The sequence below is a fragment of the Sphingobacterium chuzhouense genome (assembly GCF_014692525.1).
GTDB classification, from domain to species: domain Bacteria; phylum Bacteroidota; class Bacteroidia; order Sphingobacteriales; family Sphingobacteriaceae; genus Sphingobacterium; species Sphingobacterium chuzhouense.
This window is the reverse complement of record NZ_JACNYL010000002.1, coordinates 230,686-288,356: the sequence shown is the minus strand read 5'-3', so window position 1 is coordinate 288,356 and position 57,671 is coordinate 230,686. Positions and strand designations below refer to the sequence as shown.

At 41.2% G+C, this 57,671-nt stretch carries 43 protein-coding genes and 1 tRNA gene (2 of these 44 only partly in view); 22 read left to right on the top strand and 22 right to left on the bottom strand.

What is annotated here, in order from left to right; all coding sequences use genetic code 11:
• From H8B21_RS07565 to H8B21_RS07550, 4 genes are all read right to left on the bottom strand, one after another.
• On the bottom strand, positions 1-834 hold the 5' portion of the coding sequence (locus H8B21_RS07565) for a DUF4886 domain-containing protein (protein WP_223814905.1). It extends 678 nt beyond the left edge of the window; only the first 834 of its 1,512 coding nucleotides appear in the window; it begins with the start codon at positions 832-834; the stop codon falls past the left edge of the window.
• Between the two features lie 13 nt (positions 835-847).
• Complete coding sequence (locus H8B21_RS07560) at positions 848-2,389, bottom strand: RagB/SusD family nutrient uptake outer membrane protein (RefSeq protein WP_190313193.1); 1,542 nt, start codon at positions 2,387-2,389, stop codon at positions 848-850.
• A 10-nt stretch (positions 2,390-2,399) separates the two neighbouring features.
• Complete coding sequence (locus tag H8B21_RS07555; protein WP_190313192.1) at positions 2,400-5,405, bottom strand: SusC/RagA family TonB-linked outer membrane protein; 3,006 nt, start codon at positions 5,403-5,405, stop codon at positions 2,400-2,402.
• A 274-nt stretch (positions 5,406-5,679) separates the two neighbouring features.
• Positions 5,680-8,532, bottom strand: a complete 2,853-nt coding sequence (locus H8B21_RS07550) for a helix-turn-helix and ligand-binding sensor domain-containing protein (protein ID WP_190313191.1) — start codon at positions 8,530-8,532, stop codon at positions 5,680-5,682.
• 323 nt (positions 8,533-8,855) lie between these two features.
• Here H8B21_RS07550 and ispE point away from each other — a divergent pair, with 323 nt between their 5' ends.
• Positions 8,856-9,671, top strand: coding sequence for a 4-(cytidine 5'-diphospho)-2-C-methyl-D-erythritol kinase (ispE, locus tag H8B21_RS07545; RefSeq protein ID WP_190313190.1), 816 nt, complete (start codon positions 8,856-8,858; stop codon positions 9,669-9,671).
• A gap of 1 nt (position 9,672) precedes the next feature.
• Here ispE and H8B21_RS07540 read toward each other — a convergent pair whose 3' ends face one another.
• The 5 genes from H8B21_RS07540 to H8B21_RS07520 all read right to left on the bottom strand — a co-directional run bounded on the left by H8B21_RS07540 (position 9,673) and on the right by H8B21_RS07520 (position 13,406).
• Positions 9,673-10,650, bottom strand: a complete 978-nt coding sequence (locus tag H8B21_RS07540) for a bifunctional riboflavin kinase/FAD synthetase (protein WP_165292783.1) — start codon at positions 10,648-10,650, stop codon at positions 9,673-9,675.
• A gap of 21 nt (positions 10,651-10,671) precedes the next feature.
• Complete coding sequence (truB, locus tag H8B21_RS07535) at positions 10,672-11,394, bottom strand: tRNA pseudouridine(55) synthase TruB (RefSeq protein ID WP_190313189.1); 723 nt, start codon at positions 11,392-11,394, stop codon at positions 10,672-10,674.
• A complete protein-coding gene (locus H8B21_RS07530) occupies positions 11,395-12,189 on the bottom strand; it encodes an undecaprenyl-diphosphate phosphatase (protein WP_190313188.1) in 795 nt (264 codons plus the stop codon).
• A 2-nt stretch (positions 12,190-12,191) separates the two neighbouring features.
• Positions 12,192-12,434: a DUF3098 domain-containing protein gene (locus H8B21_RS07525; RefSeq protein WP_165292786.1), complete on the bottom strand. Its 243-nt coding sequence runs from the start codon at positions 12,432-12,434 to the stop codon at positions 12,192-12,194.
• Positions 12,435-12,527: 93 nt separating this feature from the next.
• Entirely contained in the window at positions 12,528-13,406 is an 879-nt protein-coding gene (locus tag H8B21_RS07520; protein WP_190313187.1) for a cell division protein FtsX, read from the bottom strand.
• A gap of 202 nt (positions 13,407-13,608) precedes the next feature.
• Here H8B21_RS07520 and leuS point away from each other — a divergent pair, with 202 nt between their 5' ends.
• The 3 genes from leuS to H8B21_RS07505 all read left to right on the top strand — a co-directional run bounded on the left by leuS (position 13,609) and on the right by H8B21_RS07505 (position 17,875).
• Entirely contained in the window at positions 13,609-16,392 is a 2,784-nt protein-coding gene (gene leuS / locus H8B21_RS07515; protein WP_190313186.1) for a leucine--tRNA ligase, read from the top strand.
• Between the two features lie 167 nt (positions 16,393-16,559).
• On the top strand, positions 16,560-17,150 hold the full coding sequence (locus H8B21_RS07510; RefSeq protein ID WP_190313185.1) for a hypothetical protein: 591 nt from the start codon (positions 16,560-16,562) through the stop codon (positions 17,148-17,150).
• On the top strand, positions 17,147-17,875 hold the full coding sequence (locus tag H8B21_RS07505) for a DUF3307 domain-containing protein (protein WP_190313184.1): 729 nt from the start codon (positions 17,147-17,149) through the stop codon (positions 17,873-17,875). Before H8B21_RS07510 ends, H8B21_RS07505 begins: the two co-directional genes overlap by 4 nt.
• Here the strand turns inward: H8B21_RS07505 and H8B21_RS07500 are convergent.
• Together H8B21_RS07500 and H8B21_RS07495 are read right to left on the bottom strand one after the other, a co-directional pair.
• Positions 17,867-18,541, bottom strand: coding sequence for a copper homeostasis protein CutC (locus H8B21_RS07500; protein ID WP_190313183.1), 675 nt, complete (start codon positions 18,539-18,541; stop codon positions 17,867-17,869). The genes H8B21_RS07505 and H8B21_RS07500 overlap by 9 nt on opposite strands.
• 2 nt (positions 18,542-18,543) lie before the next feature.
• On the bottom strand, positions 18,544-19,554 hold the full coding sequence (locus H8B21_RS07495) for an isoaspartyl peptidase/L-asparaginase family protein (RefSeq protein ID WP_223814904.1): 1,011 nt from the start codon (positions 19,552-19,554) through the stop codon (positions 18,544-18,546).
• Positions 19,555-19,686: 132 nt separating this feature from the next.
• Here H8B21_RS07495 and H8B21_RS07490 point away from each other — a divergent pair, with 132 nt between their 5' ends.
• Positions 19,687-20,892, top strand: coding sequence for a pyridoxal phosphate-dependent aminotransferase (locus tag H8B21_RS07490; protein WP_223814903.1), 1,206 nt, complete (start codon positions 19,687-19,689; stop codon positions 20,890-20,892).
• A gap of 49 nt (positions 20,893-20,941) precedes the next feature.
• On the opposite strand, the gene H8B21_RS07485 is transcribed toward H8B21_RS07490, so the two are convergent.
• From H8B21_RS07485 to H8B21_RS07470, 4 genes are read right to left on the bottom strand one after another with little or no spacing between them, the layout of a single operon-like run.
• On the bottom strand, positions 20,942-22,441 hold the full coding sequence (locus H8B21_RS07485; protein ID WP_190313182.1) for a SusD/RagB family nutrient-binding outer membrane lipoprotein: 1,500 nt from the start codon (positions 22,439-22,441) through the stop codon (positions 20,942-20,944).
• An 11-nt stretch (positions 22,442-22,452) separates the two neighbouring features.
• The gene (locus tag H8B21_RS07480) at positions 22,453-25,806 is read right to left on the bottom strand and encodes a SusC/RagA family TonB-linked outer membrane protein (RefSeq protein ID WP_190313181.1); all 3,354 of its coding nucleotides are present in this window, start codon (positions 25,804-25,806) and stop codon (positions 22,453-22,455) included.
• A 35-nt stretch (positions 25,807-25,841) separates the two neighbouring features.
• Positions 25,842-26,873: a FecR family protein gene (locus H8B21_RS07475; RefSeq protein WP_190313180.1), complete on the bottom strand. Its 1,032-nt coding sequence runs from the start codon at positions 26,871-26,873 to the stop codon at positions 25,842-25,844.
• Positions 26,874-26,906: 33 nt separating this feature from the next.
• Positions 26,907-27,443: a sigma-70 family RNA polymerase sigma factor gene (locus tag H8B21_RS07470; RefSeq protein WP_190313179.1), complete on the bottom strand. Its 537-nt coding sequence runs from the start codon at positions 27,441-27,443 to the stop codon at positions 26,907-26,909.
• Positions 27,444-27,513: 70 nt separating this feature from the next.
• On the opposite strand from H8B21_RS07470, the gene H8B21_RS07465 reads away from it, so the two are divergent.
• Positions 27,514-28,482, top strand: a complete 969-nt coding sequence (locus tag H8B21_RS07465; RefSeq protein ID WP_190313178.1) for a bile acid:sodium symporter family protein — start codon at positions 27,514-27,516, stop codon at positions 28,480-28,482.
• Here H8B21_RS07465 and H8B21_RS07460 read toward each other — a convergent pair.
• Positions 28,475-28,939, bottom strand: coding sequence for a DUF4268 domain-containing protein (locus H8B21_RS07460; RefSeq protein ID WP_190313177.1), 465 nt, complete (start codon positions 28,937-28,939; stop codon positions 28,475-28,477). The genes H8B21_RS07465 and H8B21_RS07460 overlap by 8 nt on opposite strands.
• A gap of 122 nt (positions 28,940-29,061) precedes the next feature.
• Between H8B21_RS07460 and H8B21_RS07455 the strand changes: the two genes are divergently transcribed.
• Positions 29,062-29,595 (top strand): lipocalin family protein, encoded by a 534-nt coding sequence (locus H8B21_RS07455; RefSeq protein ID WP_190313176.1) that lies wholly within the window; start codon positions 29,062-29,064, stop codon positions 29,593-29,595.
• A gap of 44 nt (positions 29,596-29,639) precedes the next feature.
• Here the strand turns inward: H8B21_RS07455 and H8B21_RS07450 are convergent.
• Positions 29,640-29,713: transfer RNA gene (locus tag H8B21_RS07450), tRNA-Ala, on the bottom strand.
• A gap of 11 nt (positions 29,714-29,724) precedes the next feature.
• On the bottom strand, positions 29,725-30,030 hold the full coding sequence (locus H8B21_RS07445) for a hypothetical protein (RefSeq protein ID WP_190313175.1): 306 nt from the start codon (positions 30,028-30,030) through the stop codon (positions 29,725-29,727).
• A gap of 120 nt (positions 30,031-30,150) precedes the next feature.
• On the opposite strand from H8B21_RS07445, the gene H8B21_RS07440 reads away from it, so the two are divergent.
• Complete coding sequence (locus H8B21_RS07440; protein WP_190313174.1) at positions 30,151-31,560, top strand: alkaline phosphatase; 1,410 nt, start codon at positions 30,151-30,153, stop codon at positions 31,558-31,560.
• A 59-nt stretch (positions 31,561-31,619) separates the two neighbouring features.
• Here H8B21_RS07440 and H8B21_RS07435 read toward each other — a convergent pair whose 3' ends face one another.
• A complete protein-coding gene (locus H8B21_RS07435) occupies positions 31,620-32,021 on the bottom strand; it encodes a single-stranded DNA-binding protein (protein ID WP_190313173.1) in 402 nt (133 codons plus the stop codon).
• Positions 32,022-32,210: 189 nt separating this feature from the next.
• Between H8B21_RS07435 and H8B21_RS07430 the strand changes: the two genes are divergently transcribed.
• Entirely contained in the window at positions 32,211-32,579 is a 369-nt protein-coding gene (locus tag H8B21_RS07430) for a hypothetical protein (protein WP_190313172.1), read from the top strand.
• 419 nt (positions 32,580-32,998) lie between these two features.
• Here the strand turns inward: H8B21_RS07430 and H8B21_RS07425 are convergent, their stop codons facing one another.
• Positions 32,999-33,559 (bottom strand): DUF4230 domain-containing protein, encoded by a 561-nt coding sequence (locus H8B21_RS07425; RefSeq protein ID WP_190313171.1) that lies wholly within the window; start codon positions 33,557-33,559, stop codon positions 32,999-33,001.
• A 155-nt stretch (positions 33,560-33,714) separates the two neighbouring features.
• Here H8B21_RS07425 and dnaE point away from each other — a divergent pair, with 155 nt between their 5' ends.
• The 3 genes from dnaE (at position 33,715) to H8B21_RS07410 (ending at position 39,232) form a co-directional block, all read left to right on the top strand.
• The gene (dnaE, locus tag H8B21_RS07420) at positions 33,715-38,139 is read left to right on the top strand and encodes a DNA polymerase III subunit alpha (RefSeq protein WP_190313170.1); all 4,425 of its coding nucleotides are present in this window, start codon (positions 33,715-33,717) and stop codon (positions 38,137-38,139) included.
• A gap of 98 nt (positions 38,140-38,237) precedes the next feature.
• The gene (gene trxA, locus H8B21_RS07415; protein ID WP_165292802.1) at positions 38,238-38,555 is read left to right on the top strand and encodes a thioredoxin; all 318 of its coding nucleotides are present in this window, start codon (positions 38,238-38,240) and stop codon (positions 38,553-38,555) included.
• A gap of 113 nt (positions 38,556-38,668) precedes the next feature.
• Positions 38,669-39,232: a DUF4256 domain-containing protein gene (locus H8B21_RS07410; RefSeq protein ID WP_190313169.1), complete on the top strand. Its 564-nt coding sequence runs from the start codon at positions 38,669-38,671 to the stop codon at positions 39,230-39,232.
• A 20-nt stretch (positions 39,233-39,252) separates the two neighbouring features.
• Here the strand turns inward: H8B21_RS07410 and H8B21_RS07405 are convergent, their stop codons facing one another.
• Positions 39,253-40,191 carry an SMP-30/gluconolactonase/LRE family protein gene (locus H8B21_RS07405; protein WP_190313168.1) on the bottom strand — a complete coding sequence of 313 codons (939 nt, stop codon included), beginning with the start codon at positions 40,189-40,191 and terminating at the stop codon, positions 39,253-39,255.
• 218 nt (positions 40,192-40,409) lie between these two features.
• On the opposite strand from H8B21_RS07405, the gene H8B21_RS07400 reads away from it, so the two are divergent.
• The 7 genes from H8B21_RS07400 to htpG all read left to right on the top strand — a co-directional run bounded on the left by H8B21_RS07400 (position 40,410) and on the right by htpG (position 51,349).
• Positions 40,410-42,425 carry a TonB-dependent receptor plug domain-containing protein gene (locus H8B21_RS07400; protein ID WP_190313167.1) on the top strand — a complete coding sequence of 672 codons (2,016 nt, stop codon included), beginning with the start codon at positions 40,410-40,412 and terminating at the stop codon, positions 42,423-42,425.
• A gap of 44 nt (positions 42,426-42,469) precedes the next feature.
• The gene (locus H8B21_RS07395; RefSeq protein ID WP_190313166.1) at positions 42,470-43,543 is read left to right on the top strand and encodes an HmuY family protein; all 1,074 of its coding nucleotides are present in this window, start codon (positions 42,470-42,472) and stop codon (positions 43,541-43,543) included.
• 8 nt (positions 43,544-43,551) lie between these two features.
• A complete protein-coding gene (locus H8B21_RS07390; protein ID WP_190313165.1) occupies positions 43,552-47,730 on the top strand; it encodes a cobaltochelatase subunit CobN in 4,179 nt (1,392 codons plus the stop codon).
• Positions 47,727-48,431, top strand: a complete 705-nt coding sequence (locus H8B21_RS07385; RefSeq protein WP_190313164.1) for a hypothetical protein — start codon at positions 47,727-47,729, stop codon at positions 48,429-48,431. The genes H8B21_RS07390 and H8B21_RS07385 overlap by 4 nt, the downstream gene beginning before the upstream one ends.
• Positions 48,415-49,002, top strand: coding sequence for a MotA/TolQ/ExbB proton channel family protein (locus H8B21_RS07380; protein WP_190313163.1), 588 nt, complete (start codon positions 48,415-48,417; stop codon positions 49,000-49,002). Before H8B21_RS07385 ends, H8B21_RS07380 begins: the two co-directional genes overlap by 17 nt.
• Complete coding sequence (locus H8B21_RS07375; RefSeq protein WP_190313162.1) at positions 48,999-49,340, top strand: DUF2149 domain-containing protein; 342 nt, start codon at positions 48,999-49,001, stop codon at positions 49,338-49,340. Before H8B21_RS07380 ends, H8B21_RS07375 begins: the two co-directional genes overlap by 4 nt.
• A 122-nt stretch (positions 49,341-49,462) precedes the next feature.
• Positions 49,463-51,349, top strand: a complete 1,887-nt coding sequence (gene htpG, locus H8B21_RS07370; protein WP_190313161.1) for a molecular chaperone HtpG — start codon at positions 49,463-49,465, stop codon at positions 51,347-51,349.
• 33 nt (positions 51,350-51,382) lie between these two features.
• Here the strand turns inward: htpG and H8B21_RS07365 are convergent, their stop codons facing one another.
• Positions 51,383-54,136, bottom strand: a complete 2,754-nt coding sequence (locus H8B21_RS07365; protein WP_190313160.1) for a substrate-binding domain-containing protein — start codon at positions 54,134-54,136, stop codon at positions 51,383-51,385.
• Between the two features lie 294 nt (positions 54,137-54,430).
• On the opposite strand from H8B21_RS07365, the gene H8B21_RS07360 reads away from it, so the two are divergent.
• The 3 genes in view from H8B21_RS07360 to H8B21_RS07350 are tightly spaced (at most 60 nt apart) and all read left to right on the top strand, a layout consistent with a single transcriptional unit that may run on beyond the window.
• Positions 54,431-55,759, top strand: coding sequence for a sugar porter family MFS transporter (locus tag H8B21_RS07360; protein WP_190313159.1), 1,329 nt, complete (start codon positions 54,431-54,433; stop codon positions 55,757-55,759).
• A 60-nt stretch (positions 55,760-55,819) separates the two neighbouring features.
• Positions 55,820-56,761, top strand: coding sequence for a carbohydrate kinase family protein (locus H8B21_RS07355; protein ID WP_190313158.1), 942 nt, complete (start codon positions 55,820-55,822; stop codon positions 56,759-56,761).
• A 56-nt stretch (positions 56,762-56,817) separates the two neighbouring features.
• Positions 56,818-57,671, top strand: the beginning of a protein-coding gene (locus H8B21_RS07350; protein WP_190313157.1) for a SusC/RagA family TonB-linked outer membrane protein. The gene runs 2,230 nt beyond the window's last position; the window shows 854 of its 3,084 coding nt (coding positions 1-854); the start codon lies at positions 56,818-56,820; its stop codon lies beyond the right edge, outside the window.

Here is a 57,671-nt window from a genome sequence, read left to right as displayed (position 1 = left end):
TTTATATGCCATTCCAACACTTGATTCTCCAAATATTGCTTCAAACCAAGTACATGCAGCTGTGTAACGACCGATAACCCTATCTAAGTGGTAACCGTCTGCAACGTTGAAATTATCACCTACGACAGAAGTCCTACTATTCTGAATAGCCGTTCCTGTAGGAATGAGAATGTCGATAGGGATTAGTTCTGTTGCTTTTTGGGCAGTGGAAACGATGGCGCCATACATTGTTAACTGGTCGCTATCGTAATTAGGAAATGCCGCATGGTTGGTATTTTGCGCATATGCCCATGTTTGATGATAGATGTATTTTACATCGGGATTTAGTTTTGTTGCATTTACATATTCAAATAGTTGAGGTAAAGAAGCTTCTACAGTTTCATACATACCTGAAAAATCACTTGCCTGCTGAAAACTTATATAATCCCAATATTCATCTTTCAATACCGTTTGAATGGAGAAGCCAGGATATTCCGTACGTTTTCCATCCGGTGTTATTTTCCTATAAGAATAACTCGACGCATTTCTTTCAACGTTACTATTATGGAGTTCGAGAGAGGCTCCTCCGATATATAGGTTTCCGATGATAATCTCTATTCCCTTCTCTTTTGCCAAATCGTAAAGATTATTTTCGATAGCGTCTTCCGAAAAACTATTGCCAATCGCCAATATCTTGATTATTCCCTCTTTTTTTGTCGGTAAGTATTCGCTTTCCTTTGCATCAGGCAAATTATAGACGTTTCCGTCATTTTTGCAAGATTGGAAAATACTAATGTTTAAAAATATGGCCAATAGTAGCCAAATATTTATATTATTTAATTGTATACGTTTCATAACTTTACTTAGATTAGTAGCCTGGATTTTGTTCTAACACTCCCTTACTCAAATCGATTTGTGCTTGTGGAATTGGAAGTAATTCATCACGTCCAATCCTAAAGTTCGTTTTTCCAGCAGCGTCTAACATTTGCTTTGCAATTCCCCACCGTACGATGTCAAAGAAACGATCGTGTTCCATCGCTAATTCAATTCTCCTTTCATGACGAATGGCGTTACGGAGGGTATTTTGATTATTGGTGGCTACATCGGGTAGAATACCTTCCGCAGCACCTCGGCGCGCTCTTGCCCGAATACTGTTGAGTGCAGTTCGAGCTTCCTCTGTCTGTCCTAATTCGTTAGCAGCTTCCGCATACATTAAGACTACATCTGCATAACGCAGGATACGTATATTCATCCACCAGCAACCTCTACTGATAGTATTTCTTAAGTTTGGACTTCCTAAAACCTTGTGATTATAACGTGGATTTGGAACATCGCTCGGATAGCGCGGCATTAATTCACTGTATATGGTGAAGTTTTCTGTTGTATTTGTACTGGAATACAATATTGTACGTGCTTTTCGCGGATCTTCCGGTTCGTAGGCGGCTTCCAATACATCAGAAGGTACGTTCCATCCCCATCCTAAATTCCAATTTCCTGCTCCTCTCACACCTTGAATACTTGCATATTGTGTACCATTAGTCTGTGTAACTGTAGGTGAGGCAGTAGCCTGTACTTCGAATACAGACTCCGAAGAGTTTTCACCGTCTTCTCCAAAAATCTTGGCATAATCAGTAGTTAGGTCATATTGTCCGGATGTCATTACTTTTTGTGCAGCGCTCGATGCCTGTGCCCATTTTCCTTGTGTAAGATATACTTTCGCCAGTATACCATTTGCTGCACCTTGCGTAGCACGGCCTATAAATCTTTCATCCCAGGATAAAGGCAGGTTTGCTGCGGCAAAATTCAAATCGTCCTCAATGAATTTATAAATCTCAGCGACTGAGTTTTGTCGAATATTCAGTTGTTGTGCAGGGTCATCTAGCATTTTATCAATTAACGGAACTCGACCAAAAAGTCTGACTAACATAAAATAAGCATAACCTCGAAAAAAGCGAGCTTCTCCGATAGTTTGTTGTTTAATTTCCTCATCAGACACAATATCATCATTGCTTTCTACCTGATAGATGGCCTCATTACATTTTGTAACTATGCCTAAAAAACCTGTCCACAGTGCATTTGCCCGTCCACTTGTTGTCAGAACGGGGAAGTTATCCATACCAAAAACATCTGCACCACCATCATTTGCGGTACTTCCCTTGTCTGCATCATCGCTCCGTATACTGGTAGCATTTATAAATCCATCAACATGCACGGAATAACTCCGTAAGTCATCGTATACGCCAAATATAAACTCATCAAAAGGGCCGCCACCTTGTGGATAGGGATAATTATCTAATGTATAACTACCTTGTGGTTGGGTATCTAAAAATTTTTCGCATCCAGTAAAGATCGTACTGCTTATTAGAAGGATGGCTATTACGTATTTTTTATAGAAATAATTTGTGTTCATATCGGTAGAATTAAAATGAAAGATTAACACCAAATGTATAGGTTGCAGGCAACGGGTAAATGCCATTATCGGCTCCACCTGCAGTGATAGAACTAATAGGGGCCTCTGGGGAATATCCTGTGACTTTACTCCAGGTTTTTATGTTTTGGCCACTTACATATACTCTTGCTTTTCTGATTCTATTATTTAATAAACCAGTGCTAAAGTTATAACCTAATTGAAGTGTTCTAATTCTAAAGAAATCAGCTGGTTCTAGATAATAAGAGCTAAACAAATAATTGTCACCGCGGTTACTGGCTAATATAGGTTCAACATTGGATGTTCCCGGTCCTGTCCATGCGTTCAAACGATTGGTTTCATAGTTTATGGGAGCGAAGTTAGCTCGTCGTCGTTGTACATGAATGTGATTACCCGCTACTCCCTGTCCCTGAATTAAAAAATCGAAACCTTTATATCCTAAATTGATATTGATGCCAAAATTATGCGGTGGGAAAGGTGTACCTAAATAAGTTCTATCTTTGTCAGTAATTACACCGTCGCCATCAACATCTTCGTATGCAATATCTCCAGGTCGCGAATTACTCATGGTTGCCATATTTTCCATTTGGCTCAATGATTGATAAATACCTATTTGTCTATATCCATAAAAATAACCAATGGATTTACCGGTTTCTGTTAGGTTGGCCTGATTGTTTCCGAAAATTTGAAAATTAATATTATCGCCGATAGAATTAACAACATTTTTATTATAGCTGTAGTTTGCGGACACGTTATAGGTGAAATCTTCATTTATCCGGTCATTCCAACCTAACGTAAGCTCAACCCCTCTGTTGGTGATTTTACCGAGATTTGTAAAATAAGAACGATCTGTATTCGGTATAACAAGTGAGGTTAAGATATCGGTGGTCGTCCTGTCATACCAAGTTACTTCCAAATTAAGTTTATTGTTTAAGAATTTGGATTCTAAACCTAGATCGACACCACCTACGACTTCCCAGCGCAGATTAGGATCTGGTATATACGCTGGTCCGACTGCCGTATATATATTATCTCCAAAAATAGCGGAACTGCTCGTACTAAGACCGGGTTGATAAATGTTGTCGCGTATTCCGTTTTGGTTACCTATTTTACCCCAGGATGCACGTAACTTCAAGAAATCTACGACATCTATGGATTGAAAAAAATCTTCTGAAGAAACAACCCATCCTAAACCAATACTTCCAAAAGTGCCCCATCTATTTTTTGGTGCAAATTTAGAACTTCCGTCACGTCGGATAGTTGCATTTAACAAGTATTTGTCCCTAAAGGCATAATTCACCCGCCCAAAAGCTCCCACGATTGCATTTTTAGTGCCTTGACCTGCAAATGTGCCAGGGTTTGCATTGGGATTAGAAATATTGATATACCAAAAATCGGGATCATCAGGGATATTCAAATCAGCATCTCGTCTGTTTCCGCTAATCTCTTGATTGTGCGTAAACACGGTGGTAAATCCAGCCATAGCGGTTAATCTATGGTCTTCTTCGATTGCTTTCTCAAAAGTCAAAGTATGATCTTGTTGGTACCGAGTGAACTGTTCTTGCTTTTGTGATACAGCCGTTCTTACGTTTTCATCATAGGTGATGGTATTTTCACCTTCCGATTCTCCTAAGTTCATAAAATAGAATGGGAGAGGGGTATAACCTCGTGTGTTGTTGAACCCTAAATCGGCGTATATGGTTGATTTCCACTTTAGATTTTCGATAATTTCCCATTCAGCAAATAAACTTCCCACGAAACGATATCCCGTAGGTAAAGATTTATTGTCCATCCTATGTAGGGTAGCAATTGGATTTCCGACTTGAGCGCGTTGGAAGCTAGGCATACTGTAATAGGTGTTTTCATCGTATTGTACAGGAACGATGGGAGCAGCCCATAGCGCATTGGTAAAGGTGATGACAGTTGGGCGCATATTCCAGTACATCCCACTGATGTTACCGCCTATTTTTAAACGGTCATTGATTTTCAATTCTTGGTTCAGTCGTGCAGTAAACCGCTCATAATCACCGTTTTTAACGACACCATTTTGTTTATTATAACCTAAACTAAAATGAGTGGATGATTTTTCGCCGCTATTTGAGATACCTAATGTATTGTTACTGAGAAATCCATCTCTAAGAATTAATTCTTGCCAATCTGTATTGGCGGTGTAATTTGTATAATCAAATTTTGAATCGCCCGCGTTCGCGCGATCTGCATCATGTAGTTTTTTGAATCCTTCCGCATCTGTTACATCAATGCGGTCAATGACACGATTGAAACCGATGGAACTGCTCAAGTTGACAGCGGTACGTCCTCTTGCCGCTTTTTTTAAGGTTACCGCAATAACACCATTGGCGCCGCGTAAACCATAAATGGCAATAGAGGACGGATCACGTAATACATCAATGGTCTCGATGTCGCCCGGACTCAAAAAATCAATATTGTCATGAAGCACGCCGTCAACCACATAAAGTGGACTAGAGCTGTTCGTACTATTTACCCCACGAATGCGGACTGTAGGTGCAGCTCCCGGACTTCCAGAATTACTTATTGTAAGACCGGCTACTTTACCTTGCAACGAGCTGATTGGATTAGTATTGGGCATATTCTCAATTTCTTCCCCTTTGACTTGCGTGATTGATCCCGTTAAATCAATTTTACGTTGTGTACCATAACCGACTACTACAACTTCTTCCAAGGCCTGGTCATGGGACTCTAAAAAGATGTCCACAATTGCTCGGTTATTGATTTCCACTTCTTGCGTGGTATAACCGATAAAGCCAAATGTCAAGACATCGGTGGAGGAGGCTTGAATTGAAAACCTTCCGGCTTCATCTGTTTGGGTGCCCTGACCGGTAGACTTCACTGAAATAGTGACGCCCGGCAGAGCGATTAAAGACTGACTGTCTTTCACCGTTCCGGTAACGGTTCTAACCTGTGCGTACCCCATTGATAGGATAGAGGTTAGCCATAAAAGAGTAAAAAACTTCCTCATAGAACTAGTTTATTTAGTTAATTAGCTGTTGAACCACAATTGGTCGCGTATTTATAAAATATAATATAACGCAAATATGTGGTGTATTAATTTGCTATAGAAATAAATTGGTTTCACATTACTACATCATAGATATAACACTGCTACGGATGGTTGGCATTATTTTTTTAATTACCTAATAATCATGTGTTTATTGTTTTAATTTAACTGCACAATAATTTCATAATAGTGTATTCAGTACACTATTCGGATGTAGTAGCATTGATGTAGTGTATTAGCGTTCTAATAAAAATTCGCTCAGGTTTTTCTCGGTTGGTAAATCAAATTTTTTACGCAAACGGTAACGTCTTACCTCTACACCCCGTGTTGTGATGTTGAGTAAGGAGGCAATGTCTTTGCTAGACATATTGAGTCGTAAATAAGCGCAGAGCTTAAGATCATTTGGCGATAAGGAAGGATAATCAGCCTTTAGTTTTTTAAAGAAATTTTCATGAGATTCATTAAAGCTCTTTTCGAATATATCCCAATCGCGTTCATCACTGCGTGCATTGTCCACGAGCTTGTTTATTTTCTGCAATTGGTCGGTGGATAGTTTATTACCGTCTTTATCTTTGATATGGAAGAGTTCTTCTTGCAAATTATTCAATAGCTCATTTTTGTATACAATATTGGTAGCTACATTGGCAAGTTCCCGATTTTTTTGCTCTAATTCCTGCTCCAATTGCTCATTCTTCAACTGCATGAATTTCTTCTCATTTTGTTCGGCTTCACGGCGTAACAATTCCTCCTGGCGACGACGAAGCTTTTGTCTTAATTGAAGTTTATCTTGTTTTATCTTCTCGATGATACGACGTCGGATGATCATGATGACTGCTACCAGTATAACAATATATAAAAGAAGTGCAGGCCATTGTAAATAGAATGGTGGATTAATCGTGAATGTTATTTGACTAATGTTTGAGACCTGTCCGTTCGTTGCAATCGCTCGAACTTTGAACGTATAGCTTCCCCAAGAAAGATTCGTAAAGTCAATATAGGGTGTTTCGGAAGGACTTGACCATTTATTGTGGTAACCCTCTAGTTGATACTGATACCTTAGTGGCGTACTGGAATACCACGGAGAGGAGAATAGGACACGTATATTGTTGTGATTATAAGGGATGGATTTATCAATCTCCAGATAACGAACGGAATCGCTGCTCAATGTCGAAATATCCTGTAATCCCTTGATAATTGGACTTTCAATAGGCAAGTTATGTTTAAAATGCGGATTGTAGGCAACGAAGCCGTTATCGAGCGCAAAAAGAAACCGATCTGCAGCAAACTCTACATTTTCATAGTTTTTCATAACGGTGTTTTCCAACACATTAAAAGTTGCAGAATCAATGCGAATTACGTTTTCTTTCCATTCCACTAAAGCAAATCGCCCATCGTTGATAAAGATGTATGTAGCGTCGTCACGTTCTTTGATTCTAGCGGATTGTGCAAAGGATCCGAGTGATTTATTTAAATCGTCGTATACATCGAATTTACCTAATACCTTGTCGTAAGTGAAAATACCCTTATCGGTGGCGAAAACCGTATTACCCCGTATGCTAGTAGGCGTGATTCGTTGGATGTCTGGGAAATCTTCGGTGAAAGAGAAAGTCTCTAAAGTTTTTAGGGACGGATCGATTGTCGATACTTCTAAAAGTTGAATACTATTGTTAAACACCGCCCAAAAAGTCTTATTCTCCCAGGGATAGAGTTTGAGGACAGCTTGTTTTGGTTCTTCAAATTTATAGTTTAACTGCCACCCCTGGCGGTCTTCAAATAATGCTATCCCAGTATAGTTGCCCTGTATAAAAAACGGAGCATTTGGTGTGAGCTGGATGTTTTGCCAACCTCCTGTCCAATCGGATATTCGTTCTATACGGTTGCCTTTAACTAAAAAAGTACCGTCATTGTGTCCGCAGATAAGTTGATTATTGAATGTTTCCAACGACCATACCTGTCCTTGAGAATTAGGAATGAATCGGAATTGAAGCTGTTGAAGATAGCTGTATGCCGTCCACTCGCTATAAAATAAACCTTGATTAGTTCCAAGATAGATTTTGTCTTGAAATACCTTGATGGTGTATACTGTACCCAATTCTCCAAAAATATCCTTGTAATAATAAAAAGGGGAGTTAACTTCTATACGGTCGATACCATTATCCAAGCCGGCCCATATATTCCCTTGTTTATCCAATACCATGCTAAGTACGGTATTGTTTTGAAGCCCATTTCGTTTGTGGATATGTTGGAGGATTTTTCCTGTTTTATCGGCAATGAAAATGCCATTTTTTATTGTTCCGAACGCGAATGTATTATTGTCTATCTTAATGCCGTTATTTATTTGCGCTTCTTTAAGAAGTTGACTTAATTGGGAATTCGTGTTCCATGGAGTAGCTTTGCCGTTTTCGTTCAGCAGAAAGAGTCCTTCTTTTGCTGTCCCGACCAGTATCTCGTTTGCACTAAAGGGAAGAAGCACGAGTACATTGGTTAGCCGTGTTTCCAGCGGCGTAAAGCCATTCGGCCCCCAAGCACTTAATCCACTTGGAATCTTTTCCAACCAAATACGTTCTGTCGCTTGATGGGCAAAGAGAAAAGGTTCTCCATTACCATAATGTGTTGTTATTTTATCCTGATGTAGAAGATAAAATTTAGAAAACGATTGAAAGATGACCGAATCACCCGTGAAGAGAATTTTCCATATTTCGTCGTTTTGAATAATATCGGGTTCAACCAAATAAGTTAAAGAGTGATATTGAAGCTTTCCGTTCTTCTTTTCGAAATAACCAAATTCTTCCTTACCGCCGGCATATATCTTCCCGTCGCTCGCTACACGTACACTTCTTGCACCAACTTTGTTTTTTAAGGGGTATATTTCCCAGTAAGCGCCATCAAATGTAATCACGCCATCGCCATTAGCGGTATATATCACGCCATCTTGTCCTTGATCGATACTCCAGTTCTGGTTTCCTGCTTTATATTGCGATTTGGTATAATTCTGTACATACGGACTCCCGATAGAGGAAATGGACTGTCCATAACAGTATACGCTTAGAAGTAAACAAAACAACAAATTTAAGATACGTAATATCATATATTTCCTTTACGAACTTTGCAAGTTACAAACTCAGATGCTTTTTAGCAAAAGCTTCGTTAAACCTTCGCTGTTAAGGTTTAATGAATGTTTAATATATTATTTTGTGTCGTTTGAGCCGTGACGTGGCTTTTAATTAAGAAGGTTAAGAATGGGATAATACAATTGCATGATCCCTTCCTTAACTTTAAATTGTCACATCCGGAGATTTGAAGTATGTAGAATTTTCCTTTTTGCACTAAAAAATCCTTTCAAATATCCGAAGTGACGAGGTTTTTGGTTCTTTTTTACGGAAAAAAAGAACTTTTAACTATCATTGCATTATGATTTCATTTGCTAACGCTAAAATCAATATTGGACTAAATATTGTCGGCAAGCGTGCCGATGGCTATCATTTATTAGAATCCGTATTTTGCCCTTTTCCGTTATACGACATTATAGAAATCACATCAAGGGAATGTGCTAATAAAACAACACTGGAAATTACAGGGCTACATTTACCGATAGAGGATAACAATCTGTGTCTAAAGGCTTACCGATTGCTTGCAGAAAGATTTAGTTTACCTCCGGTACATATTCATTTACATAAACAGATCCCTTATGGAGCAGGTTTAGGAGGAGGGTCGTCAGATGGAGCATTTGTGCTGAAAATGCTTAATGAGAAATTTAATGTGGGACTTTCTGCTTTACAGCTGGAAGAGGAAGCAGCCAAATTGGGAGCCGATTGCCCCTTTTTTATTCAGAACAAGCCGCGTTATGCCGAAGGAATCGGAATAGATTTCTCTCCTGTTTCAATAGACCTGTCAGATAAATTCTTGGTGCTTGTTAAGCCCGAAATAAATATAGCTACCGCAGAGGCATATCAACATATCGTACCCCGTCCTGCAAAAGAAGATTTGCGGGAAGTGCTACGTTTCCCTATACAGGACTGGAAATTTTATATTAAAAATGACTTTGAAGAAGGTGTCTTTGAAAAATACCCCATTATAAGGGAAATCAAATTAGCTTTATATGCGCAAGGAGCCATATATGCTTCCATGTCCGGTTCCGGATCAGCAGTATACGGTATATTTCCGAAGCCTGTTGATTTAACCGTTTTAAATGACTTGGGGCATGTTTATTATCCGATAGTAATTTAAGCTATATCCCGAAATATTCCCGAATACTTTTTTCGTCTTCTTTAATCTGGTTGCGCATAGCTTCCAATGAATCAAACCATTGATCGTGGCGGATAAACCTAAGAAACTTAACCCGTAGAGTCGCGGAATAAATATCATCTTTAAAATCCAATAAGTTGATCTCAATCTTTCGGTTCATGCCATCCACTGTTGGGCGGGTACCAATATACGCCATTCCTTTTGCTATGCGGTCGGGTTGTGGAGCGACATACTCGCCGGTATGGACGGTGGACATATTGGCGTATATTTCCACTTCTACCGCATAAATGCCATACGCCGGGATAAGTTTATGTGCTTCGTGTACGTTAAGGTTCGCGGTAGGGAAACCGATCTCCCGACCGATTTGATCGCCACGTACGACAGTACCGGTCAGTTCAAATGGATAACCTAAATATTTGTTTGCAGTTTCGATGTCCCCTTTTATTAAGGATTCCCGGATTTTGGTAGATGATACGGCAACATCCTCGATATCCTGTTCCGGGATCTGTTCAACAGCGTAGTCATATATCTCGGCCAGCTCTTTTAGATCCTTGATAGAGCCCTGTCTGTCTTTGCCAAAATGATGGTCGTATCCAATCACAATCTGTTTTGTGCCTAGTCGGCCAACCAAAACATTACTGATGTATTCTTCCGGTGATTGATTGGAGAAATCACGTGTAAAGGGCGTAATGATTAAGTGGTCAATTCCCGATAAGGCTAATCGATGGGTCTTTTCCTCTATATCGTTAATAAGACGCAAATTATCGTCATCCGGATTGATGATTAGACGGGGATGCGGAAAAAAAGTAAGTAAGATAGTTTCGCCATTTCCTTCTGCAGCACATTCCCTTAATTTGGATAAGATTTTTTGATGGCCAATATGTACACCGTCAAATGTGCCAATGGTTACGACAGCATTTGAGAGTGGTTCAAACTCATCTAAACTTTTATATATTTTCACTACTTATAATTAGTTGTTTGTCTATTGTTGAATCGTTCTTTTGTGTAATTTAATTTTTTCAATTAAATCTTGCAAATTCCAGGCATTATCTACATGAAAATCACCACTTTTGGTACGTCTAAGCTGACTGAGATGGGCGCCAATTCCCAAAGCCTTTCCAAAATCATGTGCGATAGAGCGGATGTAAGTCCCTTTGGAACAACTGATTCTAAAATACACATTGGGCATCTCGATTTTCTCTATTTCGAAGCGGTTAATCGTAATACGCCGTGCTTTCAATTCAACATCTTCTCCGCGTCGTGCTTTTTCATATACGCGTTCTCCTTTTATTTTAATGGCCGAATGGGCGGGCGGGTACTGTTCAACTTCACCTATAAATTGTAGTGCCGTTTCATATATTTCAGTTTCGGTGATATGCTTATAATCGAAGGTCTGATCAACTACTGTTTCCAAATCATAGGACGGGGTAGTTGCCCCCAATGTAATCACACCCGTATATTCTTTGTCTTCCGCCTGGAAAGAGTCTATTCGTTTTGTGAATTTACCTGTACAGATAATCAATAATCCAGTTGCCAAGGGATCGAGGGTTCCGGCATGGCCTACTTTAATTTTTTGAGGCTTCATACTATTGCGGAGCTTACCTACCACATCAAAACTGGTCCAATCCAAGGGTTTATCAACCAATAGAACCTCACCTTCTGCAAAATTGAATAGAGAAGATACGGTTTCTTCTACGTTTGTCATTTATATAATTTCAAGGCTATGTCCGCTCAATAATAATCCAATAATCACGAGTCCCACAATAATACGATACCATCCGAACGCTTTAAAACCATATTTTGTCAATACGCTGATAAAGCTTTTAATGGCAATTATGGCGACAATAAAACCGACCACATTACCAACGATAAGGAGATTTATTTCTTCACCGGTAAAAACATGGCCTTCTTTAAAGAATTTATAAAGTTTAACAACAGAAGCGCCCGCCATCATTGGAATGGCCAAAAAGAAAGAAAATTCGGCAGCGGCTTTGCGGGTCAGACTTTGGGTCATACCGCCAACTATCGTACTTGCCGAACGTGACGTTCCAGGAATCAGCGCCAAACATTGATACCAACCGATGATAAATGCTTGTTTGTAAGAAATATCATCCGAATTATCGACTTGAGGTTTGTTAAACCATCTGTCCACAAATAATAGAATGACACCGCCAATGACTAGCATTACCGCTACCATCAACGGACTTTCTAAAAGAGAATCAATGAAATCGTTAAGCACCAATCCAAGTATAGAAGCTGGGATAGCAGCGACTACCAGCTTATAATAAAAGTCGAGTGATTTAAAGAACCGCCGATAGTATAAAACTAAAACGGAAAGGATCGTACCGAGCTGTATAACGATGGTAAACAGTTTGACGAAAGGAGTGGGCTCCATACCCATTAATGCTGTTCCGATAATCATATGACCTGTCGAAGAAACAGGTAAAAATTCTGTTAATCCTTCAATGATTGCCAAGACAATCGCCTGAAAATAGGTCATTCTTAATTATTTTTTTTGTTTTTGGGTTTGTATAAAATAGCAACGAAGCCTAAAGCAAATCCGAGGACAACCACGAAAGGAGCTAGCGTTATCTTTGTGAAACTGTAAATATCTTCTGTGCCCATCATGAGGATGAAACCCAGAACAACCACCAGCACGCTGGCAATAAACAGTTGATAGTTTATTTTTTCAAAAACAAAGCCGGATTTTGGCTGTGAAGTATAATGCTGTTTTTTTTCTGACATATCTCTTTGTTCGTGATTTAATTGGACTAATACAATTGCCCGTTACATTTCACTTTTTATACATTTACGGTTTAATTCTATTATAACTCATCATTACCTATACAAGCTATGCGATTTAGCTCTTAGATATTTTGTTACCGCGAAGTATGTACTGAAACCGGAAATAACAATACCTAAAGCAACGACAATAAGGAAAATAGCACCAAACTCATACCAATTACGTAAAAATACTAAATCTGGAATCTGTTTTTGGGCGAATTGCAAGGTAAATATCAATAGCAAAATAGCGATCATAGCGCCTAGCAAACCATGGAATATACCATATAGGAGATAAGGTTTACGAATGAAGTTCTTCGTTGCGCCGATCAATTGCATGCTCTTGATGAGGAACCTTTGTGAATAAATGGCTAAGCGAATCGTATTATTGATTAGTGCTACGGCAATGATTAACAACACAATGGTGAACCCTAAGACCACGATACCGATAATACGGATATTCTTATTGACCATATCAATGAGTGATTCTTGATATACAACTTCCTTCACACGGCTATTTTTAGCTGATTTTTGAATAAAAGTCTGTATGCTGTCGGTATTGGCATATTGTTCTTTTAGGTATACGTCGATGGAAGGTAATAGGGGATTGTGCCCTAGATATTCCACGAAATCCTCGCCGAGGTCTTCTTTCAGGTTTTTTGCCGCAAGCTCCTTGCTGATATATTCTGTGCGCAATACATAAGGATCTTTTTCAAGGTCTTTCTGCATCGCCAATACATCCCCCTCATTTACATTGTCGTTTACAATGATATTGAGAACGATATTTTCTTTGACGTATTTTGATAGATTCTTTGCGTGCACCAGAATCAAGCCTAGTAAACCTGTCATCAATAGTACCAACGCGATACTAATGACTGTTGACACATAAACAGATTTGGTTTTCTTTCTTGGTGAACCTTCTTCGTGAGTAGACATACGCTCTTTTTAATCTAATATTATGATGCGAAAGTAAATAATAATGTGCATTTAAGAAACAATTCATCCGAATAATTTGCCTAAACACCTAGACATTTAACATTCAATATACACATTTTATTGTCTATTCTGAAACTTTTATGTCTAAATTGATGTAAAATAGCTATTTTCGCATCTCTTTCAGATTAGCAGCAACATTATTATGGAATACAATCATCAATCGTTAGAAAAGAAGTGGCAACAATTTTGGGCTGAACATAATACGTTTAAGCCCGCAGGGACAACAGATAAGCCAAAATATTACGTATTGGACATGTTCCCTTATCCGTCCGGCGCCGGACTGCACGTTGGGCATCCGCTCGGTTATATTGCTTCTGATATCTTTTCCCGATTTAAAAGATTGAAAGGTTTTAATGTATTGCATCCCATGGGTTATGACTCATTTGGGCTGCCTGCTGAACAATATGCTATTCAAACGGGACAACATCCGTCCGTTACAACAGAAGCAAATATCGCGCGATATAGAGAGCAATTGGATAACATCGGTTTTTCTTACGATTGGTCGAGGGAGGTGCGCACATCCGAACCCGACTATTATAAATGGACACAGTGGATTTTCATGCAGTTGTTCAATGCGTGGTATAATAATGAGACAGATAAAGCGGAGTCAATCGATAGTTTAATAGAGCGATTTAAAAACTCTGGCTCTGAAGGTATTCATGCGGTTTGTGATGAGGATGTATTGACTTTTACAGCAGCCGAATGGAATGGTTTTTCGGAGCAGGAACAACAACGCGAATTGCTGAAATATAGATTGGCCTATTTGCGGGAAAGTACGGTGAATTGGTGTGCTGCTTTAGGCACTGTATTAGCTAATGATGAAGTTATCAATGGTGTATCAGAGCGTGGGGGTTATCCTGTGGAACAGAAGAAAATGATGCAGTGGTCGATGCGTATAACGGCATATGCGGACCGTTTGCTACGCGGATTAGATACAGTTGATTGGCCGGAACCGTTGGTAGAAATGCAACGTAACTGGATAGGGAAATCGGTAGGTGCATCGGTAAAATTCCCGCTGCCCCAGCTGCATACAGATATTGAAGTGTTCACGACGCGTGTGGATACTATTTTTGGTGTTTCTTTTATCGTTTTAGCACCAGAACATGAATTAGTTGACCCTTTAACTACAGATGTTCAACGGTCTGAAATAGAATCTTATAAAGAGAAAACTGCGAAGAAATCTGAACTAGATCGTATGGCAGATACCAAAACGGTATCGGGTGCTTTTACAGGTTCATACGCGAAGCACCCCTTGACTGGAGAAGATGTGCCGATTTGGATTGCAGACTATGTTTTGGCGGGATATGGAACGGGAGCTGTGATGGCTGTACCATCTGGCGACCAACGCGATTATGTTTTTGCAAAACATTTTAATTTGCCGATCATTCCGATTTCCGATGCGCAAAATATTGAAGAAGAAGCTGATCCTACTAAAGATGGTCGCTATATCAATTCGGATTTTATTAATGGTATGCCTTACAACAAAGCTGTACCAGCTTTGATAGACCGTTTAGAAGAACTCCGTTTAGGTAAAGCTAAAATAAACTACCGGATGCGCGATGCTATTTTTGGTCGTCAACGCTATTGGGGCGAACCCGTACCGGTATACTTTAAAGATGGATTGCCTTATTTAATTAAAGAGGAGGAGTTGCCTTTATTATTGCCGGAGGTAGATAAATATCTGCCTACAGAAACAGGCGAACCGCCGTTGGGCAGGGCTGAAGGATGGAAGTATCAAGGCAAATATGAGTATGAGTTGAGTACGATGCCGGGCTGGGCGGGCTCTTCTTGGTATTGGTTTCGTTATATGGATCCCACAAATAAAGAAGCCTTTGCATCTAAAGAAGCTGTAGGTTATTGGAAAGCTGTAGATTTATATATCGGTGGTTCAGAGCATGCTACGGGGCATTTGCTCTACTCCAGGTTTTGGAATAAAGTATTGAAAGATCTTGGGTATCACAACGAAGAGGAGCCTTTCAAAAAGTTGATCAACCAAGGCATGATTCAAGGGCGTTCCAACTTTGTATATCGCGTGCTCGATGAGGAGGGTAAAGGGACAAATGTTTATGTTTCGCATGGTCTAAAAGAAAAATACAACACTATTCCGTTGCATGTCGATGTGAACATTGTTTATAATGATATACTCGATACGGAGAAATTCAAAGCATTTCGCCCAGATTTTGCAGATGCGGAATTTGTCTTGGAAAATGGCAAGTACATTTGCGGCACCGAAGTGGAGAAGATGTCAAAGTCTAAATTTAACGTAGTTAATCCGGACGATATTATAGAGACATATGGTGCCGACACACTCCGCCTTTACGAAATGTTCCTGGGGCCATTGGAGCAATCAAAACCTTGGAACACAAACGGTATTGAAGGAGTATATAAATTTTTACGTAAGGTATGGCGTTTATTCCATGATGCACAGGGAAATTTTGGCGTGTCTGACGAAGAACCTACCAAATCGGAATATAAAGCATTGCATAAAATCATCAAAAAAGTAGAAGAGGATATTGAACGCTTTTCGTTTAACACTTCTGTATCGGCATTTATGATTTGTGTGAACGAACTGACTGATTTGAAATGTAACAAACGTAAAATATTACAAGATCTCATCATTGTCCTTCAACCTTATGCTCCTCATATTGCCGAAGAATTATGGGCATTATTAGGGAACGAGGCTGGTACGATCTCCTATGCACCATACCCTGTCTTTAATCCACAATATTTGGTTGAATCGGAATTTGCTTATCCGGTTTCTGTTAATGGAAAAATGAAGATGAACTTATCATTGGCCTTAGATTTGGATCCGAAAGCTGTAGAGGAAGCTGTTCTAGCAAATGCAGATGTGCAGCGGTATCTGGATGGAAAAGACGTGAAGAAGGTTATTTTTGTGAAAGGCAAAATTATCAATATTGTCGTGTAATCTCCGGACTCTCCTTCTAAGTATATTATCATTATTTTTAATGATATTTAAATTTATCACTGTTTTTAGTAATATTCTTAATTATCATTTATTTTAGTGATAATTTTACTTATCACTAATTTTGCTGATATGCTGTTCTATACTTATATTTGGGTAAAAGATATTGTATGATAGCTGTCATATCAGGTGATGTAATCAAATCGCGCTCCTCAGATCCTAAAGTATGGATGCCGGCATTGGAAGAAGCCTTAGGGCTGTATTCGGATAAATTTGATATTTTTAGGGGAGATAGTTTTCAAGCGCAGCTCACGCTGCAAAATGTGTTGACAGCTACTGTCTATATTAAAGCGGCTATGTTGGCGTTTGATTTGGATGTACGTATCGGCATCGGCATTGGAACGAAAGAATATGACGCTCCGCATATCAAAAATTCCTTTGGTTCTGCGCTTATTTATTCTGGAGAAGCTTTTGAAGAATTAAAAAAGGACACTATCTTTTTTAAATCGGGTTATCCCAAACTCGACGCTGTATGCAATGTCATATTACCATTGGTGGCAGAACTGGCTACGCGCTGGACACCCAATATGGCAGAGACGGTAAAAGCAGCTTTTCAAAACGAGAATGCCAACCAAGCGGAATTGGCCAAAATATTGGACAAGAAATATCAAAGTCAAGTGAGTACTGAACTGCAAAAAGCGAGCTATGCTAAGATACAACGGGCGTTAGATTACTGTACAAAAGAAATGTTAGCGTTATGAGTATTTTATTCTTAAAGCTACTACTGGCTCATTTTATAGGTGATTTTGTACTACAGCCCAAAAAATGGGTACAGAAACGAAGAGAACATATTGGCTATTTACTATTGCATATTGCCATACACACCGCGTTATTAGTTGTGTTCTTTCTTCCCGAACTATCCGATCAATGGCGGGTTATCGTATTTATAAGCTGCGCACATCTGTTAATAGACAGTAGTAAGATTTATTTTGAGAAAAAATTTCCACGTCGTGCATTTTTACTGTTTATAGCAGATCAGACGCTACATATCTTGTCCATAATTGTCGTTGTATTTTATAAATATGGTTTACCAATTGATTGGGATACACTGCTTTCTGCAAAAAATCTATTATATGTTTTAGCTTTTGTACTGATAGCTTTCGTTAGTCCGATTATGTTACGGGTTTTCTTCAGCAAATGGACGTCCGAAGCTGATGTCGTCACAAAGCCCCAAAACTCTCTGGTAGATGCCGGTATGCTCATCGGTATCATGGAACGGTTGCTGATCGTCCTCTTTATACAAGTCGGTTTTTTGTCGGGTATAGGGTTTCTGTTGGGGGCAAAATCCATCTTTCGTTTTGGTGATTTAACAAATGCAAAAGACACAAAGTTTACAGAGTATATTCTCGTAGGGACTTTAGCCAGTTTTGTGATCGGTATAGCGATCGGTTACGGTTTGCGGCTGGGTTTGAAGTATCTAATATAATTTAACCGCTTGTACTAACGCATCTACTTCTATCGCGACCGCTGTTTCCGAACCGTCGGTGATGGCAGAGGAATGAAAATAATCTGCACCCGTCTCTTGCCAAATCCGTCTAATATTGGTGGAACGTAAACCGCCACCGGGCATAACTGCAATGCGATCGCGAGCTTGCTCTACCAGACGCTTCAACTCTTCTTGCCCTAAATCTACATTCGGTGCACATCCCGAGGTGAGCACGGTAGTAAAATCACAGGCAATAATATCTTCTAATGCTTGGGCACTATCGGAAACTTCATCAAATGCTCTATGGAAAGTACAAGATTTGCCTCCGGCTAGCTCGACCAATGCTTTATTTTTTTGCTTATCTATGTTTCCTGCCTCATCCAAGATACCGAATACAAAGCCATCCGCGCCCAATGCGCTATACGTTAGGATCTCGTTTTTCATCTGTGCAAATTCCTCCACTGAATACACAAAATTCCCACCTCGGGGTCGTATCATCACATGAAGCGCGATATGTAATTCACGACGTACGATTTCTGTTTTCTGCAAATCTGGAGTTGTTCCGCCGACTTGCATATCGGCACAAAACTCTACGCGGTCGGCGCCGTGTTGCTGTGCTATACGCGCTGCTTCTATATTAAAACAGGCTATTTCTATTTTTGACATCTTTATTTGAGATAGTGGGGAGAAGATATAAGTTCGTTTCCGGCATGATCATATTTGGCGTAATTAAAACCGCCATGTATGCAATACGCGCCATATTCCCCTTGTTTGTTTAGCGCAATAAATCCAACTTGTATGTTATCCAACGTTTTTTTGCGGTTCTCCGTAAATTTAATAATCCGATTGACAGCTTTTTCACAAGCTTTTTGAGGAGTGTGTCCTTGACGCATCAATTCGACAACCAAATGCGAACCGACTGTTCGAATAACCTCTTCACCATGTCCGGTAGCCGTAGCAGCACCCACTTCGTTGTCGACGTATAGCCCGGCTCCGATGATAGGGGAATCGCCGACCCGACCGTGCATTTTAAAAGCCATGCCGCTGGTTGTACAGGCTCCGGAAAGATTACCTTGCGCATCTAATGCAATCATGCCGATGGTGTCGTGGTTTTCAATATTGACGACAGGTTCATATTTCGCTGTTTTGAGCCATTCGCGCCATTCCTTTTCGGAAGCTTCTGTCAGTAGGTTCTCGAGTGGAAATCCCTGTTCTTGTGCGAACTGTAACGCGCCATTCCCAACAAGCATAACGTGCGGTGTTTTTTCCATTACCGCCCGGGCAACCGATATGGGATGTTTGATCTGCTCTAAAGCAGCCACCGACCCAATATTCGCGTTTTCGTCCATGATGCAGGCATCCAATGTCACTTTGCCATCTCTATCCGGACGCCCACCGTAGCCCACACTGCGCTCGGTAGGATCAGCTTCCGTATAGCGCACCCCCTGTTCCACAGCATCTAGTGCGCGTCCTCCTGTTGAAAGAACTTTCCATGCTTCGGCGTTCGCTTTCAATCCAAAATCCCAAGTAGAGAGAACGATAGGTCTGTTTACGTCGCTCTGTAGTGGTTTTATCCGTTGGGCATAAATAGGGTGTAATCCCAGCAGGAGCGAACCAGCGCCCATCTTTTTTAAAAACTTTCTCCGCGAATCCATATGGGCAAACCTAAATAAATTCATTTTTATATCCAATATAATAAATCTTGATATAATTTATGAAAACCTGTTGAAATCTCTACATTTTCGTCATCAGATGAGTTTTCTCAAAATTTCCATATGATAAATGGAGAGTATGTATATATTTGTAACATCATGAGTACGACATCATATTTATCAGATAGGATTAATAATTTATCCGAATCAGCGACCTTAAAAATGACAAAATTGGGACGCGAATTAGCTTCTAAAGGCATCAATGTTATTAGTTTAAGTGTGGGAGAACCAGACTTTAACACACCCAATAATGTAAAGGATGCAGCAAAGAAAGCGCTAGACGAGAACTATACACGTTATTCTCCGGTACCGGGTTATCCCGAACTCCGCCAAGCCATTGTAAATAAACTAAAGAATGAAAATGGTTTGGATTATGAACCCTCGCAAATCGTGGTTTCTACAGGTGCAAAACAATCACTTTCTAATGTTATTTTGACGCTGATCAATCCCGGAGACGAGGTTATTATTCCCACACCATATTGGGTTTCGTATTCAGAGATGGTTGTATTGGCAGAGGGAAAATCCGTATTTATCGATACCGATATCGATTCGGATTTCAAAATTACGCCGGAACAGTTGGAGGCAGCTATTACACCCAAAACTAAATTGTTTATGTTTTCTTCGCCTTGTAACCCAACAGGTTCTGTCTATAGTAAGGACGAGTTAGCGGCACTGGCTAAAGTTTTCGAGAAACATCCGGATATTTTCATCTTGTCCGATGAAATTTATGAACATATTAACTTCATCGACAAGCATGAATCCATCGCCCAATTTGAGTCCATCCGTGACCGTGTTATCATTGTAAATGGTTTTTCCAAAGCTTTTGCAATGACAGGTTGGCGTTTAGGGTATATAGCTGCCAATAAGGAAATTGCTGCTGCGAACGATAAATTGCAGGGACAAACAACTTCTGGCACTTGTTCGATTGCACAACGTGCAGGTATTACTGCTTATAACGACGGGTTGGAAAGCGTAAATGAAATGAAAGAAGCATTTTTACGCAGACGTCAATTGGTGTATGATTTGTTAAATGATATTCCTGGTGTTAAAACGAATCTTCCAGAAGGGGCATTTTATTTCTTCCCCGAAATCAGCTCATTTTTTGGTAAGAAAGACGCACAAGGGAATGTAATAAAAGACTCCTCGGATCTTGCACTATATTTACTCAATGAAGGACATGTAGCAACGGTTGGAGGTGATTCTTTTGGGAACAACAATTACATCCGTCTTTCGTATGCGGCTTCGGATGAGGCCTTGAAAGAAGCGCTGCGCCGTATAAAGGAGGCATTAGGTAAATTATCTTAAAAAGAATATAAAACAAGCGGGGTGCAATTCAAATTGCACCCCGCTCTTTTTAATTTTGATCCCACCACACTTTCGATAGAAAGGAATCACCGTTGCTCATCCGACCTACAGCTTCTTCATAGTTCGCTTTATTAAGTTCGGCCTCTTCGCTGGAATAAATACCTCGGCGTGGAATGCTGCCGTTTGTTGAACCTGGATTTGGTCCAGGCGTCAATGTCGGATAGCCCATCCTTCTCCATTCTGCAAATGCTTCCATATTTCGCCCAAACAATTGAATCCATTTTTGGATAGCTATTTTTTCTAATTTTTGTTCCGTGGATAAACCTGTAAAACTCAATACGTCTTGTTCGTATGAGGTAGGTATATTCGTTAGATTATACGGCTCCAATGCAAAGGAAGCTTTAACGCCATCCACAAAAAATGTATGTGCATCATCTGTGGATGCTCCCCAGTTCAATAGAGCAGCTTCTGCTTTATAATAGCAGATATCTGCATATGTCATCGCATAACTAGGAATTGGACTGTGTGAAAGGCTAAACCAGGTCGATCTGTTAGGCGTTGAAAAGTTAGCACGGATTAATTCCGATAGCTGATTGTCGGTAAGCGCGACACCAATACCTTGATATACCTGTGTGCCATCGATGGTAACTGGTTGCGCCAATATTGGCAAACGAGGATCATTATAATCTTTGAGTTGGTCTATCAATGTATTGGCTAAATACCTCAAATCTGAACTTCCTGTTACGTTTTGGCGTAAAATAGGATTTTGATTTTCTGCCTGCGCATCGTTATATGTCGGCACTGTCGCGTTGTCGCTATTACTACTAAGCAAACCGTAAGAAGAGGACATGGCAGCTGTTACTGTTTGTTGTGCCAAGTTGGGATTAGCATACCGGATTCGCATTCCTAAACGTAGCTTTAGGGAATTTCCAAATTTTTTCCATTTATCGATATTACCGCTATAGAAGAAATCCGACGTACCGTAGGAATCATCTCCTGATGTAAGCTTGGCCAGTGCTTGATCGAGTTTTTGGATTAAACTTGGATAAATCTCTTCCTGTTTATCAAACTTGGGTGTTCTGTTGATTTCCAGGTTAGATGTGGTAACCTCGGAATACGGAATATCGCCAAATAAATCGGTCAACCGTTGATACAAGTATACTTCATATATTTCGGCAATAGCCAATTTACTTCTGCCAGAAGGTGTATCTTCCTGTCCTGCTAATTCCTGTTTGATCTGCACTATATTGCGTAATAATGTATAATGTTGCGACCAAATGAGATTTTCCGGTCCTTCAAAATACCGCGATACAGGTACCACTGGACCACCAGCCCATTGTTGTATCCATGAACCGAATTTATTATTAGGTAGTTCGCCCGATTCTTGGAAAGTGCCGTCGCGCAGGATCCTTGATATTAAAAGAGCCGGATCCACCGAAGTCACCGATGTAGGAGGTTTGTTTATTTGTTCAAAGTCCTTGGTGCAAGAAACAAAGGCTGCTGTGCAGAAACTTATATATATAGCTTTTTTTATTAATGATGTTTTCATAATGATGGAGATTAAAGACCTAACGATATATTGAACCCAAAGTTTCTCATCATGGGCAAGGAGGTAGATTCTATGCCTATAGATGAGTTATGTACATTAAAGGCTGAAGCCTCTGGAGAAAAACCGTCTGTTTTACGTTGGAAATAGAATAGGTTCCTTCCGTATAGTCCGAGTTTTATTGACCGTATAGCTTTGGTCGGCATCAGTTTGGCTGGTAAGAAATAAGATAGGCTAATTTCACGCATCGCAATATAACTCATGTCATTAATCATCTCTTCGGATACCATGACTTCCTTATCGCTAGCAACCATATTCCAATAATCTTGTGCCGTGATTTGTTTTTCGTTTTTCTGACCAGTACTTATCCATTCTCCCGCTCCGTTTTGAGTGGCAACTAGGCCATCCGCTATATAGGTGCCGTCGCGTCCATGAAGTGTTTTTTTGCTTGTGCCATAAACAATCTGCTCCCGGTTTGACTGGGAGAACACGATACCACCTTGACGGATGTCTACCAATCCGTACAATGTAAAGCCTTTGTAGGTAAATGTATTGCCAAAGCCGCCTAACCAATCGGGTTGTGCATTGCCTAGATCGGTTTCTACACGTCCTGTCGTTCGTAGGGGCAATCCGGTGTCTGCATCGATTAGCCTGTTCCCTTGATCATCTTTTATCCACGCAAATTGGGTTCCGATTAGTTGCCCGAAAGGCTTACCTACTTCGGCAACCACGTTTATACCTCTATCGGTTGCTAACAGGAAGGTTTCTACACCGGGATAGAGTGATTCGACCTTATTTCTGTTTCGGTTGAAATTAAAGATAGTATTCCATTCGAATCCATTTTCTAACTTGACTGGAGTTGCACTAACCATAAATTCAATTCCTTTGTTACTGATTTCTCCGGCATTTATCCTGTTTCGGACATAAAGGCTTGACGGTGAAATGGGTACATCTAATATTTGATTTTTAGTTTTTGCTTGATAATAGGTAAAGGAGAATGAAACCCGATTATTGATAAATCGTAGATCGGCTCCCGCTTCGATAGATGTGGTCAGCTCATTCTTTAAGTCGGGATCGGGAATAATGTCTGTGTAGGAGGCCATAGGGACACCACCATGTGTATATTGGCTGAGGTTGTATGCGCCTGTTAACTGGTATGGATTACCTGAGCTACCTGCTTGTGCCCAAGAACCTCGTATTTTAGCGTAAGATAAGGCACTAGATTGCCAATTAAGTGCATCCGACAGAACCAAACTCGTGCTAACCGATGGATAAAAGAAAGAGCTATTATTTTTCGATAGGGTGGACGACCAGTCATTTCTCGCCGAGAAGTCCACAAACCAGTAGTCTTTGTAACCGAGTTGTCCCGAAAAGTAAGCTGAATTGATCCGTGACTCAATCAGATCAAATAGGTAGGAGTTAGTTGTTGTATTATTGATCACAAACAAATCCGGAACGATAAACTGATTTCCGGTATTTCCTGTTAATCGCATGAACCTACTTTGATGGGCAGCTCCAAGATTCGCATTCAGTTTAAAATCGGGTGAGAGATCGAAATTTGTGCTGGCTAAGATATCGTAGTTGTTTTCTCTTGATCGAATAACTTCCTCACGAATATCGCCCTTCCGGTTCAAACTTTGATAGGTGTTGATCGGTCTGTATCGAAATCGTTGATCGGTATAGAAATCCGTTCCACCTGTCGCCGTGACCTTCAGCCATGGGAAAAAGTCGTATGATAACCGCAATAGACCTATTACACGATCTCTGCGGTCTTCGTTATGATTCTCATGAATAGTCCAAAAAGGGTTGGCAGTCGAACTGTTGGTAGCATAAGTCTTCTCCAGTCCCTCGGTGACGCCGGAAAATCCCAATTGCTTGGCTACGTCATCCGCAGTCCATTTGTATTGTGACATAATTTGGTTACTTAAACTCCGGGGCTGACTGATAAACAAATATGCTGGGTTGTCTGCCGCATCAGAGAGTGTTGGTCTGTTCTTCGCATTTTGCAAGATATAATTGGCTTTTACGTCAATATGAAACTTTTCCGTGATCTTGCCTTGTGTCCGTAAACCAAAATTATTTCTATTTAAGGTGTTGGTCGGTATATAGCCATCGACCTTGGTGTTGGCATAAGAGAATCGGTAATTTACACGGTCGTTTCCACCATCTACACCGATGTTGTTTATGAATTGTTTCTCGGTTTGGAAGAAAGATTGATAGGTATCTGATGCAGGGTTTAATTGTAGAACATTACCATACATATCTTCGTAAGTCTGGCCTTCCATGCGAGGTCCCCAGCTGGCTCGGGTAGTACGATCGCGGCCAGCGCTCATTTTAGGAATACCGGTATATCCGTTTGCGATAGCTGTAGCCATCGGGACAATACTACCATCGTCTCGTCGGAAATGAGTAAAAGTGCCGTTAAGCCCTTGTCCATATTCATTTTGAAAATCGGGCAATATTAATCCAGTCCCTAGCGAATAATCGGTATTATAGTTTACATTGGTACGCCCAGCCTTTCCGGATTTTGTAGTGATTAAGATGACACCATTGCTACCGCGTTGTCCATATAGCGCAGCAGCATTTGGTCCTTTTAGTACGGACATACTTTCAATATCTTCCGGATTTATATTACCTATACCATCACCGTAATCTGTACCACCCGATTGCGTGGGAGAGGAGATGTTTTGATTGTCGATGGGCACACCGTCTATCACATACAACGGTTGACTATTTCCAATCAGTGAGTTATTGCCACGAATAACAACTTTCGATGATCCACCGGCACCCGACGCTGCCCGACTTACTTGCACACCCGCCACTTTCCCAGACAAAGCGTTGGCTACATTCACTTCTTTCCCCTGTGTGAGCTCATCTCCCTTAAGATCCGCGACGGTATAACCAAGTGCCTTTTTCTCCCGTTTGATACCGAGCGCCGTAACCACAACTTCATCTATGTTTTCGGCTTCTGTATCTAAGTCAACGGTAATTGCAACCTTATCATGAAGAGCAATATTATAGCCACTTAATATTTTAGGTTTATAACCCAACGAGGTAACGGATAAGCTGTAATTGTTTCCTTCGGGGATATTACTGAATGAAAACGTACCTTGTTCGGTTGTCGTTGTAATCTGTTTAAATGCTGTTGATGTGTTTTGTATGGTAACCGTTGCGCCGTGAATAGGATTGCCTTGTGCATCCCTCACCACACCGTTCACGGAGGCAGCAGTCTGCGCGACAGCTACATGGATACCTATTCCCATGATAGTAAGAGTGGACAACGGTACAGTCCACTTCATTTTGGGTTTCGTCAAGCCGAGCAGAAGCATAGTCAACAGCTTGGACGCGTTTGTTGGCGATTTACTCATAATTTGTTTTATTTAGTGAATTTTATTTCAAAAGATTAGTATACCTCTAATTCGATTTCATGTAGATATTTGATTTCATCTAAGATTTCTTTATATATGTTTTTACTTTGATTAAATGAACCTGTGTAGAATTTTTGTTTTATTTGATCTTTATGATAGCGTATGTTAATCACGTAGTTTTGTTCCAATATCAAGAAGACTTCTTCCAATGCTAGGTTTTTAAAAATGATTTTCTCCGATGTTTCTCTAAAATATCCTCCTCGTTCGGTTGGTGAGGAAGCAAGCTTGGTGGTATGTAGTACTCTGGATCTTTTATGATCAACTTTTATCTCCTCGTTTGGCATTAATATATGCACGATCGGAGACTGTTTCTTGAATACTGTTGGTTTTACTTCTACAGAACCTTCTAAAAGCTTTACCTGCGTAATGGATGACGCAAATTCATCTACAATAAAGACAGTGCCAAGTGCTGTAGTCGTCATGCCTGTCGAGTGTACGTGAAATGGTTTGTTCTTATCTTTCGCTACGGAAAATTTAGCTTTTCCTTTTAGGAAGAAATCTCTGGAAGTTTTCTCATCGAAATGCTCGGAAAATTTGATTTCCGATTGCGGATAAAGCGATATAGAAGAGCCGTCGGAAACCGTAATGTGCATAACATCTTTTCCTGAATTGATATAATAAAGGTTGGTTGGCGAGTCCGTAGCAGGTGTTTCATGCGATGATACTATCTCTTGTTCTACAGCCTGTTTTATGCTGGTCTTGGAAAAGTAAAATAGGGAACCTATCAATAAAATAGCAGAGGCTGCAACCGACCAAGATACAATCATCCGACGTTTTTGAATTTGATGCTTGCGAACGGGGTTTTCGATATGGTCTACAACTCTTTTTTTTATTTCTTCAGCATTTGGATATTCCGATAGATTATCTGCATCATTCCATTCTTGTTCCGAAAATAAAATATCTGCTTGATTTTTTATTTTATCGATATTTTCATGAATAAATGTTATCTCGTCATCAGAACAATTACCCTTAAGATATCTTTCCAGAATTTCTTTTGTGAGCTTCATACATAAGTAATACGATTGAAAATGAAGATACCCCTAAAAGAAAAAGTAAAATAAGATGAATGAAGTCCTAAAGATAATCTGACGAAGCGTTTTAAGCGCTAAATGGATATGGTTTTCTACTGTTTTTGGAGAAATGGATAGCTTGTTGGCGATTTCTCTATAGGAAAGATGTTCAAAACGGCTTAATTGAAAAATTTCTTTTCGCGTTGCTGGCATCGATTCAATAGCTCTTTGAATCCGATAATCAAGTTCTTTGGTTTGAAAAATATCGAACGGACTCTCACTCCATACTTCTTTCTTATCATCGATAAGTAATTTTCGTCTATTCGTTTCTTCTTTGACGACATCGAGAAGTATTGTTTTTGATATGGTAAAAATCTGTGCTTCTATGTTGACGGGAATATCTTTTTCGGAAAGGTTTTTCCATAATTTAATAAAAACACGTTGCACCGTTTCTTCTGCGATATATTTAGAATTTGTTTTGCCCAACGCGTAATGATACACCTTTTTATTCCAGTTATTAAAAATTGAATCGAAGTCAATACCTGAAATGTTGTTATAACGCATCATAATTTTGGTCTTTTCGACAGACCGAAGTTAAGAAAAAGTTGTTTCGATAAAAAACGTATCTTCGTCTTCTATGAAACTGAAATTTGACGGCTTTATTCTAGCCTTGCTCTGCTTCATTGTATTAGCTTATTTCTTTCCACAGCTTTATTTATGGCGTGATGGACAAATACTTGCCTGGATTACGAGCATCGGCGTATCACTCATTTTCTTTTTCTATGGGTTAAAATTGAGTTTTCAGCAGTTAAAAGCAGGACTGCGTAATTGGAAGCTTCATTTATTGATACAAGGAGCTACCTTTGTTCTATTTCCATTGCTCTTACTACCATTTTACCCACTTATCCAAACCGAATTACAACGAGATTTTTGGCTCTCGTTTTTCTTTTTGGCGGCATTGCCATCCACGGTATCTTCTTCTGTAGTTATGGTTTCTATTGCACGAGGAAATATTCCGGCAGCAATTTTCAATGCCAGTATATCAGGTTTAATAGGAGTAGTCATTACACCGTTATGGATGCAGTTTTTTCTTGATTTTGGCGAAATTGACGTGCTCGGTGATGTGTATTGGGGATTAATAAAAGAGATCATTATCCCGGTTATTGCGGGATTACTATTGCAAACTTATTTTGGCAAATGGGTAATACGATATAATCGACAGTTGGGATTATTTGATAAATCGATAATCCTGCTTATTGTTTATAGCAGCTTTGCCGAGTCATTTGTAAGTGGGGTGTTTGAAAGCACGGGGAGGTTATATCTGTTGTGGATTTTTGCCGGCGTCGTGCTGCTGTTTATACTCGTTTATGGATTGATATATGTGTTAAGTAAATTTGTCTTAAAATTTAATAGGGAAGACCTTATAACGGCGTTATTCTGCGGTTCTAAAAAATCACTGACCCACGGTTCGGTATTCGGCAAGTTTCTGTTTGCCCATTCTGCTAGCGCAGGTCTATATTTTCTTCCGTTGATGATTTTTCACGCTTTCCAGATACTGGTCGTTACGGTGATAGCACAACGATATCATAATAAAGGCACTATTTAAATAGCTCAAACCCATATTTTGCATTACTCCAAAAGCGATCTAACGCAATAATACGAGGCTTGAAGAAACTGATTAAAGCCGGCCAGTCTTCCGCTTTAAAAACCGAAGCCTTTTTGTTGAGCTCTATTCCGATACGAGCGGTGTTTTTACCGTATTCATCATCATGGTTTTCATTCCATATCCATTCTTCCTCGAGTTCAGCATGCAGTATGTTTTTGTATTCTTGGAATTGTGTAAACATCAGTTCTCTTATCCCTTTGTCCGGATGACTAATTTCAATATAGATGCTTGCCGTTTTATTATCCACCTCCATACGAAAGTAAAGATGCTTAATCCCTGTTTTATAGTTGACCCAATTGACTTTCAACCCTTCTTCATTTGGAATCGGGGACATAAACCGACCAAAGTTTGTCCAAAATTGTTCTTTTAATTTCTTTGCTTCTTCTTTTGAATACAATGTTCTTTGCTGAAAATGTTACCCCCAATATTCACTAAAAACCTTCCTGGATGTATCGAAAAGGTTTTTCAAAACTATTAATTAATAGCCAAACTTTTATAATGCTTTTGGGTTTAGTGTATATGGACAGAAAAAAATCATTATTGTTGCTAACGGCCGTTGCCGCTGGCACGACATTATATAATCTATTAAAGCCTGTTAAATCTAATGTAGCGGTGGTGCAGGGTTTTCAAAAAGATAAATATTTGGGAGAATGGTACGAGATCGCACGGATAGATTTTTATTGGGAAAAGAACCTTAAAAATGTAATTGCGTCCTACGCGTCGAACGACGATGGCAGTATCCGGGTCAACAATCAGGGATACGACATGGTAAAAGAAAAGTATAAGCAAAGCATTGGTAAGGCAAAGTTTGTGAGGAGTGAAGAAGAGGGGGCTCTAAAAGTTTCTTTTTTCGGTCCGTTCTATTCGGGATATAATGTTGTGATGGTGGATGATGACTATCGTTATGCTTTGGTGTTTGGTGAAAATCTCGACTATATGTGGATACTCTCGCGCGATAAAACAATACCGGAAGATATTAAGCAGAAGTATCTGGCGTATGCCAAACGTTCGGGATATGCTACAGATAAATTAGTATGGACAATACAGGAATAAAAAACAAAGAGGTAAGGATCATTTCATCCTTACCTCTGTTGTTGTGGAGAATATCGGAGTCGAACCGATGACCTTTTGGCTGCCAGCCAAACGCTCTAGCCAGCTGAGCTAATCCCCCTATTGGAAAAATCATTCAAATATAGGATTTAAAATGGAATAATCAATCGTGGAATCTGAAATTATCAAATCGGCTATTTGGTTAAGATCTTCTTGGGTAATACGATTTCCCATGCCAGCGTTAAAGGAGTTACTAAGTAACAAAGCTGTTTCTTTTCTTTCGGGTATAGAGATCAAATTGCTGCCGTTGTAAAAATTAATCAAGGAAGTCGCAAATGCAGCAAAGCTTTCTAGCGTGAAAGGTATATTGCGCTGCGATGTATGTTGCATATATTTTTCAAAATCCCGAACAATCATTTCTTTCTGTTGTACTGTCATGCTGCAAAAATAATGTTTTCCCCTAAACCTATGTAACTTGTTGGATAAGATTGGTGAATTTAACGTAGACTTTATAGTAATATTTTATATTTGTCAACATAAACATATCCCTCAAAAAAAATGAAGAAAAATTTTGTAATTCTTTACCTCCTTTTGTTTGTTGTGTTTGGCGCGTTCGCACAACAGAAACCCAAATACGTTTTTTTTATGATTGGCGATGGAATGGGGTTGAACCAGATTAATCTGACTGAGGTTTTTCTAGCAGCTCAGGAAGATCGCAACACGGTTTTTCCCTTAGTGTTCTCTACCTTTCCCTACGCCACATTTGCTACATCTTATTCTTTATCACATGGCGTAACCGATTCGGCAGCTGGAGGAACAGCTTTGGCTGTAGGCAAGAAAACCAAAAATGGTGTATTAGGAATGGACAGTGCGACTACAACAGCCTATAAGAGTATTGCTTTTGCTGCTAAAGAAGCAGGTCTTAAGGTGGGAGTTACGACGTCAGTAAGTATAGATCATGCTACCCCTGCTTCATTCTATGCGCATCAACCCAATCGTAGTCGGTATTATGAAATTGGACAGGATTTAATAAAATCAAATTTCGATTTTTTTGCCGGATCTGGCTTCTTAAGCCCGGATAAAGATTCGGAAAAAAAAGAAGCTCCTTCCTTGTTTCCGCAGTTTGAAAAAGCTGGATATACGTTAGCTTACGGCTTAGATGATTACAATTCAGCGAAACAATCTGCTGATAAAATGATTTTAATGAATGTAAAAGGTAGCGACAAATCATCGTTAAAATTTGCAATCGACCAAGAAGAAGGCGATTTAAACTTAGCGCAGATAACCGATGCAGCCATTGAATCATTGACGAAAAACAATAATAATGGGTTCTTTTTAATGGTAGAAGGCGGTAAAATTGACTGGTCGTCACATGCTAATGATGCGACAACGACCATTCGGGAGGTATTAGATTTCAATGAATCAGTGAAACGAGCCTACGCATTCTATGAAAAGCATCCGGAGGAGACTTTAATCGTTATCACCGCTGACCATGAAACTGGCGGAATTGCGGTGGGTAATGGGGGAAGCCGTCTGAACACAAAGCTATTGGCAAACCAACGAGTGTCGCAAGGCACTTTATCCAAGCTACTATCTGATTTAAGAGCTTCAAAAAAGGAAGTGGATTGGGATGAAGTAAAAGGTATGCTAACAGAAAATGTTGGGCTGTTCGCTGATGTAACAGTTAATGAAGATGAAGAAAAAGCACTTCATGATATTTATAAGAAGAGTTTTGTACAACATGAAATGGAAACTGCGAAAAGTTTATATGCTAACGATGATAAATTGGCAAGCGAAGCTATCAAAATATTGAATAAAAAAGGTTCCGTGAGCTGGGCGTCGGGAGGACATTCAGCGGCTTATATTCCTATTTTTGCTATTGGAGCGGGAGCGGAAGAATTTACGCATAAAATGGAAAATACCGATATCCCCAAAAAAGTGGCAGAGGCTGCAGGTTGGGACTTTTAAGTATAAGTATAATAGGAGAGGGCGTCTTTCAGATAAGAAAAATGCCCTCTTACTATTTATTAAGGGAGATGATCGGTATCATTTTCTTCAACATCAGACGAAATTTCTAATAGTGATGTATTGTTAGTATAGCCGTCTAATACAACAAATTGCTGCACCCGTATATCGGTAACTTCTCTTTTGATGTTATTGACATCGGTATAATCACGATAAATTAAAGAACCTTGTATCAACAGACGGGTTCCTTTTTTACATTTCTTTTCCAGTCTCTCCGCCAGTTTCCCCCAAAAGACCAAGCTATGCCAATATGTAATTTCAACCCACTCTCCTTGGCTGTTTTTGGAATATTCGTTGGTGGCAAAACGTACATTGGAAACTTTGGTTCCCGTTGTCGTTGTTTTCACTTCTGCATCGGCTCCTAAGCGGCCGATAAGTTGTACTACATTGATTAATGTGCTCATAATATTGAAATTTTAATTGTAAATCCACTTTAGATAACTTACATTTATAGTGTCAACGGCATTCGCTTTTGACATTTCAAAGTTGCGAAAGCTGGTTTCGACTAGCCGGTAGTTAACCAATTATAAGCGTTTATAAACGTTTATAAGCGTTTACAAACGTTTGTACAGTAAAAAAGAATTATGTGAAATATGGAGAAACGTATGTGTTTAGCTTGTGGCGAGCCAGTTGTTGGACGGTCGGATAAACGCTTTTGCCATGATGCCTGTCGGAATGCTTACAACAATAAACGAAATAGTCTTCCTAATAGTTTTGTGCGAAAAATCAATGACATATTGAAGCGTAACCGACAAGTTCTCGGTAAGGTATTAGGAAAAGAAAAAATGCAGAAAGTAACTCGTGAAAGACTGCTTTCTAAAGGATTTGATTTCGATTTCTTTACCAATCAATTTAGTAATGCCAAAGGGCAAATTTATTTTTTTGTTTATGAATATGGTTACCTGCCGTTGGACGAAGAAGTATTCCTGATAGTTCGGCAAAAGACATCGGAACAAGTTTAATTTAAAAAAAGCTCGAGTTCCATTTGTTTTCGTTTTCTCTTTGGAAAGATTGGTATCACAGAGCAAATTCGGGTAGGGTAAAATAGGTGCGGAATATTTTGCTTTATTAGATTTTCTTGTTATATTAGCAGTTCATAATTCAGTCCGCTAGAGCATGGCGGCAAGTTATAATTGGTTAGTGAGACCTCTATCCGCCCGGATGGAGGTCTTCTTTTTATTACTCTTTAACAGACCATATAAAAAGTTGCCTTTTGATGACTAGGAAAATGAAAAAATCCTGAAGCGGGGAGCCCCAGGATTTTACCAAACCAATTATTAACCTAAATTATGAAATTATACTTTTATAACGCTCCGCAATTTGAACTATTATCTGCAATCGGCGCTTTAACATTTTTTAACATTTAGAAACCGCCTATCAATTACTCAAAGGACAAGTTTATCTTCGAAAATCCTAGCCCTTCCAGCAACGGCCTAAACACATGGATGGCGTTTTCTTTTGTCTGACGCAAAATATCCGAATTTCGTACTTCTTTGTAGATTTCTTTCTCTGCACTTTTAAAAGCTTCATCTACCAAAGTCGCTTCACGGAAAAAAGCCATTTTTGTATCATATACTTTCGAAGCCTCGTGATCTATTTTGACATAGCAGATCTCGGGGCTTGGTAGTCGTATGGATACCGAATCATCTATTACCTCGATATCCTGTGGAGACAATTTTGTCAAGTCTACACAACCCACAGCATCAGCTTTGACGATGAGTAGGACGCTTGCGTCTGGTAAATAAGCGCTGACGTTTTTGTGCTCCAATACATCGCTGAACCGATACTTTACCAGCTCTAATTTGCCCATTGCTTCAATACGTTCGATCAGCAATTGGTGTTTGCTTTCTGAGGTCGGTCTATTGCTGTATCGCGCAAGTAAAAACCAGCCGATAACAACTAAAATAGCAATAAACAACACTATTTTTAAAAATTTCATCATGATCTATCCTGTCAAATTATATTCCAATACAAAATAAGGAAAATGTTTTTGCTATCCACTAAATTCTCTTTTTCATTGTGGATAATTTGACGAATAAACAACGCAATTCCGTCCCTTTTATTTTTTAATTTTGTTCAGAAGAGAAAGGGAATTTGATGTATATAATTTTTGATACCGAGACTACAGGTTTACCGAAGCGTTGGGATGCACCCATTACAGATACTGATAACTGGCCACGCTGTATACAAATAGCATGGCAGCTGCACGATGAAATGGGGAATCTGGTGGAGCATCAGGACTATTTGATTAAACCGGATGGTTTTAACATCCCTTACGATTCCGAAAAGATTCACGGTATATCTACAGAATTAGCCGAAAAGGAAGGTGTTCCGCTAGTCGATGTATTGGATAAATTTAACACAGCTTTAAGAAAGGCGAAGTTTGTTGTCGGGCAGAATATCGGATTTGACATCAATATTATGGGGAGCGAACTTTACCGTTATGAGGTCAATTCTCCCTTAGCGAATATGCCTGTATTGGATACTTGTACAGAAGTTACGGCAGAATTATTAAAACTTCCCGGCGGACGTGGCGGACGGTATAAACTACCCACTCTTACGGAGCTTCATAATTATTTATTCGGTGTGCCGTTTGCGGAAGCGCATAATGCTACTGCCGATGTGGAAGCGACAACACGTTGTTTTTTCGAACTCGTTAGACGAGAAGTTTTTACACCGGAGGAACTACAGGTAGATACGGGGTACTTTGTCGAATTTAGGCAACATAATCCCGACACCATTACCTCGGTAGGACTAAAACATATCAATTTAAAAGCGGCGTCAGATGCTATTCGTGCTGCCCAAAAGACGGATGAACCTACGACCGTTATAGACGAAGAACTGAAGAAAGCATTGGATAATGCGGAGTTTGCCCATCTGCATAACCATTCGCAGTTCTCCGTATTACAATCGACCATCTCAATTCCGGCATTAGTTGAAGCGGCAGCAAAGGCAAATATGCCAGCGGTGGCACTCACCGATCATGGGAATATGATGGGTGCGTTCCATTTTGTTAATAAAGCACTCGGATATAATAAGGAAATCGAAGCCAAAAATGCGGAAGCGCTAGAACGAGGAGAACCACCGGTAGGCCAAACGCTAAAGCCTATTGTAGGCTGTGAGTTTTATGTATGTGAAGACCGGAGGGATAAATCAAGAAAAGACAATGGTTATCAGATTGTCTTTTTGGCAAAGAATCTAAAGGGGTACCATAACTTGGCAAAGATGGCATCGATAGCCTATACAGAAGGATTCTATTATGTGCCTCGTATAGACCGATCGGTTATTGAACATTATAAAGAAGATGTCATGGTACTTTCGGGTAACTTATATGGAGAGATACCTAGCAAAGTACTGAATATAGGTGAAACGCAGGCGGAAGAGGCGTTGTTATGGTGGAAAGAACAGTTTGGTGAAGATTTCTATATTGAACTCATGCGACATGGGCAGGAAGATGAAGACCGGGTGAACCAAACACTTATTCAACTTGCCCGAAAACATGATGTTAAATTAATTGCAACAAATAATACCTATTATGTCAGCAAAGATAATGCGCATGCCCATGATATTTTACTTTGTGTAAAAGACGGGGAAAAACTGTCTACACCAAAGGGGAGAGGGCGTGGCTTTCGATTCGGATTGCCCAACCAAGAGTATTATTTTAAGTCGGCAGCAGAAATGAAGCGGGTATTTGCAGATGTACCCGATGCCATCATCAATATACAGGAAATCTTAGATAAGATTGATGTTTATTCATTAAATAGAGATGTCCTCTTGCCGAAATTTGTGATTCCGGAGAAGTTCCTGCACGCTGAGGACGAGTTGGATGGCGGTAAACGTGGTGAAAATGCATACCTGCGCTATTTGACGTATGAAGGGGCAAAAGAGCGTTATGGAGAAATAACCGATAGTATTCGGGAGCGTTTGGATTTCGAGTTGGAAACCATCGAAAGAACAGGGTATCCCGGCTATTTCCTTATTGTACACGACTTTATTGATGCGGCCCGGAAAATGGGTGTTTCGGTAGGGCCGGGACGCGGTTCGGCAGCTGGTTCTGCCGTAGCTTATTGTTTGAAGATTACCAATTTGGATCCGATTGAATACGATCTGCTTTTTGAGCGCTTCTTGAATCCCGACCGTGTTTCCATGCCCGATATTGATATCGACTTTGATGATGAGGGGCGAAGCCGCGTCATGCAATACGTTATTGATAAGTACGGCGCTTCGCAGGTAGCCCAAATCATCACGTACGGTACGATGGCGGCTAAGTCATCTATTAGGGATACGGCACGGGTGCTCGACTTACCTTTGCAAGATGCCAACGAAATCGCAAAACTGATCCCCAACCTCAAGTTGAATAAAATTTTCTCTATGGATGAGAAAGCGATGAAAGAGGTGTTGCGCTCAGAAGAGTTGGAAGCTGTCAACCGTTTAAAATCATTGGCTGATGGCGCGGGATTAGAAGCGGAAACCATCAAACAGGCGCGCATTTTGGAGGGTTCTATGCGGAATACGGGAATTCACGCTTGTGGAGTAATTATCACACCGGACGATATTACGAAGTTTGTGCCGGTGTCGTTAGCAAAAGACTCCGATCTATATGTTACACAATTTGATAACTCTGTAGTTGAGAGTGCCGGTCTACTGAAGATGGACTTCTTGGGACTAAAGACGCTTACCTTAATCAAGGACACCGTTGCGAACGTGAAATTACGGCATGGTATAGAACTCGATCCCGACAAATTTCCGATCGATGATTTGCTAACGTATGAACTCTTCCAACGTGGAGAAACAGTTGGTGTGTTCCAATACGAGTCTCCCGGGATGCAGAAGTACATGAAAGAGTTAAAACCCACGGTATTTGCTGACTTGATTGCTATGAATGCGTTGTACCGTCCGGGACCGATGGAATATATTCCGTCTTTCGTTAAGCGGAAACACGGAATAGAGCCCATTACCTACGATTTGGAGGCGTGTGAAGAGTACTTAAAAGAAACGTATGGTATCACGGTTTATCAAGAGCAGGTGATGCTTTTGTCGCAAAAGTTGGCGGGCTTCTCTAAGGGTGACGCCGACGTCTTGCGTAAAGCGATGGGTAAGAAGCAAAAAGCCGTGCTGGATAAGATGAAACCAAAGTTTATCGAGCAGGCGGCGGCGAATGGGCACAGTGCTAAAGTACTGGAAAAAATCTGGACAGACTGGGAAGCTTTTGCGTCTTATGCCTTCAATAAGTCACACTCTACGTGTTATGCTTGGGTAGCGTATCAAACGGCTTATCTCAAGGCTCATTATCCAGCGGAGTATATGGCAGCGGTGTTGTCCAACAACATGAATGATATTAAAACGGTGACGTTCTTTATGGAAGAATGCCGGCGAATGGGACTTCAGGTACTTGGCCCAGATGTGAACGAGTCGTATTACAAATTTACGGTGAACGATCAGGGAGCGATTCGTTTTGGAATGGGAGCGGTAAAAGGTGTAGGTGCCGGTGCTGTGGATACCATTGTCCAGACACGCGAAAAGGATGGCAAATACAAATCTGTATTCGACCTCGCCAAACGCGTAGATCTACGTGCGGCAAATAAAAAAGCGTTTGAAAGTTTAGCATATGCGGGTGGTTTTGATAGTTTTACCAATACCCACCGTGCGCAGTACTTCCATATGGATGGCGACAATTCTACTGGCTTGGAGAAAGCTATCAAATACGGTCACCGGGTTAAAGAAAATGAAAATTCGGCACAAGCGAGTCTCTTTGGAGGGTCAGCAGCAACGGAATTGCCCGAACCTGTATTGGCACCTTGTCCGGCTTGGGGTCTTATCGAGAAACTTAAATACGAAAAAGACGTCATCGGTATCTATTTAACAAGCCATCCGTTAGATAATTATAAATTTGAGATAAAGCACTTTTGCCAGAACAAGGTAATAGATCTCCAATTGATCAACAAGGTTAAGGCGAGTGAGGTAGAGGAAGAGGTACTGTTGGAGTTCAATCGGATAAAAAATAAAGAAGTGGTTGTTGGTGGCATTATCGCCGTAGCAAATCATAGGGTAGCAAAATCCGGGAAGCCATTTGGTTCGTTTATTATAGAGGACTACAGTGAATCCTTCGAGATTATGGTGTTTGGAGAAGATTATGTCAAGTTCCGAGGATATCTACAGGAAGGATTCTTTGTACAGATTAGAGGATTGGTACAGGAACGATTTAGGCAGGCAGGTAATTGGGGCTTCGAATTAAAAAACATACAATTACTTTCGGATTTGCGGGACAAAATGGCGAAGTCGTTCACGATACAATGCCCACTTCATCTGTTAAATGACCAGTTTGTACATCAAATCTATACATTAGTTGAATCAACAAAAATAGAAGGAATAGAATGCAATTGTCAGCTGAAATTTAAAATTTTAGATATACAGGATGAATTGGTAATTGAGATGCCTGCTAAGTCATTGAAGATAAATCTTACAAATGATTTTTTAGACGGACTAGAGAAATTTGAAGGGGTTAATTATAGATTAAATTGATAGGCTATAAAAATTTGTGAAGAGCGAATGACGATTATCTATAGTCAAATTTCTATCTTTGTTTTATTACACAAGAGAAATCAGAAAAATTAAATATTATGGCATTAGAAATTACAGATAGCAATTTTGAAGAGCTTGTTCTTAAATCAGATAAACCTGTTCTAATTGATTTTTGGGCAGAATGGTGTGGCCCTTGCCGTATGGTTGGTCCCGTAGTAGACGAAATCGCGACAGAATATGAAGGACAAGCAGTAGTAGGAAAAGTAAATGTGGATAACAACCCGGACATTTCCGTTAAATATGGTATCCGCAATATTCCAGCTTTGTTATTCTTCAAAAACGGTGAAATTGTCGACAAGCAGATTGGTGCTGTACCAAAATCTGTTTTAGTAGAGAAATTGAGCAAACAGCTCTGAGTCTAAAAAAACTAAGGAAATAAAGCCGATTCTGATAGAAGGATCGGCTTTTTTAGCTTCTCTTAAAACAGATTTATTGTATATTCGTTTTTTCAATCAAATAGCGCTATACCATGAATAACAAAACAAAACTGTCTCAGGAACAAATAGAAGAACTTCTCGGCATCTTGAAAACACGGTTTGAGAAAAATAAAAATCGCCATCCCGATTTGGATTGGACAAAAATACAGGAAAAACTCGTCGCAAGCCCTAAAAAGCTTTGGTCACTTTATCAAATGGAAGAAACTGGTGGTGAACCAGATGTGATAGATTACAAGAAAGAAGCGGCTGAATATGTTTTTTGTGATTGTGCTGCGGAGAGTCCGAAAGGGCGAAGGAGTGTCTGTTACGATCCGGAAGCACTGGAGTCAAGAAAAGAACATAAACCCAAACATAGCGCAATAGGGATGGCTTCTGAAATGGGTATTGAACTTTTAACAGAAGAACAATATCGTGCACTACAAACACTTGGAAAGTTTGATACGAAGACTTCCAGTTGGGTATTGACACCAACCGCCATCCGAGAAAAAGGCGGCGCTATTTTCGGAGATTGGCGATACGGTCATGTATTTATTTACCACAATGGAGCAGAATCTTATTACGGTGCCCGTGGTTTTCGGGGAATATTGACGGTTTAAAGCCAATACATAGAAAGGTGTTATTTTAGTTTAATACGTAACACCTTTCCGCTATTCGTGATATACAATGTTTTCTCATCTGTAGATAAAGCGACATTGGAAGCGGCGTCATCCAATGCTATTTTGCCAAGTACTTTGCTTGTGCTGTCGAATATCCAAATGCCACCCGGACCGCTGGCATAAACGATTCCTTTGCTGTCTATTTTAAGCCCATCAGGTAATCCCTTTAATCCCTCTCGTTCATTCGTTGCGCTGTAAAATAATTTTGGCGTTACGACAGTATCCGCCAAATCCAATATATACCAATCCGCAGCATTAGGATCGGAATTACCGATCAATAGCTTCTGTTCATCCGGGAAAAATGCGATACCATTGGGTTTACTAATCTGATCGGTCAACAATATAATCTCGCCATTTTGTTTTACTTTATATACTCCGTTAAAAGGTATTTCTTTTTCAGGATCATCATCTCCCTGCGTTGGCAATCCGTAAGGCGGATCGGTGAAAAATAATTCACCAGCTTTATTGTAAACGGCGTCATTCGGACTACTGAGACGTTTACCATCATATTTATCGGCTAATGTTTCAAACGTAGCCTGAGGCTGCTGCAAGGGTGCATCCATTCGGGCAACTTGGCGGTTACCATGTTGGCATAACACCAAGTTTCCCGCCTTATCTAGTAATAAACCATTGCTACCGGGCTCTTTACGTCGGTTCGGCTCATCACCCGTATCGCCACTAGGTTTTAAATAAACTTCACTTCCCTTTTCGGCTGTCCATTTGTAAATGGTATTCGTGGGCACATCTGAGAATAAGAGCATTTGTTCGCTTTCCACCCATAGTGGCCCTTCATTCCATTCAAAGCCCTCGGCAATAATTTCTGCCGTCTCGGAGCTGTCGATAATAGCATCTAAAGCTACGTCATAGCGTACTACGCTACCGGTCGTATCGTATGTCATTTGTTCAGATTGTTGAGGATTATTACAGGAAAATGTCGTCAGTAAAATGCAGGGTATATAGGTGAACTTGACTGTAGAGATATCTTTTATGTATTGTTTTATTTCCATTTCTATGATTTCGTTGACGGTCTAAATTACAAAAAATATGAAGAAATAATAATGCAACTATGTTTCATTTGTTGTTTGTAATGTTTAATTTTGCAACAAAGTTTAATTTAGTGAAACATCTTTTATTCATTTTCTTTATTTATTTACCATGGACTGTTATGGCGCAAGAGGGTGGGGAGATCGATACCGTCGAGATAACTGGTACACGAGCCGCTCTGGAAGCACGCCGTTCCGTACATAATGTCAACGTGATCGAAGCAAACCGTATCCGCGCACAAGGTGCCGTTAACCTCACGGATCTGTTGGCGTCGCAAATGAATGTGCGGATAGTCAACGATAATGTAAACGGAGCCAATATTATGGTGCAGGGGCTTTCAGGACAAAATGTAAAAATTTTGCTGGATGGAATTCCCATTATAGCTGGAGAGAGTAACGAGCTGGATTTGAACCAGCTGAACCTTAACCACGCCGCCCGGGTGGAATTTGTGGAAAATGCGATGGCCGTGCAGTATGGTAGCAACGCCACTGCCGGAATCATCAACATCGTCACGAAAACGGCAGACGGCTTAGAGTCGATAGAGGGAAACCTTTCGGCATTTTATGAAAGCGTTGGAAAATACAACGTTGACGGTCTATTGGGTCTACGATTCCGCGACGACAGCCGTATGTCCGTCGCGTTAAGTAGAAACCAGTTCGAAGGTTTTTCATCGGTACGCCGTCCCCGTAGTAAGCTTTGGAACCCTTCGTTACAGTATTTCGGAAACTTCCGTTATACAAAACCACTCGGAAAGCTACAGTTAGGTCTAGCGCATAACCAGTTTTATGAGAATCAGATAAATAAGGGAGACCCGGATCCGGGTTATCTATATCGAACGACCAACGATGTCGAATTTATAACCAACCGATTTAACTCTGTTGTAACGCTTTCCGGAGAAGTGTTTAACAAATTCCGGATTGATGTGATGAACAGCTACCAACATTATAGTCGGGATAATCACGAGTACTTGATAAACTTGGCGGACGAAACGCGTAAAGAACTGAACGTAACGGATACTTGGTTTGGTAGTTATGCGTTTCGAGGAAATGCGGACTATCGACCTAATGAGGGACGAATAGCCTATTTGATGGGATATGACGTCAATCTAAATCGTTCCAAGGGATGGAATATCGATCCACTTGGTTCTGCTATCGATGATTATGGCGTGTATGGCGGTGTTGGATATTATGTAATGCCGTCGCTGTATGTACAGGGAGCGCTTCGTTGGATGCACAACTCGAAATTTAGTGCAGACAGTATCAATTTTCTTGGGATGGAATTACCCATCGTGCCTTCCATCAATATCAAATATGATATTGCGGATGTCGCAACCGTTCGCCTAGCCTATACCAAATCGTTCCGGGCACCTGGTTTACGCGAACTGTACTGGGATTTTCAAGACGCTAATCATAGTGTTAACGGTAATCCGGATCTGAAACCCGAATTGGCAGATAACGTGACGGCCTCCGCAACTTTTGCTTGGCAGCGCGGTCGTCATCGATTTGGCATATCGCCTATGTTCTACTACAATTACATCCAAGAAAAAATCGAGTTTGTGGACAAAGACCGATCAACGTTGCCGCCTGCCCGGCAGTATGTGAATGTGGCGATGATTTACCAGAATATTGCGCGTTTTCGGACTTACGGCGGGAACATCGGCTTCACTTATAGTTATAATAATCGATTTACGGTACGCCCTGCTATCGGTATGCTGATGCGCTCGGGTAGTAATTCGCACCATACGGTTTATCGAACACCCGAAGCCAATGCGACGGTCACGTACGCAGATAAATGGTCGAATATTGCGTTTTCCCTTTTCTACAAATATAACGGGCGGCTTTCCCGCTTCGGGCTTGATCGTGATGGTGAATTGCAGGATCGTATTCAAGAGGATTATCACCTGTTGGATTTCAGTATGGCGAGAAGTTTCGCTACGAAATGGTTCGCCACGGTTGGCGTTAAGAATATCGCCGGGGTAACAGAGGTGGAACAGACCACCAGAGGTGGTGTCAACAATACCGATTATAGTCCGCAGTTGCCTGTAGGGCAGGGCAGGCAGGCATTTTTTCGGATAACAAGACAACTGTAAAGTGAAATATTTTCAAGAAGAAATAAATTAAAAAAATAGAAATTATGAACGTAAACAAACTAAAAAGAGGAGCAATTGCCCTTCTTATCTTGGCAGCGATCACATCCTGCAAAAAGGATGACCCATTTACCCCGCTGGAACCCATCGAAGGTACGATCGTGGCAGAGGTAGGCGAGGAATTACGAAACCAGATTTATCTAGACCTCAGCGAAGGAAAAACGACTACCATCCCTGTAAACTCTTGGGATATAGCCTTTCAGAGCGAAGGTGGCTTTGCGGTGAAAGTAAATTCAGCCAAGAAATCCGGCGTATGGAACACCGGACAGACTAACTTTAACGCGGTTACGGCACCTTCGACGACGCCAGGCGCATTTAAATTTGATAACGCAGCAGATGAGTTGGGAGGTACGGCGATCGGCTCATGGGGAAACAATAGTGTGTCCGAAAAAACAGTGTATGTCATCGATCTCGGACTGAACCCGCCTTCGTCGACGACCGGCATTGGCTATAAGAAATTCATCATTGAGGGGCTTACTAATAATACCTATACAGTACGGTATGCCAACTTGGACGGTACCGGAGAGAGAACGGTTGAAATTCCGTTAAATAAAAATAAAAACTACACCTTTTACTCCTTCCAAACAAACGCGGTAGTGGAAATCGAACCCGATAAAGGAAAGTGGGATCTTCTGATCACAGGCTACACCCGTCCGGGAGGAGGGCCGCCGCCATTTAGTTTTGTTGTCGGTGTAGGCGCAATGGTCAATACGTATGGTGGTGTTCGGGTAGCTTTGGATAATCCGGGTGCACATTTGGAGGATACCGATAATCCCGAAGCGCCTGTTAACACTTTCCCATCGTCCAACAGCCGCTACGACGACATCACGGTTGCCGATTACACAGCGCTAGCCCCTTTAGACTATCAACTGGCAATTGGATCGGGTTGGTATCAGATTCTTCAACCACATCGTGACGGTAATTATAAAGTGTACGACTGGAAAACCTATATCGTCAAAGATGTGGATGGCCGGTATTTTAAAATGAGATTTATTGCCTACAAAGGTGGCCCCAATATCACCACCGGGTATCCAACCTTTGAGTACAAAGAGATTCAGTAATGCTAACGATGAAGCAATTTTTCAAAAAGCACAAACGGAAACTTCGGTGGATATTACCCTTGCTAGCCGTGGTTTTCACCTTGTATTTTCTGTATGCCAGATTTTTAGCACCAACCGCTATTGCATTTGTCCATTTCCCGGAATTCAGATTATCGGCTATTAGCAAGGCAAATGATAACCCGTTCATCCGAACCACCATATTATCGGAAGACGATCTAGATAAGGCGGGGAGATACAGTGCTGTTTTTATTTTCGGTCGTGGTTTTCATTTAGACGAGAGCCAACAACAACATTTGTTACGGGCAAGCAAAAAGGGGGTACCTATTTTTGTCGAGGGAGCCACCAATCCGGCGATGGATTTCACCAACCTGACCGGGGATAGATTGGAAGCTGTAAAAGGGTACCTAAATTACGGCGGCCTGCAAAATAACAAAAGCCTGCTTAATTATGCACGCAAGGTATTTGATGGGAAATCGCTGTTCACGGATGCCATCCTACCGCCCGAAGAAATAGACCGTGACGTACTGTTTCACATCGACGAGGCACTTACCTTCAAAAGCTTGGAAGCCTTTGAAGAATATGGGAAACAACAGGGTTTTATCAAGGAGCGTGCGCCTATAGTCGCACTGCTGACATCCGTTCCGGGGCCTTTCAATGCCAACCGCGACCACCTCAATAGCCTGATCACGGCTATGCATCACAAAGGTCTTAATGTATATCCGATTGCAGCATACGCCAGCCGTGCCAAATGGCTCAAGCAGTTGAAACCCGATTTGGTCGTAGCTATGCCACACGGTCGTTTCAGCCTGGGTGGAGCAGATAGTACCGTAGCTTGGCTACAGGAAAATAATACACCTGTACTGACGCCGCTGAGTGTCTTTGAACCGTACGACAAATGGCATGAAGATCCCCGTGGGATGACGGGAGGAATACTCAATATGTCCGTCACACTACCGGAGATTGATGGTGCCGTGGCGCCCTATGCTGTCATTGCGCAATACAGAGATGAAAACGGCTATCTGGCTTTTAAGGCGATTCCAGACCGATTGGAAAAGTTTGCCGATATGGTCGAAAAACAGATTGCGCTAAAACAGAAACCCAACAGGGATAAGAAAATAGCCATCTATTATTTTAAAGGTCCGGGCAAAAATGCGATGGTCGCTGCCAATTTGGAAGTCGTCAACAGCTTATACAATGTGCTCACACGGTTGAAAGCAGAAGGTTATCGGGTAGAAGAACTTCCAACGTCGGCAAAAGGGCTCGAAACGCTTATTCAGCAGAACGGTTCCGTACTAGGGCCGTACGCAGAAGGAAGTATGCAGGCATTTTTTGAAAAGGGAAAACCTGCACTCGTACCTGCTGCCGAGTACGAGAAATGGGCAAAAAAAGATTTAAGTCCACAACGTTGGCAAAGCGTAATCGACCGTTATGGGCCGGCACCGGGCGAATACATGGCGATGCGTAAGGGGGATACAGATTATGTGGCTGTCGCACGTATCCAATTAGGCAACGTTGTGCTGTTGCCACAGCCTATGGCGGGTATAGGGGATGACACGTTTAAAATGGTGCATGGCACAGACGAAGCGCCACCGCATACCTACATTGCCAGTTATCTTTGGTCTCGCCACGCATTTAACGCAGATGCTGTTATGCATTTCGGCACGCATGGAAGCCTGGAATTTACGCCTGGTAAGGAAATCGCGTTATCCAGTAATGACTGGCCGGATATGCTGATTGGCAATACGCCGCATTTCTACGTTTATACCATCTCCAATGTCGGCGAAGGGATGATCGCAAAGCGACGTACATACGCCACGCTCTTTAGCTACCTTACACCGCCTTTTATGAAAGGGGAAACGTACAATGAGCTGGCCGCATTGGAGCAGACGCTGCATAAATTTACCGCTTTAGAAGATCCGGCAGTGCAACATGCCTATGCAAAGTCTATATCAGATCGTGCACGAAAAATGGGTCTGTACAACGATATGCAGATAGCGGACAGTACGCGTGATCTTTCCGTGCAAGAAGTAAACCGTCTGGCGGAGCTCGTAGAAGAAATCGGCTCTGAAAAGGTGACTTCGGGTCTTTATACGCTGGGCGTGCCCTATACGGCGGAACAGCTAGATGCCACCGTACGTTTGATGGCAATCGATCCGATTGCGTATGGGCTGGCTAAACTCGGTGTACTTAAAGGTGCGATTCCTGCGGAACGATTAGAACAGAAGACATTTGTGAATACCAACTATACCAAGCGTGCAGAGGGAATTATAAAAGACTGGCAACAAGGTCGAAAAATTGCTTTATCGAATCTTGTTTCATCGGCGGATATGGTCCGGGCAGCTGCTTGGAAAGAACGACAAGCGGCACAGACAACACAAAGGAGACAGCGGCGTGGGCAAGGTGGCCCTCCTCCGGAGGTTGCTGCGGCATTAGCCAATGCGCAAAAGCCGGCAAAACCGCATGATCAAAAGGAAGCTGACTTTGCCGATGCTGTCAACCGTATAGAAACAGCGGTCAATTATTTAGATAGGTATCGCGAAGCCTTAAGCAGCAGTACCGAAAAAGAGCTGCAGGCTATCGTAAACGGACTAGGGGGAGGATATACACCACCGTCGTCCGGTGGCGACCCAATCGTTAATCCACAGAGTGTACCATCAGGGCGTAATCTATATTCCATCGATGCGGAGAAAACCCCATCGGCAGAAGCCTGGGAAGTGGGCAAGATGCAAGTTCGTTCGATGTTGGAGAAACATCAAGAGGCAAATCACGGTGAATACCCCAAAAAAGTAGCATTCACTTTGTGGGCGGGCGATTTTATCCATACCGAAGGGGCCATGCTGGCACAGATTTTTTATCTGTTGGGCATAGAACCTGTAAGGGATGCATTTGGTCGTGTGGCCGACGTGCGGTTGATGTCCGTTTCGGAACTTGGTCGTCCACGGGTGGATGTCGTCGTGCAAACTTCCGGTCAGTTGCGAGACCTCGCTGCGTCGCGTCTGGAACTGATTAATAAGGCAGTAGCGATGGCAGCGGCCGCCGATGATGAGGATAATCCGGTAAAGGCGGGTGCCAACCTAACGGAAAAGTTATTGAAAGAAAAAGGATTTTCCCCACGTGAAGCCAGGGAACTGGCAACACTACGTGTTTTCGGCGGTGTCAATGGCAGTTACGGTACCGGCATAACGGGAATGGTGGAAAAGGGCGATAGTTGGGAAGACCGCAGTGAAATTGCACAAACCTACTTAAATAACATGGGCGCCCTGTACAACGATGACAAGCACTGGGCTGATTTTAAAGAAGGGGTGTTTGAAGCTGCCCTGCAAAATACCGATGTGGTTATCCACCCACGTTCATCCAATACATGGGGTGCATTAAGTCTTGACCATGTGTATGAATTTGCCGGTGGGCTTAACATCGCCGTGCAAGAAGTGACGGGTAATGATCCGGCAGTGTACTTCAGTGATTCCCGTAATCCGTCCAACCCACGGGTACAGGAGTTAAAAGAAGCGATTTGGGTGGAGGCACGCAGTACGTTGCTCAACCCCAAATATGTCGGTGAATTGCTGCAAGGTAGTGCGTCTTCTGCGGAAGTGTTTGCAGAAACATTCCGCAATACGTACAGTTGGAACGTCATGAAGCCCGATGCGATAGATGCTGAACTTTGGAACCAGTTGCATGAAACGTATGTGCAGGACAAACTGCAATTAGGGGTGAAAACATTTTTTGACCGCGAAAACCCGTATGCGTTGCAGGAGCTGACGGCAGTCATGTTGGAAACAGTACGCAAAGGTCTTTGGCAACCTACCGGCCAACAATTAAAGGAAATAACAGACCTACATGTAGCGGAGATGAAGGATCATGGAGCGGGTTGCTCGGGATTTGTATGTGGTAATGCCGCGTTAAATAGATTTATCGCCGATAAGTTGCAGGGAAGCGATCGTACCGATTACGAGACGAGCTTGAAGGAAGCAAAAGAAATCCCGTCAAGCTCCGGTAGCGATAATGCCGATAACCAGGCTACTGTATTGAAAAAGGTAGATGAACAAACAGCCGATAAACGAAGTCAGGGAGATAAGCAAAGTAACATAGCCTCTGGCACGAAGTGGGTATTGGTTGCTGTAGTATTGTTAACGTTATTGGTACTGCTGATAGGGTATATCCGAAAAAAGAACAACGCTGAAAGATGATTTTTGAACTGTTGCTGCTGATTTTGATATGGAGTATGCTAAATACCATACTCCAATATGCGGATAATGTCTCTTTTTGGCCCTTAGCGGGCCTAACGTTAGCATCTACCGTATTTTGCTATGCGCTATATCCCACGGCTATCGAACAGAGTGTTCCGGTGTTAAAAAAACTACCCGAAGATCCACTTTGGTTACAGCGTATAGCGGTGTTCATCTTGGCGGAATTGCTGTTACGTTGGCTCATCGTGAACACCTCACTTCGGGCAGTATTGGGATATCCGGTCAAGAAATGGTGGCGTTGGCTACGGTACATTCCCATGCCCGGTTTGCCCGCTGCACTTTTTCTATTCCAGGTCTTACTCTTTTATGCGGACACGAATATAGCATTTGAGACATTGGCAATAGGATATGCAGTGGGTATCGCCATCGGGCTCGTATTATGTGGAGCGGCATTGCGTTGGTTGCTGCCTAATCGTGAACAACGATTGGAGTTAGCACAGGTGTTACTCATCATTACAGCAATCACTACCTGTATGCTGTCGGTCAACGTACAGTTTGATCAGTTGGGTGACACGGCTGATAAACTGGCAGATTATCGTCCGTTTGCCCTGTTAGTGATACTGGTGCTTATCGTAGGAGCATTGGGATATATAGGATCAATCGTTAGCATTAGAATAAAAAGAAATGGATTTTTTAAATAAACTGATTTATTGGATTTCCACCGGTTTTCTTGTACCAACGGTACTGTTACTGGTGTTTTTGTTTTTTCGAGCCCTGTTGTTGATTGGCTCATTTTATGGTTTCTATATGAACCGATTAAAAACGCGTCGTCGTATCGTTCCGTTAATTACCGGTTTAAATGGAGATAATGTACGGGAATTGGCGACGGATGGGTTACCTGCATCGTCTTTTAAAGAGGCGCTTTACCGAATTGTTGAAAACGCCCCATCGGAAGTCATCCGGGAAAAAGTCCTGACCGATTATGAGTTGCTTACACAGAAAGAACTCGATCTCGCGCGAACGCTTTCCAAAGTGGGACCTATTCTCGGGTTGATCGGTACGCTTATACCGATACAGCCGGCGCTTGTAGGGTTGAGTAACGGCGACCTGACGTCTATTGCTAAAAATATGCAGGAGGGGTTTGCTTCGACGATTATTGGTCTTATCATTGGCGGAGTCGGCTTTATCATACTCCAAATAAAACAACGCTGGTACAACGAAGATCTTGCGGATTTGGAATTTATTCACGAATTAATCAGTGAGAAACGATGAGGAACAAGAGAAGAAAGAGACGTTTTAGACGGACAGATGATGAAGCATTGGATCCTATCGCTGCTGTAGCAAACCTGTTTGATTTTTCCCTCGTATTTGCTGTAGCACTGATGGTGGCATTGGTAACCCGCTATGGAATGTCCGAAATATTGAGCCAGGAGGATTTCAGCATGATAAAGAATCCCGGTAAGGATAATATGGAAATCATCACTAAAAAAGGTGATAAAGTAGAAAAATACCGTGCCGATAGTAATGAAGAAGCTGGGGGAAGCAAAGGGAAAAAGATTGGTACAGCTTATCAACTGGACAACGGTGAAATTATTTATATACCGGATTAGAAAATTGTGCCAAAAATTAGTTTTTCTTGTTCTAAAACTGTCATCCTGTCCTAAAAAAGACAAATGGAATACTCCTTGATAAAGCTGTTACTGATTTTTTATAGACAAAAACTAAAAGATATATGCAAGAAAAAGGTAGTATTTCGATCCATACCGAGAATATTTTTCCGGTGATCAAAAAGTTTCTTTATTCGGATAATGAAATCTTTTTACGGGAGTTGGTCTCCAACGCTGTGGATGCGTCTCAAAAGATAAAGAGATTATCTTCTTTGGGACAGTTTCAAGGTACACTTGGTGATCTGACTGTAGACGTGAAGTTTGACGAAAATGCAAAAACGATTACTATTTCCGACCGTGGTATCGGGATGACGGCAGAGGAAATTAAAAAATACATCAACCAGATAGCATTTTCGGGTGCTACGGAGTTTATGGAGAAATTTAAAGAAGCAAACGATGCCAACGAGATTATCGGTCGTTTTGGTCTCGGCTTCTATTCCGCTTTTATGGTAGCAGATAAAGTGGAAATTCAATCTTTGTCATACCAAGATGGAGCTGTTCCGGCACACTGGACTTGTGACGGAAGTACTTCTTACGAGATCAGTGAAGGTACGCGCACCGAACGTGGTACTGATGTCATTCTCCATATCAATGAAGAATCGCAAGAGTTTTTGAACGAAGGCCGTTTAAGCGAGATTTTGAATAAATATGCGCGCTTCTTACCTGTTCCTGTACGGTTTGGAACAAAAACAGAATCGGAACCCGATGGGGAAGACGAAGAAGGTAAGCCAAAATATAAATCGATAGAAGTTGATAATATTATCAATAATACAACACCGGCATGGACGAAAGCACCATCGGAGTTAAAAGATGAAGATTATTTAGCCTTCTATCGCGAGCTGTATCCTTATTCGATGGACGAACCTTTGTTCTGGATTCATCTTAATGTTGACTATCCATTTAACTTAACGGGTATTCTGTATTTCCCGAAAGTAAAGAACGAAATGGACATTCAGCGGAATAAAATTCAGTTGTATTCCCGCCAGGTATTCATTACCGACGAGGTGAAAGACATCGTACCGGAATTTCTGATGTTGCTGCAAGGTGTTATCGACTCACCAGATATTCCATTGAACGTATCGCGTTCTTTCCTACAGGCAGATAGCAACGTGAAGAAGATTAACAATTACATCACGAAGAAAGTTGCCGATAAACTGAATGAGATATTTAAAGCTGACCGTAAAAACTTTGAACAGAAATGGAACGATATAGCGCTCTTTATCAAATACGGTATGCTGAGCGATGAAAAGTTTGCTGAAAAAGCTAACGATTTCTGTCTGTTGTCTAATATGGACAAAGAGAGCTTTACGCTGAAAGAATACTACGAAAAAGTAAAAGACATTCAAGTCGATAAAGATGGGAATATTGTGTACTTATATACTAATGATCCATCACAACAGGATGGCTTTATCGCTTCGGTGAAAGAGAAAGGTTACGATGTATTGGTACTGGATGGTCAATTGGACAACCATTTCGTGGGATATTTGGAACAAAAAGGCGGCGAAAAAATCCAGGCAAAACGTGTAGATGCGGATGTTGTTGACAAATTGATTCAGAAAGAGGAAACACAGACGTTATCCTTATCGGAAGAAGAATCTAAGAAAGCATCCGATATTTTTGAGAAAGCGATTTCCAGAGCCGACATGAAAGTGGAAGTTGATGCCCTACACACGGACGGCCTCCCGGTTTCGGTTACGGAAGACGAGTTTATGCGCCGGATGAAAGACATGGCAAAAACAGGAGGAGGCATGGGCTTCTACGGCACATTGCCTGATAATTATAAAGTGACCGTCAATGGAAACCACCCGTTGATAAAACGAATTTTGGAAAGTTCCGAAGAGGAGGGAACACAACTCGCGAAACAGGCTTTTGATTTAGCCTTATTATCTCGTGGTTTGTTAAAAGGTGCGGATTTGACATCCTTTATCAAACGTAGCGTTGGGATGATTTAATAATATATGGGTTGGCCGTTGGTCAACCCATTATTATTTCAGCTTGTCCTTTCTATATGCCGTTGGCGTAATACCAAATTGTTTTTTGAAAGCTGCAGCGAAATAGGCCGCTGAGGAAAAACCTACTTTTTCAGCCACTTCATTGATATGCAGCCCTTCCAGTAAAAGGTGTTTGGATTTGGTTAAACGACGTTGGAGAAGGTATTCATTTACACTACTGTTCAATAGGGTCTTGGTTTTGCGGTACAGCTGTACGCGGGAGATATTCAGCGAATGTGCAATATCTTCTACACTGAGTGATTTTTTTCCGATATGTTCCTCGATAACCATATCTAAACTTTGCATAAACCGCTTATCCTGTGCAGTATGTTGTTTTATATCCGTTGCCGTTTCTCCCGGCTCTAAAATGCTGGTGTAATGATCTTTCAGTTGTCGACGGGAAGTAAGGAGGTTGGTTATCACGGCTTTTAAATGGTCGACATTAAAAGGTTTGGTAAGGTATGCATCTGCCATCAGGCGCATTCCCTCAATTTTATCTTCTTCCGTATCCAACGCGCTCAGCAATAGTACCGGGGTTTTATTAAACTGTGGGCTGTTTTTGATCATTTTTAAGAGATCTAAACCACTTCCATCGGGCAACATGATGTCACTCACAATTAGATCCGGGTAACTTTGTTCCATTTTTGCAATAGCGTCCAAATAGCTTTTGGCAAATAGCAGGTTATATTCCTTTTCGAGAATATCCTTCAAGAACAGACGGATATCCGGATGGTCATCAACAACCAGAATATTAGCCGCTTTACTGGAATAAAAAGAAACGGTTTCCTCGTTAAGCTCCTCTATATTTAAGATGTGCTCCTCACGTTCTGTTTGCCGTGTAGAAGTATGGTCTAACAAACCTTTCTTTTCGTCTTCTGATAAATGTAAATGTCCCGTAGGCAAACGTAACGTAAACGACGAGCCGACCCCTTTTTTACTACTAACGGTCACTTGTCCGTGATGAAGTTCAACAATCTCCTTTACATAGGCCAAACCAATACCCGAACCAGAAAGATGCTGTTCACCTTGATAAAAATTGTCAAAGATATAGTCCATGTCCGTAACGGATATCCCACTTCCGTTATCGACTACCCGGATGTATAAATGATCCCCAAAGGTATTTTCTTCTACAACGACACTAATCTTTCCCCCTGTTGCCGTGAATTTAAATGCGTTTGATAACAGGTTGGAAAGTGCCTGTTCCATTAGATACTCATCAATCCAGATTTCTTTGAGTGGTGTTTTGCTGATATAGCTTAACGATATACGTTTTTTTTGCGATAAGGATTTAAAACTTGCCAATACCTGCTGAACAAACGCGTCAATCTGTACAGGAGCAGCCTTTAACTTTCTTTTGGCCTTGTCAATGCGGTGAATGTCAATCAGATCGATAACGAGGTTTTGGAGTTTCTTTGCATTCCGTTTTATACGTGCCAGTTGGTCTGCACCTTCAGAAGATAAATTTTTCTCTTTCTCCAATTCCTCCATAGGAGCAAGGATAAGCGTAAGCGGTGTCTTAAATTCGTGGGATACATTCGTGAAAAACTTGCTTTGCGCTTCGGAAGCAGTTCGTATCTGTTCATTCATCTCCACAATTTGCTGCTGTTGGGAAAGTATCTCCTCGTTTTGTTTTTCAAGATGCTTATTTTTCTCCCAGTTGCTTTTGATAACGATAATTGAAATCCCCCCGAATACCACCGCCAGTACCAAGCTTGTTATCAAGACATTCAATGTCGTCTGTTGGTTTCGGTATATTTTATTTTGTTCGACGATAAGCTCTTGCCGTTTGTCTATATCCTCTTGTTGTTCCTGTATTTTGTTAGATTGCAGCATCATGAGTCCTGCGTTATCTTGATTGATGACAACTGTTCCCAGGATATTATCCCGTTTATAGGGTTTGCGTTGCAAAATAGCCATTGCAGTGCGAATAGCCTCCGTGCCACCAGTAGGATAGAGCATGGAAGCGAACAACGTTCCGTTGACAATTTCCGATAATCCATTGCCTTCGCCAGGAAGAGCATCAATACCGATAACCCTTTTATAGTTTTCCCCCGCTTCCCGGAGTGCTTGGATGACACCAAAAGCCATCTGGTCATTAAAAGCCAGGATAATATCTTGCTCAAGAAGTTGTTCAATATGCTGTTTGGATTGTTCATAAGCAGTATGTCTTTCCCAGTCACTTTGTATTTCAACACCCAGACGAACATTGCCTGCACTATCTAACGCATCGAGTAATCCTTTCTTCCTTTCAATAGATGCCGATGTACCTTTCAGCCCTGTGACGATACCTATTTGTCCCTGTCCGTTGAGTGTGTGCGCCATAAACTGTCCAGCTAGTTTACCAATCGCAAGATTATCTGCCCCAACATACGCGTTGTATAAACCGGAGGATGTTTTGCGGTCGGTGACAATTACCGGAATATTTTTTTGAAAAACGGAATCGACAATCGGCGTCAATGGTTCGGCTTCATTGGGCGACACAATGAGTAGATCGATATCTTGTTCGAGTACCTCTTTTATTTGCTGTATTTGCTTTTGGTTATCTCCACCGGCGTCACGGTAGATAAATTCGATATCCGGATAGAAAGAGAGCTCCCTTTTCATCTCATCCAACATGGTTTCCCGCCAAGCGTCATCACCGATACATTGTGAAAAAGCGATGGTAAACTGCGTATTATTTCCACTCGGCTGACAGGCATGACAGCATAGAAGCATCACGAAAGCAAAAAAAATGTAAAACCTTGACATCCCCTGTTTTGAATTTTCTTGACAAGATACATCTTTTTGTTTTTTCCTAACAGAACAACAAAGCTTAGTGTTTAAAATACACATTTTATCGACTGTTTCGATAGGTAACATCATCTAAAGAAATGGTACAAAATTCATATCCTCAAATATTTATTAAAATTTTAATTCATTGATACATAATAGTTTGATCAATTATTATCGTTGATACAAATTTGATATAATTAAGTTAGCCATTATTTAAGCAGAGATGAAGTTCATGTTAATTTTGGATTAATCAGTTGTAAATAAAGTAACATGAACAAAAACACAGTTTTGGCCTGGTCATTCGTAGTGGCGTTAGGCGGATTTTTATTCGGCTTTGATACGGCCGTTATCTCGGGCGCAGAAAAAGCCGTTCAGATATTTTGGTCGCTCAGCGAATTTCAACACGGGCTGACGATGGCAATAGCCTTAATAGGCACGGTTGCCGGTGCGGCAATGGGCGCTTACCCTTCTGATAAATTGGGTCGTAAAACCACCTTATTTCTCGTAGCAGCACTTTATTTTTTCTCAGCGATTGGGACTGCTTTAGCACAAGATTGGAATACCTTTATCCTTTTCCGTTTTTTAGGCGGTATTGGAGTAGGCGTATCGTCCGTAACCGCACCCATATACATATCAGAGATTTCTCCAGCCAAATCGCGAGGGAAATTGGTGGGATTATTTCAGTTCAACGTAGTGTTAGGAATATTGGTTGCATACCTGTCCAATTATTTTATAGGACAAGGAGGAGAAGAGTCGTGGCGTTGGATGCTTGGCGTACAAGCTTTTCCATCCCTCATTTTCTTTATTTTGATCTTTTTTGTACCAGAAAGCCCACGTTGGCTTCTATTACACCGTGGAAAAAAAGAAGAAGCTACGGCTATTATGCAGAAGGTAAGCGGAGAGCAGGCAGATAACGATATCGAATTAATATTGAAAAACCAGCAAGAGAGCCAAGGTAAAGGAGAAGGCCGTTTGTTTTCGAAAGCTAATCGTTTTCCGGTAATATTAGCGATTCTATTCGCCGTATTCAATCAAGTATCAGGCATTAATGCGATTATTTATTATGCACCGCGTGTATTCGAGATGGCAGGTTTGGGTGCGCAAAGCTCGTTGTTATCTACGGTAGGCATAGGTTTGGTTAACTTTATCTTTACGTTAATAGCCATCAACTTTATTGATAAGGTCGGCCGACGTAAGCTGATGTTCATTGGCTCCATCGGATTAATCGTGTCACTATCGTTGGTATCTTATGCCTTTTTTTCCGGTAATACAGAAGGTATTGCTGTCACCCTTTATCTCATGTTTTTTATTGCCTTTTTTGCCTTCTCACAAGGAGCCGTTATCTGGGTATTTATCTCTGAGATTTTTCCGAACGATGTTCGGGCAAAAGGGCAAACCCTTGGCAGTTTAACCCACTGGGTAATGGCGGCTATTATCACATTCAGCTTTCCTGCACTTACTGAATTATTGGGTGGGGGATATACGTTTATGATTTTTGCTGGATGTATGGTTTTACAGCTCGTATATGTTTGGAAATTGATGCCCGAAACCAAAGGGAAATCGCTTGAGGATATGGGAGATGCGATGCCATTACATTAATTGGATGCAATTATTCTGTTATGCTAAGCATGACAGAGAAGAATTAATCACGTTAAAACAATGAAGAACGAAATATTAAATATCAGCGGTGTTTGTTTCGGAGAAGTGCTTTGGGACAATCTACCTTCTGGACGAAAATTAGGAGGTGCACCACTCAATGTCGCGTATCACCTAAATAAGCTAGGTATTCATACGGATATGCTGACGCGTGTAGGCGAGGATAAAGACGGAGAGGATATTATGACGCTATGTGCCGAATTGGCTATACCCTTAACGCTTTTCCAGAAAAATAATAAATATCCAACATCGACAGTAGAAGTCCATATCGATGAAAACAAGGATGTACGTTACGAAATCGTGTTTCCTGTTGCCTGGGATTATATTACGTTAGGCGAAAAAGAAATAGAAACGGTAAGCCAAGCAGATTTTTTTGTATTCGGTAGCTTGTCTACACGTAATAATGACAGTTACCAAACGCTTCAAACCTTAATACACGTAGCGAATTACAAAGTGTTGGATGTCAACTTGCGCGCACCGCATTATACGAAGGAACGCATCTTTGAATTACTCTATTATGCTGATCTGGTGAAGATGAACGAAGAGGAGTTGGGTTTTGTAGCAACTTGGTTGGAGTTGCCAGATACCGATACGGATGCCGCAAAAGCGGAAGCCGTCATGACCACCTTTAACATCAATGAGCTTATCGTAACCTATGGAGCGAAAGGCGCTATCTATCATTCTTGGTTGGGAAAATTCTCCTACCATTTTCCAGCATTAAGAGTTGAAGTGAAAGATACTATTGGTAGTGGTGATTCTTTTCTGGCAGCATTTCTGTCGCAGCGTTGCCGCGAGGATAAACAGGCAACACCGGAAGAAATGTTGGAGTTTGCCACAACGTTAAGCGCCTTTGTTACGCAGAGTACGGGAGCATGTCCGAGTTACGACGCGCCTACTATCAATAGGTTTGTATGGTTAAATTCTTTAGATAACACCAAATATTAAACACGCTAATAAACAATAAACTTAAATATTTTATTCATTAACAAGCAACCGATTATATGTTTACAAGAAAGAAAGCAATCCTGCTTTTGTACATGGTTCTTTTTTCTGTTGCCAGCTTTGCACAGCAGGTAACACTTCAAGGAAGAGTGACAGATAGCAGTACAGAAGTGCCCATAGTGGGCGCATCTTTAGTGGTCAGAGGAACGGAGCAGGCGACACAGACAAATGAAAAAGGAGAATTCACGTTGGTGTTACCAAACGATAATGTTTCCCTCGAAGTATCCTATGTAGGATACGAGTCGCAGACCATTGCCACAGGAACCGCAAGATTTATGGAGATTCGTTTGGTCAGTGTAGAGCAGGGACTAGAAGAAGTCGTGGTTACGGGCTATCAGACCGAACGCAAGAAGGATCTGACCGGAGCAGTGCACATTGCCGATGTAGACGAAATGAAAAAACAGACGGTGGCAAATCCCATGAAAGCCCTTCAAGGACAAGTACCGGGCATGTTGGTTACCGGAAACGGTGCTCCAAGTTCGCCAACTACCATCCGTATTCGTGGTATTGGTACACTGAACAACAACGATCCATTATATATCATAGATGGTGTTCCGACAAAAGCTGGTATGCACGAACTAAATCAAGCAGATATCGAATCCATCCAAGTATTGAAAGATGCGTCTTCAGCCAGTATCTATGGCTCGAGAGCAGCAAACGGTGTGATTATTATCACGACAAAACGTGGTAAACAAGGTGGAGTACAGGTGTCCGCGAACGCTTTTGGGGCTATATCTTCCTATGTAAACCGCGTAAAAATGCTAGATACCGAGGGATATGGGCAAGTACAGTGGCGGGCGTATGTCAATAGTGGTTTTGATCCGAATACCAATACCATTGGCTATGATTACGA

Bases quoted from the DNA above. Each gene is read 5' to 3' on its own strand.
- H8B21_RS07375 (WP_190313162.1), top strand. From the start codon at position 48,999: ATGAGGAACAAGAGAAGAAAGAGACGTTTTAGACGGACAGATGATGAA.
- H8B21_RS07360 (WP_190313159.1), top strand. From the start codon at position 54,431: ATGAACAAAAACACAGTTTTGGCCTGGTCATTCGTAGTGGCGTTAGGC.
- truB (WP_190313189.1), bottom strand. From the start codon at position 11,394: ATGACAAACGTAGAAGAAACCGTATCTTCTCTATTCAATTTTGCAGAA.
- H8B21_RS07425 (WP_190313171.1), bottom strand. From the start codon at position 33,559: ATGATGAAATTTTTAAAAATAGTGTTGTTTATTGCTATTTTAGTTGTT.
- H8B21_RS07520 (WP_190313187.1), bottom strand. From the start codon at position 13,406: ATGTCTACTCACGAAGAAGGTTCACCAAGAAAGAAAACCAAATCTGTT.
- H8B21_RS07480 (WP_190313181.1), bottom strand. From the start codon at position 25,806: ATGAGTAAATCGCCAACAAACGCGTCCAAGCTGTTGACTATGCTTCTG.
- H8B21_RS07550 (WP_190313191.1), bottom strand. From the start codon at position 8,532: ATGATATTACGTATCTTAAATTTGTTGTTTTGTTTACTTCTAAGCGTA.
- H8B21_RS07410 (WP_190313169.1), top strand. From the start codon at position 38,669: ATGAATAACAAAACAAAACTGTCTCAGGAACAAATAGAAGAACTTCTC.
- H8B21_RS07500 (WP_190313183.1), bottom strand. From the start codon at position 18,541: ATGTCAAAAATAGAAATAGCCTGTTTTAATATAGAAGCAGCGCGTATA.
- H8B21_RS07470 (WP_190313179.1), bottom strand. From the start codon at position 27,443: ATGATGCGTTATAACAACATTTCAGGTATTGACTTCGATTCAATTTTT.
- H8B21_RS07365 (WP_190313160.1), bottom strand. From the start codon at position 54,136: ATGTCAAGGTTTTACATTTTTTTTGCTTTCGTGATGCTTCTATGCTGT.
- dnaE (WP_190313170.1), top strand. From the start codon at position 33,715: ATGTATATAATTTTTGATACCGAGACTACAGGTTTACCGAAGCGTTGG.
- ispE (WP_190313190.1), top strand. From the start codon at position 8,856: ATGATTTCATTTGCTAACGCTAAAATCAATATTGGACTAAATATTGTC.
- H8B21_RS07555 (WP_190313192.1), bottom strand. From the start codon at position 5,405: ATGAGGAAGTTTTTTACTCTTTTATGGCTAACCTCTATCCTATCAATG.
- H8B21_RS07380 (WP_190313163.1), top strand. From the start codon at position 48,415: ATGGATTTTTTAAATAAACTGATTTATTGGATTTCCACCGGTTTTCTT.
- H8B21_RS07385 (WP_190313164.1), top strand. From the start codon at position 47,727: ATGATTTTTGAACTGTTGCTGCTGATTTTGATATGGAGTATGCTAAAT.
- htpG (WP_190313161.1), top strand. From the start codon at position 49,463: ATGCAAGAAAAAGGTAGTATTTCGATCCATACCGAGAATATTTTTCCG.
- H8B21_RS07525 (WP_165292786.1), bottom strand. From the start codon at position 12,434: ATGTCAGAAAAAAAACAGCATTATACTTCACAGCCAAAATCCGGCTTT.
- H8B21_RS07530 (WP_190313188.1), bottom strand. From the start codon at position 12,189: ATGACCTATTTTCAGGCGATTGTCTTGGCAATCATTGAAGGATTAACA.
- H8B21_RS07485 (WP_190313182.1), bottom strand. From the start codon at position 22,441: ATGAAAACATCATTAATAAAAAAAGCTATATATATAAGTTTCTGCACA.
- leuS (WP_190313186.1), top strand. From the start codon at position 13,609: ATGGAATACAATCATCAATCGTTAGAAAAGAAGTGGCAACAATTTTGG.
- H8B21_RS07445 (WP_190313175.1), bottom strand. From the start codon at position 30,030: ATGACAGTACAACAGAAAGAAATGATTGTTCGGGATTTTGAAAAATAT.
- H8B21_RS07440 (WP_190313174.1), top strand. From the start codon at position 30,151: ATGAAGAAAAATTTTGTAATTCTTTACCTCCTTTTGTTTGTTGTGTTT.
- H8B21_RS07430 (WP_190313172.1), top strand. From the start codon at position 32,211: ATGGAGAAACGTATGTGTTTAGCTTGTGGCGAGCCAGTTGTTGGACGG.
- H8B21_RS07505 (WP_190313184.1), top strand. From the start codon at position 17,147: ATGAGTATTTTATTCTTAAAGCTACTACTGGCTCATTTTATAGGTGAT.
- H8B21_RS07475 (WP_190313180.1), bottom strand. From the start codon at position 26,873: ATGAAGCTCACAAAAGAAATTCTGGAAAGATATCTTAAGGGTAATTGT.
- H8B21_RS07490 (WP_223814903.1), top strand. From the start codon at position 19,687: ATGAGTACGACATCATATTTATCAGATAGGATTAATAATTTATCCGAA.
- H8B21_RS07495 (WP_223814904.1), bottom strand. From the start codon at position 19,554: ATGAATTTATTTAGGTTTGCCCATATGGATTCGCGGAGAAAGTTTTTA.
- H8B21_RS07395 (WP_190313166.1), top strand. From the start codon at position 42,470: ATGAACGTAAACAAACTAAAAAGAGGAGCAATTGCCCTTCTTATCTTG.
- H8B21_RS07390 (WP_190313165.1), top strand. From the start codon at position 43,552: ATGAAGCAATTTTTCAAAAAGCACAAACGGAAACTTCGGTGGATATTA.
- H8B21_RS07435 (WP_190313173.1), bottom strand. From the start codon at position 32,021: ATGAGCACATTAATCAATGTAGTACAACTTATCGGCCGCTTAGGAGCC.
- trxA (WP_165292802.1), top strand. From the start codon at position 38,238: ATGGCATTAGAAATTACAGATAGCAATTTTGAAGAGCTTGTTCTTAAA.
- H8B21_RS07465 (WP_190313178.1), top strand. From the start codon at position 27,514: ATGAAACTGAAATTTGACGGCTTTATTCTAGCCTTGCTCTGCTTCATT.
- H8B21_RS07510 (WP_190313185.1), top strand. From the start codon at position 16,560: ATGATAGCTGTCATATCAGGTGATGTAATCAAATCGCGCTCCTCAGAT.
- H8B21_RS07355 (WP_190313158.1), top strand. From the start codon at position 55,820: ATGAAGAACGAAATATTAAATATCAGCGGTGTTTGTTTCGGAGAAGTG.
- H8B21_RS07405 (WP_190313168.1), bottom strand. From the start codon at position 40,191: ATGACATACGATACGACCGGTAGCGTAGTACGCTATGACGTAGCTTTA.
- H8B21_RS07455 (WP_190313176.1), top strand. From the start codon at position 29,062: ATGGACAGAAAAAAATCATTATTGTTGCTAACGGCCGTTGCCGCTGGC.
- H8B21_RS07560 (WP_190313193.1), bottom strand. From the start codon at position 2,389: ATGAACACAAATTATTTCTATAAAAAATACGTAATAGCCATCCTTCTA.